The sequence below is a fragment of the Rhizobium sp. P2_G9 genome (genome assembly GCF_056403475.1).
The window spans coordinates 57672-114646 of record NZ_JBFUFK010000012.1 but is presented as its reverse complement, the minus strand read 5'-3'; the positions used below and the strand labels follow the sequence as shown (position 1 = coordinate 114646).

Genomic DNA, 56975 nt, shown 5'->3' with positions numbered 1-56975 from the left:
GGCGGCGGCAACTTCATGGTGATGCTTTTCGACCACGACGCCCATTTCGGTGAGCACGGTCAGCATTTCCGAGCGCATGTCCTGCAGGCTGTCGACCGGCGGGACCGGGAAATAGCCGCCCTTGATGCGCGGACGGTGGCCGAGATTGCCGGACTCGTAATCCATGTCGTCGTTGGACGGCAGTTCGGAGGAGTCGAGCTTGAAACCGGTATTGTAGGGATCAGCCTTGTACTTGACGTCGTCGAATACGAAGAATTCCGGCTCGGGGCCGACGAAAACCTGGTCGCCGATGCCGGAGGCCTTGAGATAGGCCTCGGCCTTCTTGGCGGTGCCGCGCGGGTCGCGGTTATAGGCCTCGCCCGAGATGGGGTCGAGAATGTCGCACATGATGACCATGGTCGACTGCGCAAAGAACGGGTCCATATGGACGGTGGCCGGATCGGGCATCAGCACCATGTCGGACTCGTTGATCGCCTTCCAGCCGGCGATCGAGGAGCCGTCGAACATCACGCCGTCGGCGAACATGTCCTCGTCCACCGCGGTGATGTCCATGGTCACATGCTGCATCTTGCCCTTGGGGTCAGTGAAGCGAAGGTCGACGAATTTGACGTCGTTGTCCTTGATCTGCTTCATGATGTCTTTTGCAGTCGTCATTTCGAGTTTTCCCTTATTGATGACGATATTGATCCCGGCTCCCATCGGCCGGGCATTCCTTAGATGGCGTCGATGCCGGTCTCACCCGTGCGGATACGCACGACTTCCTCGATATTGGAAACGAAAATCTTGCCATCGCCAATGCGGCCGGTCTGTGCGGCATTGCGGATCGCATCGATCACGCGCTCGACGTTCTCGTCGGCCAGCACAACCTCGACCTTCACCTTCGGCAGGAAATCGACGACATATTCGGCGCCGCGATACAGTTCCGTATGGCCCTTCTGACGGCCAAAACCCTTCGCTTCCGTGACCGTAATACCTTGCAGGCCGACTTCCTGAAGGGCTTCCTTCACCTCGTCGAGCTTGAAAGGCTTAATGATCGCTTCGATCTTTTTCATGAGAAAATGTCTCTCCGCTTCTCCCGTTCGGCAGGTTCTTCCCGCCGGCCCTCTCGATGCACAGAACGTGCCAGATTTTCATTGCAGACAATGTTTTTGCTTGAAAATCAGCCAGACGAGGGCGATCATGCGTGAAATACGACAAAAAACCAGAGGAAAATTTGCAAAAATCGCAAAATTTTCGCTGGCGGATCAATCCCATGCCGGGACCCGCAAGGGGTCGACACATCTCAATGGCTACATGAGATCAATAATTGAGCATTTGCCTAATATTTGACTTGCACTGCGGCCACTTGGACAGGCGAGCCTTACGGACGGGCCGTTGCCACCCTCTCAGCCCCCGCCCGTCTTGCCATTATTTTGTGCAATGGAGGCACTCTTGCGCCTGATCGAACCCGAGGCTGTGGCGAAGATCGATGCTGCCACCATCGCCTCCGGAATCCCCGGCTATCAGCTGATGCGCGCCGCCGGACACGCCGTCGCGGCGACAGCGCTCAAGCAATGGCCTGGCGCAAAGCGTTTCGTCGTGCTAGCCGGGCCTGGCAACAATGGCGGCGACGGCTATGTGGCCGCCGGGCTATTGGAGGACAGCGGTGCGGAGATTGCTCTCTACCAACTGGTTTCGAGCCCGCCCGCAACGGAAGACGCACGGCGGGCGCTGCTAGACTGCAGGATCACTCCACAACCGCTGGCGATATACGATCCCACTCCGGGCGATGTCATTGTGGACGGGCTTTTCGGTGCGGGGCTGGCACGCGATCTGTCCGACGATCTCGTGTCATTGATCGATCGTCTCCGCGATGCGGCTTTGCCGGTGCTGGCGATCGATATGCCGAGCGGCATCGACGGCCGCGACGGCAGGGTTCGCGGCGGCGCGTTCCACGCCGATGTCACGGTCACGTTCATGGCGCTCAAGCCCGGCCAGTTGCTGCTGCCGGGCAGGGAACATTGCGGCCGGATCGAAATCGCCGATATCGGCGTCCCGGCCCGCTTGGTCGCTGAGCATGCAAGCGCGACCGATATCAATGGGCCGCACATCTGGGAGCAATACGCCAAGCCAAAAGACAGCGGCGGACACAAATATTCGCATGGCGCATTGGTCGTGTTTTCCGGTTCGGCAAGTCATACCGGCGCCGCCCGGCTGTCTGCCGCGTCCGGTCTGAAAGCCGGGGCGGGGCTGGTGACGCTGGCCAGCCCGACCGAAGCGATGGCCGTCAATGCCACGCATCTGACCGCCGTGATGCTGAAGGAGATCGACGACATTGCCGTCCTTAAGGACTGGCTCAGCGATTCCCGTCTCAGCGCCTTCGTGCTTGGCCCCGGTTTTGGCATCGGCGACAAGGCGAGAGACTTTGCGCTGGCACTCCGGGATCGCAAGCTGGTGCTCGATGCCGATGGCATCAGTTCATTTAGAGATTGCCCGGAGAAACTATTCGAAGCCTATTTCGCCGGCGAACCGCATCTCATACTGCCACCGCATGAAGGCGAGTTTGTCCGTCTCTTTCCCGACATTGCCAGAGACGAGGCTCTTTCGAAGGTCGACAAGGCAAAGCGCGCCGCCGAGCGCTCTCATGCCATCATCATCCTCAAGGGCGCGGACACCGTCATCGCTGCACCGGATGGTCGTGCCGCGATCAATAACAATGCACCACCCTGGCTCGCAACGGCTGGTTCCGGCGATGTTCTGGCGGGCATCTGCGGTGCGCTGCTGGCCCAAGGTTACCCGGCGTTCGAGGCGGCCTGTGCTGCCGTCTGGCATCATGGAGAAGCGGGCAACAGGGCGGGTAAGGGGCTGACGGCGGAGACCCTCGTGGATCATCTCGCCGTGTAAGGCGAGCCGTGTGAGTCTATCCAACCCATCTCCAATTGTCGGAATCTGCAGCTAAGAACGTCCGAACGCCCGCTTAAATAGCAGCACACCGAAGCGGATCGTCTTGTAATACCTGCATCTCGCGAGATAGAGGAGATCGCTCACCACGTTGGTTCGCTGTGCCGGGTCATGCAGGACCACACCACGATACGTGCCACCAGTTGCTTCTCCGAGATAGCCACGAATATCGGCCTTCCGGCTGTTGCAACTGAGCCATTCCTTAAACTCGTCCGCTGCTTCCTGCTCGTCGAAAGCGACAGTCGAATACCAGATGTCGCTCCCGCCGATTTTCCAGGCATTCCGCCTCACAAGCGCGACCTGCCATCGTTCGCCGACCATGACGAATATGTCCCGCGGTTGGAGTGAATAAAACCGAAAGACGAATGCCGCCAAGGGCCTACTCCGCCGCCACCTTCCTGATCGGCCGCCGCTCCAGAAGCTCCTTCAGGAACTGGCCGGTATAGGAGCGCTTCTCCTTGATCACCTGCTCCGGCGTGCCTTCGGCGATGATCTCGCCGCCGCCGTCACCACCCTCGGGGCCAAAGTCGATGATCCAGTCGGCGGTCTTTATGACTTCGAGATTGTGCTCGATGACCACTACGGAATTGCCCTGATTGACCAGTTCGTGCAGCATTTCCAGGAGTTTGACCACGTCGTGGAAATGCAGACCGGTGGTCGGCTCGTCGAGGATATAGAGCGTGCGGCCGGTCGATTTCTTCGACAGTTCCTTGGCGAGCTTGACGCGCTGCGCTTCACCGCCCGACAGCGTGTTGGCCTGCTGGCCGACCTTGATATAGCCGAGGCCGACTTCGCGCAGCGAGATCAGCTTGTCGCGCACCGCCGGCACGGCGGCGAAGAAATCGCAGCCTTCCTCGACCGTCATGTCGAGCACATCGGAAATCGACTTGCCCTTGAACTGCACTTCCAGCGTCTCGCGATTGTAGCGCTTGCCGTGGCAGACATCGCAGGTGACGTAGACGTCCGGCAGGAAGTGCATTTCGATCTTGATGACGCCGTCGCCCTGGCAGGCCTCGCAGCGGCCGCCCTTGACGTTGAACGAGAAACGGCCGGGCTGGTAGCCGCGTGTCTTGGCTTCCGGCAGGCCGGCAAACCAGTCGCGGATCGGCGTGAAGGCGCCAGTATAGGTGGCCGGATTGGAGCGCGGCGTGCGGCCGATCGGCGACTGGTCGATGTCGATCACCTTGTCGATATGCTCGAAACCGTCGATCCGGTCGTGATCCGCCGCATTCTCGCGCGCGCCCATGATGCGGCGTGCGGCAGCTTTGTAGAGCGTCTCGATCAGGAAGGTGGACTTGCCGCCGCCGGAAACGCCCGTCACCGCCGTGAACACGCCGAGCGGGATCGAGGCGGTGACATTCTTGAGATTGTTGGCGCGCGCGCCAAGAACCTTGATTTCCTTGCCCTTCTTCGGCTTGCGCCGTTCGTCCGGCACGGGCACGCCGAGTTCGCCGGAGAGATATTTGCCGGTCAGCGAGTCCTCATTGGCCATGATGTCGGCCGGCGTGCCTTCGGCGATAACTTGGCCGCCATGGATGCCGGCCGCAGGGCCGATATCGACGACATGGTCGGCCGTCATGATTGCGTCCTCGTCATGCTCGACGACGATCACCGTGTTGCCGATGTCGCGCAGATGCTTGAGTGTCTCGAGCAGCCGCGCATTATCACGCTGATGCAGGCCGATCGACGGCTCGTCGAGCACGTAGAGCACTCCCGTGAGGCCGGAACCGATTTGCGACGCCAGCCGGATGCGCTGGCTTTCGCCGCCGGAAAGCGTGCCGGAATTGCGCGACAGGCTGAGATATTCGAGGCCGACATCGTTCAAAAATTTCAGCCGGTCGCGGATCTCCTTGAGGATGCGGACGGCGATCTCATTCTGCTTGGCATTGAATGTCTCCGGCAACGTGTCGAACCAGGCACCGGCCACCTTGATCGACATGTTCGACACTTGGCTGATATGCAGCTTGTTGATTTTGACGGCCAAGGCCTCCGGCTTCAGACGAAAACCGTTGCAGGTCGGGCAGGGGGCGGCGCTCATGAAGCGCTCGATATCCTCGCGCGACCAGGCGGAATCGGTCTCCTTCCAACGGCGCTCAAGGTTCGGGATGATGCCTTCGAAGTTCTTGGTGGTCTGGTATGAGCGGGCGCCGTCGGCATAGTTGAAGGTGATTTCGCGTGTTCCCGTACCGTTCAATACGGCATCCTGCGCTTCCGCCGAAAGGTCGCTCCAGCGCGATGAGAGCTTGAAGCCATAGGCTTTGCCCAATGCTTCGAGCGTCTGCGCATAGTAGGGCGAGGAGGATTTTGCCCACGGTGCCACGGCGCCGTCACGCAAGGTGCGATGCGCTTCCGGCACGATGAGATCCGGATCGATCTTCTGCTGCGAGCCCAGGCCATCGCAGGCCGGGCAGGCGCCGAAGGGATTATTGAACGAGAAAAGCCGCGGCTCGATTTCCGGTATGGTGAAGCCGGAGACCGGGCAGGCAAATTTTTCCGAGAACATCACCCGTTCATGCGTCTCGTTCAGCGACTTGTTGGCCGAACCGCCTTCTGCGGTCTCTTCCGGCGGCAACGGCTTGTCGGCGAATTCAGCGATCGCCAGGCCATCGGCGAGACGCAGGCAAGTCTCGAGGCTATCGGCAAGGCGGGCAGCCATGTCCGGCCGGACGACAATGCGGTCGACCACCACGTCGATGTCATGCTTGTATTTCTTGTCGAGCGTCGGCGCTTCGGCGATCTCGTAGAACTGGCCGTCGACCTTGACCCGCTGAAAGCCCTTCTTCATCAGCTCGGCGAGTTCTTTCTTGTACTCGCCCTTACGGCCGCGGACGAGCGGCGCCAGGATATAGAGGCGGGTTCCCTCGGCGAAGGCGAGCACCCGATCGACCATCTGGCTGACCGTCTGGCTCTCGATCGGCAGGCCGGTCGCGGGCGAATAGGGCACGCCGACGCGGGCGAAAAGCAGGCGCATATAGTCGTAAATCTCGGTGACCGTGCCGACCGTCGAGCGCGGATTGCGCGACGTTGTCTTCTGCTCGATCGAGATCGCCGGCGACAGGCCGTCGATCTGGTCGACATCCGGCTTCTGCATCATTTCCAGGAATTGACGCGCATAGGCCGACAGGCTCTCGACATAGCGCCGCTGGCCCTCGGCATAGATCGTGTCGAAGGCAAGTGACGACTTGCCTGAACCGGACAGACCGGTCATAACGATCAGGCTGTTGCGCGGCAGATCGAGATCGATGTTCTTGAGATTGTGCTCGCGCGCACCGCGTATGGAAATGGTCTTGAGTTCGCTCATCGTCTCTGCTTTACGCCCTGTGATCCGTCCTTATACGCTATCGCGCACCAACCAACGTCGCTATCATGCGAAAATCCCGCTTTTCCACAATCGCGACGCCGTTGACAAACATCGCGGAAGTCTATAGAACAAAAACAGAACGAATGGAAGCCCCGAAATTCTGTGGATTGGAGATAGTGAGGGGCGCATTGGTTCAGTCAAACGGCTAAAGTCGGCGAACTCAAGGCTCCCGGCGCGTGTGGCGTCGTTATGTGGACAGGATATTGGTATGGCGGGCAGTGTAAACAAGGTCATTCTCATTGGCAATGTCGGTGCGGATCCGGAAATCCGTCGCACCCAGGACGGCCGGCCGATCGCCAATCTCCGGATTGCCACGTCCGAGCAGTGGCGCGACAAGAATTCCGGCGAACGGCGCGAAAAGACCGAATGGCATACGGTTGTGGTGTTCAACGAGGGCCTCTGCAAGGTCGTCGAGCAATATGTGAAGAAGGGCGCGAAGCTCTATATTGAAGGCGCATTGCAGACCAGAAAATGGCAGGATCAAACCGGCAACGATCGTTATTCCACGGAAATCGTGCTGCAAGGCTTCAGTTCGGTGCTGACCATGCTCGACGGCCGTGGCGAAGGCGGCGGTCGCGGGCAGGCCGGCTATGACGATTATGATGCCGGCAGTCCCGGCTATGACAACAACAGCCGGCCGAGCCAGCCGGCGCGATCGCCCTCGAACCAGAGCAGAGGTGCGCAGAGCGCGCCGTCCTTCTCGCGCGATATGGACGACGATATTCCGTTCTGATCCGAGTCTTTCGTCTTGTCGCAGGTTCTTGTCGGAAAACCGTGGGACACCTTTCCGGAACCTGCTTGGACTGACGTCCGGCACGGCCCGTCTGACTATGGGCCGGTGTAATAGGTCATGATCGCGCGATAGCCGTCGATGACGAATTGCACGGCAAGTGCCGAAAGCAGCACACCGAGGAGACGGGTCAGGATGGCGCGGCCCGTCTGGCCCAATATCCGGTCGATCTGGTCGGCGATCAGCAAGGCGATATAGATCAGCGCAAAGATCACGGCGATGACAAGGATCAGTTGCGCTCGCGGAAAAGGCGCGGGCAGATTGCCTGCCAGCAGAATGACGGCGGAGATCGAGCCGGGGCCGGAAATCAGCGGTATCGCTAGCGGGAAGACGGCGAGGTTCTGGATGTGATCGCGGGTGATCGCGATCTCAGTGCTCTTTTCCTTGCGCTCCTGGCGCTTCTCAAACACCATTTCGAAAGCGATATAGAACAACAGGAAGCCGCCGGCGATCCGGAACGCCGGCATCGAAATGCCGAGGACCGAGAGCACGCCGGCGCCGGTGAGCGCGAAGAAAACCAGGATGCCGAAGGCGACCAGGGTGCCGCGCAGCGCCGTCTGCCGGCGTTGGGCGGAGTTCATCCCGGCCGTCAGCGCCAGGAAGACCGGCGCCAGGCCTGGCGGATCGGTGGTCACCAGAAGCGTGGTAAATGCGTTGAGCAGCGTCGCGGTGGTCGCCATTTTCCCCTCTTTTTGACCTCTATTGTTACCGGGCCGGGCGCTATCCGGCAAGGGGCGTAAAAAGGCCGCAAATGCTTGGCTTAAACGGCAAAAGCCTGTTCATAAGACTGCCTCGAAATTAGCCTTCCGGCAGGCTTTCCGCTATAAAGGCGGCACCGATTCACAGATGCAGAGAATGTGACCGTTTTGTCCGAAATTACCCCACCCGGCGGCAAGGGCCCAAGCGGCATCGAACCGATCTCCATCGTCGAAGAAATGCAGCGCTCCTATCTCGATTACGCCATGAGCGTGATCGTGTCGCGCGCGCTGCCGGATGTGCGCGATGGGCTGAAGCCCGTGCATCGCCGCATCCTCTACGGCATGAACGAACTCGGGATTGACTGGAACAAGAAATACGTCAAATGCGCCCGCGTCACCGGCGATGTCATGGGTAAATACCACCCGCACGGCAACCTGGCGATCTATGACGCGCTGGCGCGCATGGCGCAGGATTGGTCGCTGCGCGTGCCGCTGATCGACGGCCAGGGCAATTTCGGTTCGATCGACGGCGACAAGCCCGCGGCCGAACGCTACACCGAGTGCCGGCTTGCCAAGCCGGCGCATTCGCTGCTCGACGACCTCGACAAGGAAACGGTGGATTTCCGCGACAACTATGACGGCTCGCTAAATGAGCCGGTCGTGGTGCCGGCGAAATTCCCCAACCTGCTGGTCAACGGCGCCGGCGGCATCGCCGTCGGCATGGCGACGAATATCCCGCCGCACAATCTCGGCGAAGTGATCAATGCCTGCATCGCGCTGATCGACAATCCCGAACTGGAATTGCCGCAAATCATGGAGATCATGCCGGGACCGGATTTTCCCACTGGCGCGCTGATCCTCGGCCGCTCCGGCATCCGCCAGGCCTATGAGACCGGTCGCGGCTCGGTGATCATGCGCGGCAAGGCGCGCATCGAACCGATGCGCAACGACCGCGAACAGATCATCATCACCGAGGTGCCGTACCAGGTCAACAAAGCGACGATGATCGAGAAAATGGCCGAACTCGTGCGCGAAAAGCGCATCGAGGGCATTTCCGATCTGCGTGACGAATCCGACCGCGATGGCTATCGCGTCGTCATCGAGCTGAAGAAGGACGCCAATGCCGATGTGATCCTCAACCAGCTCTACCGTTTTTCACCGCTGCAGACCTCGTTCGGCTGCAACATGGTGGCGCTCAATGGCGGCAAGCCGGAGCAGCTGAGCCTGCTCGACATGCTGCGCGCCTTCATTTCCTTCCGCGAGGAAGTGGTTAGCCGGCGCACAAAATTCCTGCTGCGCAAGGTGCGAGATCGCGCCCATGTCCTGGTGGGTCTCGCCATCGCCGTCGCCAATATCGACGAAGTGATCAACCTGATCCGCCGCGCGCCCGATCCGCAGACGGCGCGCGAACAGTTGATGGAGCGGCGCTGGCCGGCGCATGACGTCGATGCGCTGATCCGGCTGATCGACGATCCGCGCCACAAGATCAACGACGACAATACCTACAATCTCTCCGAGGAACAGGCGCGTGCCATCCTCGACCTGCGCCTGCAGCGCCTGACGGCTCTCGGCCGCGACGAAATCGGCGACGAACTCAACAAGATCGGCGCCGAGATCAAGGACTATCTCGACATCCTGAGCTCGCGTCTCAGGATCATGACCATCGTCAAGGACGAGATGGCCGCGATCCGCGACGAGTTCGGCACGCCGCGCCGCACCGAGATCATGGATGGCGGCCTGGAAATGGAAGACGAGGACCTTATTGCCCGCGAGGACATGGTGGTCACCGTTTCGCATGCCGGCTATGTCAAGCGCGTGCCGCTCGTTACCTATCGGGCGCAGCGGCGTGGTGGCAAAGGCCGTTCTGGGATGACGACGCGCGACGAGGATTTCGTCAATCGCCTGTTCGTCGCCAACACGCATACGCCGGTTCTGTTCTTCTCCTCGCGCGGCATCGTCTACAAGGAAAAGGTCTGGCGCCTGCCGGTCGGCACGCCGCAATCGCGCGGCAAGGCGCTGATCAACATGCTGCCGCTCGAACCCGGCGAGCGCATCACCACGATCATGCCGCTGCCGGAGGACGAGGACAGCTGGGCCAATCTCGACGTGATGTTCTCGACCACGCGCGGCACCGTGCGGCGCAACAAGCTCTCCGACTTCATCCAAGTCAACCGTAACGGCAAGATCGCGATGAAACTGGAGGAGGAGGGCGACGAAATCCTCTCCGTCGAGACCTGCACCGATCAGGATGACGTGCTGCTGACGACGGCGCTCGGCCAGGCGATCCGCTTCTCGGTCGACGAGGTGCGTGTCTTCGCTGGCCGCAATTCGATCGGTGTGCGCGGCATTTCGCTCGCCGAGAGCGACCGGCTGATCTCGATGACGATCCTCGGCCATGTCGACGCGGACGCACCTGAGCGCGCGGCCTATCTCAAACGCTCCGCCGCCGAGCGCCGCGCCATGGGCGTCGACGAGGAGGATATCCAGCTTGTCGGCGAGGAGGTCGCGGAAGAGGGCGATGTCAGCGACGAACGCTACCAGTTCCTCAGAGAGCGTGAGCAGTTCGTGCTCACGGTCTCGGAAAAGGGTTTCGGCAAGCGCTCCTCGTCCTATGACTTCCGCATTTCCGGCCGCGGCGGCAAGGGCATCCGCGCCACCGACACGTCCAAGACGGCAGAGATCGGCGAGCTCGTTGCTGCCTTCCCCGTCGAAGAAGCCAACCAGATCATGCTTGTGTCGGATGGTGGCCAGCTGATCCGCGTGCCGGTGAATGGTATCCGCATCGCCAGCCGCGCGACCAAGGGCGTGACCATCTTCTCCACCGCTGCGGACGAGAAGGTGGTGTCGGTCGAGCGGATCAGCGAGCCCGAAGACGAGGAGGGCGTGGCTGAGGGCGGTGAAATGTCGGAAGAGACGACCGCCAGCGATGGCGCTCCCCAGACCGAATAAACATAGCCGCCCGCCTCACCCTGCGGCGGGCGTCGCTTTTTCCGGATCGTGGAGAGATTTCACGATCCGTGATTTGTGATCTCCACGCCGAACTCAATGCGATGCTGGAGCCAATTCTGCTACAAAAGCAGCCAACGGAAACCTGTCGGGGACAGTCAGTTCCGTAGCGGGGACGCTGAGCGTCAGAGCGTAGATCGGAGCTTGCGTAATGTGTTCCAAGCCCAGGATGGCCTTCGCCCGGGCATGATCGATGGCTGCGGTCGGACAGGCTGTCAGGCCGTAGCCCGTCGCGGTCAGCATGATGTTCTGGCCGATATGTCCTGCTTCGATCAACACAACGCGATAAGCGTTCGGATCTTCATATTTCCACATCGTCCGTTCAAGCATGGCGCAGAGCAGAATGAGACACGGTTTGTCATCACCCCATTCCTGGCCGCCGATGAGGGCGGTGATTACGTCGGCGTCGAACTCAGCCACGCGCTCAAGCGAGTGCTGCAGAGCGGAATAGTGATAGACGCCAGCAGGGAGGCCCCTCACATCCCTGGCAAAGACGTAGGCTTCGAAAGGATTGCGGGCGCCGCCCGAGGGCGTCATGGATAGCGGCAGTTCCCCGACGCAATTCATTCTCGATCCGGTGATCCCCAAGCCGGAAAACAGACAATCGGAAAGCTGCTCCAGGGTAATCGGATCCGGCCGGGCCTGCCGCACCGTGCGGCGCTTGGCCATCAGGCTGATCAGCGGCTTGTTCGAAAGTGGATCGGGCAGAGGCAGAGCATGCGCGCCGTTCATCTGGAACAGATTGATCAGCCCAACGGAATTCGCCTTCTGTCTTTGCAGGGCTTCCGCCTGATCGACGGTGATGAACGCATTGTCCTGCACGCTGAAATGCATGAGGGCGGTGGGCAGCCCCCAGTCCCAGGCCCCGGCAAAGGCATCTTCATTCCGAGCCGGAACGGATCCCTCCTCGATCACGGCGTTGACCGCGACGAGGTTTGCGATCGTTTCGGCAAGCTCGCCCTCCTCGAAGTCGGGCAGCAAGGCCCCGATCTCGCTGAGGTCCAGCCACGACTGCATATCCGTCAGGAAGGCCAGAAGATCGCGGCTGCATTGGAAAACCGATTTCGTCAGAAAATTGTAGGCATTGATCACCCCGTCGCCGGGTATGAAAACCAGTGTCGCAGAGCACTTGAACCGCATCGCTAAGGCCTCTCTTAATCCTGCCGCACGGGACCGTGCGGCAGGATTTCAGGTCATTCCGGCCGGAACTGCATGCCGGGACGCACGAAAATCTTCGTGGCGGCCGGCGCAGCGGTGACGGTCAGGTTCGGCTTCTGCTTTGCAGTTTTGGTCATGTCTCTCTCCTCTTTTTGGAAGCGCATCGGTTTCGCCCCCAGGCAGATTCGATAAAACACGTCCAGCGGATAGTAAAGTAAAAATGCAGAAGCATATTACGCTATTGTAGCGTATTTATTGATTTTTATTGGCGTATATTACGCGCTCGAACTTAATAGACGCGGTTTCGAAAAATGCTTGCAAAATAATAACTGTGGAATAAGATAGTTATATTGTGCTAACAAGGCGTTAAGTGAGGCAGTCATGGGCGCAACAACAGACAAATACAACAAAATAAACGGCCTTCTTACGCCGCCCTCGAAGAGGCAGCGTGCAGTATACATTCGAGAAGAACTGGTAGGTCTCGCAAGATTAGCGCGTGAGAGCGAACTCGGTATGCTTGAATACCTTATCGCCATGGCTGTCGAGGAAGCCCATGCAGATGCAAAAGCTTCAAAGTGAAAGATCGTTGAGCACGGTCTTCATGATTTCCTGCTTCTGCTGCGCCAGGATCATTCGCGTAATCTCATCGACAACCGCGTCATCCTTATGATAGCGGCGCGACTGGCGTAGCGCCTGACGGAAGGTGACTTCCGGAGGAGCCGGGCGCATGCAGACGGCGGCAAAGGATATGCCTGCCGGCGTCAGGATTGTTGCATGCCCGCCGAGAACCGGTTTTGACAGCGGAATCCAGCGAAGCCGGATCATAGACGGCTCCTGATTGCCGCGCTGGTTGACGCCGACAAGATGCAGCCAGCTCAGGCGCTCGACCACAATGCCTTTATGGTCGCCAACCTTGTGCCACCAGATCCGGTCCTTCGGCTCGGCAGTCCCCGTAATCCGCCTGAAGGTCACAACGTCATTCTTGCGCTCCAGGAAGACCGGCGCACAGACGATGTAATCCGGCTGTGTCGGAACGGATATCCAAAGGAAATAGGTGCCTGGTTTGATGGACGCCGCCGGCTCGCCCCAAAGCGGCCGGATGACGTCGATGGAGGCCTTCTCCAGCGAGCCTTCGGTATTCCTGACTTCGCGAAGCAACAGTTCCGTGTCGTCAGAAAACAATTGCGTGTCGGAAATTTCAAAATAGTCGCATATTCTCCGGATCGTTCTGCTTTCGGGCATGGTGCTGCCCGTCAGGTATTTATCGAACTGCGTCCGGTTCAGATCCATATCCCGACATACTGCGTTGACGCTTCCGCGCAAGCTGCAAAGTGCCCTTAGATTCCTGGCCAAATTCGATTGCAGAGACATTCTTCTTTCTCACCCCATCGCCTCATCTTTAGCGTGAACATCGGCCCAGGACAAATATTGTCACGCTGCAATCCGCTCAATCAGCCCGATCGCCATTGCCGTTGCCTGTTTTTCATTCTAGGTTGCAGCCGAGAGGACACGCTAGACGGGACAGGATCCTCATGAAAAAAGAGGAAGCGACGATTGAACGGCTGAAATTTATGCTGACGGAGCTTATCAACTTGCGAAATCTTGCGATGGAAGATTATCGCTATGAGCTCTATGAACTGATCGATGCGGCAATTCTTGAGGTCGGGCGGGAAATCGACAAAGTGCTGGTATCGGTTCATTAGGTTGCGTTTTACCGAGGATCAATGCCAAGCCAGCTCATGACAATCAGGACCGCCGCTGCTGAACGGCAAGACTGGCTTTGCTACTATTGCGGCCGTGCCATGTGGGATGCGGATGGCGAGGACTTTCGCAAGCGACATGGCGTTACCAAGAAAATGCTGTGGCAGTTCAAATGCACTGCGGAGCATGTGATCGACCGCGCCGCCGGTGGCGGAGACACCCCCGACAATGTCGTTGCGGCCTGTCTGTTTTGTAACAACACGCGCTCGGAATGGGGTGTCGGTTCGGCCGATTTCAAGGTCATTGCAGAAAAGCTGGAGGCTGCCGGCCGATGGAGACAGGGGCACGGCATGCGAAAGATCTCGCTTCCCAAGGCTTTGGCGGCCAAATCTCAGGCTCGGACGGGCTAGAGATCGCCGGATTTCGAGGTTGATCCGGGCGTGCCTGCCGTCCCCGCCTGACAGAGCCTGCAGCTTATCCTCTGGCGGTAGCGAGCTTACCCACGCGTGTCCTTCTGCAGCTGGCGCCTGCTTTTCTCGTTACCGCTACAAAGGCGGCACATCTAAATGACCGGGAGGCAGACCTTCTCGGGCGCGCTCGGCCATCATCTGATAGGCCCGCTCGAGATGGCGCGCCATGCGATCGGGGTTGAAAAGCGGTGATGTGGCCCGATTGAGGCGGAGCCGGTCGCGGATTTCGGCAAGCCGCGCCGGGTCGCGCGCCAGTGCTACGGCGGTGCGGCAATAGTCTTCGTCGCTGTCGGTCGCCAATTCCTCGATGCCGCAGGAATTCAAAAGGCTCCAGCTGACGCGCGAATGGTAGCAGTTCCCCCTGACGGTCAGGACCGGCAATCCGCCGCGCAGCATGTCGGCCGTGGTCGAGTGGCCGTTATAGGGCAGGGTGTCGAGCGCGAGATCAGCGTGCTGCAGGCGCTCGATATGGTCGGCGAATCGTGGCGTCTTGCCGTTGAAGTAGATGCGCTGCGGATCGATCCCCAGCCGCGCGAATTCCGCCAGCAGGTTTTCCGCCGCAAGCGCCTCGCCGCAGGCGAGCCATAGCACTGAGTCGGGCGTTTCGCCGAGGATGCGCGCCCAAAGGTCGATCGTGCGCGGGGTGATTTTCTGTTGGCCGCTGAAAGAGGCGAAAACGAAGCGAGTTTCGGGGAGACCCCAGTCACGGCGCGAGGATCGGCTGGCATTTTCTCGGAGCACATCGTTCGGCATTTGCACTTCGGGCAGCCGGCAGAGCTTTTCGCCATAGAAGGGTTTTGAAGACTCCGGCGTGACGACAGGGTCCGTGATGACATAATCCATGCCTGCGCCAAATACGGAGCCCGGATAGCCGAGATAGGTTGCGGTCAGCGGTGCATCGGTGCGCTGCATGATCGGCAGCCGGTCGCCTTTCGTGTGGCCCTTGAGGTCCACCAGGATGTCGATTTCCGCGGCGGAGATCGCCTCCGCGGCCTGCTGGTCCGTCACGTCGGCGATCGGCACAATGGCGGCGCGCAACTTTTCCGGCCATTTCTGCTGGAACTGGCGAACCTCCGGGCGGCTGTAGCAGAACAGCCGGATATCAACTTTGCCGGGATCGTGACGCTCCAGCACCGGACGGAAAACGGCCATGACGACTTCATGGCCGAAATCATTGGAAATATAGCCGATCCGAAGCGCGCGCGACGCATCGCCGATCTTTCGTCGTGGACGCGGATAAATGTCTTTCGACGCCAAGCGCCTTGGATTGGCGGTCGGCGCCATCTGCGCCTGTTCGTCGTCGCACCAATAGAGCCGGTCAAGCGCCGTCTCGTTGAGGAAAATCTGCTCGGCAACAGCGCTTCTCGGGCTGACCATCATAGCGTCAAAGGCGCGCTGCACCGGAAAATCGCAGGCCCCGCGGGCCAAAGAATATCGTTGGACCAGGAGAAAACCGTCGCCAGGGCAGGTTTCCAGGCCTTTGACGATCTCCAGATAGGCTCGGGCAAAATCCTTCTTTCGCTCCCGATAGAAATTGACGATGAAATAAACGTGCTCGCCATTCGCCCGGTCGAGATGATCAAGCAGCGGCTCGAGTGTTTCGATGGGCAGATTCGCATGCACCGCGCGCAAGACATTGAGCGCAAGAGCAGAATCACCGGGATTGGCGCGAATGGCAGCAGCCGCGGCGGCGGCCCGTTTCTCGATATGCGCGGCCCTCAGGTAAAGTGTCGCCGCCGATTTCAGGGCGAAAGCGCGTTGCTCAGGAACGCGGCCGGCGATCGCGACAAAGCAATCTGCCGCGGCGACCGTGCGTCCGAGCTTCAAATTGGCATTGGCCGCATAGGCTAGGAGCCGCGGATCGACACCGTGAATATCGCTGTCCGGCAGCAGCGCTAGGACGCCTTCATAATTGCCGTTGACATAGAGATTTTGCGCCCTCTCGGCGATATCGGGCGACAAACCTTCGATGACGGTCATGGGCAATCCTCGAACGCAGCGGGCAAGCTGCCTGTAGGCCAAGAGGCCGGAGGGTATCATGGGGAAAATGGACCGAAGCTTGCATGCTCAGAAAAAAGAAAACCGGACGGGCAGGGGAGCCGTCCGGTTTAAAAAAGCGCGGGTTTAGCGGGGAGGGAGGGGAGCCCGCGCTTCGGGGAGGAGATCAGAAAGCCGCTCGGCGCGTATGCGCTTCACGCGTTGCTTGGTTTTCACGGATCGAGTTGACGATCGACGACACAGCCGTTGCGACAAACATCACGGCGATCAGTCCGGCCATCAGCGTCAGTGTCATGTACATCATCTCGAATTCCTTTCGGCTCAGTGCCGGTTCAACGTGGCCGGTTCATCGTGAAATCATGTTTGCCATGCATTTCGACCAACCGCTGTTTCCACGGGAACACTGCCATTGGTTCGGCTGTTCCTATCAACTTGACGCCATTTAACCACCGATCGACTGAAACCTTCTTGAATGCTTCGTTCATTCAACGTTCATTTGGCGCATTGGTTGCATCTGCAGTAAAAAAATGTGGTATCGATATGATCAGCAGATCAACTTCGCCCGTTCGTCCGATGATGCGCGTCGCCACGAAAACCTAAGCTTGCGATTAAGCTTTTTGCGCCATACGTCTACTGCACGAGAGTATGGGCGGAAGGTAGAGCAGGGATGAGTGGCTTTGGGCGCCGGTTGTTTCTTACGGGCGGATCGTTGGCGCTGGGCATTGGCATCGGCCGCTGGTGGCTGCCGGCGACCAGCGGCAAGGGACCAAAGTTTCCCAAGGTCGACCCCTTTGCCGCGGCGAAAGGCAGGCTGCTCGATGATGCCAGCGAGCTGGAGCCCACCGAGATAGACCGGCAGGTGATGATCAACAGCGATTTCGACGTCGCGTTCATCCACCGGGTCCGCGCGCTGGTCATCGAAGCGCGAAAGCGGAAGATCCCGCTGATCGCCAGCACTGCGCGGCATTCCATGGGCGGCCATAGCCTGCCGGAGCAGGGCATTGCGCTGACGCTATCGCAAAGTTCAGTCAAGCCCGATATTGCCAGCAAGACCTATCGCGTCGCTGCCGGCACGCGCTGGCGGACAGTGGTTTCGGAACTGGACAAGATCGGCTTTTCCCCGGCGGTGATGCAGTCGAACAACGATTTTGGTGTCGGCAGCACGTTTTCCGTCAATGCGCATGGCTGGCCGGTACCGTTTTCCAGTGCCGGCAGCACGGTGCGCTCGATCAAGATCATGATCCCTGACGGTACGATCCAGACCTGCTCGCGCACGGAAAATCCCGACATTTTCCGGCATGCCATGGGCGGTTACGGCCTGTTCGGCATCATCCTCGAGCTGGAGCTCGACATGGTGCCGAATTCGCGGCTAACGCCGACATTCGAGCCGATGCCGGGCAAGGATGTCGGTCCGTTCTTCGCCAAGGCGCTCAAGGACGATCCGACGATCCAGATGGCCTATGGGCGTCTCGACGTCTCGCTCGATCAGTTCTTCGAGCAGGGCATGCTGATCACCTATCGGCCGTCCGCCGACCAGAAGAACCTGCCGCCTGTCTCAGGCTCCGGCATTGTCAGCGAGGCGTCGCGCCTTATTTTTCGCAACCAACTCGGATCGGACTTCGCCAAGCATCTGCGCTGGTGGACCGAAACCGAACTCGGCCCGGAACTCGAGGGCGACGCGACGCGCAACAGCCTGCTCAACGAGCCGGTGATCGCGCTCGCCGGATTCGACGATAGCCGCACCGATATTCTGCACGAATATTTCGTCGCGCCGGAGCGCTTCCCCGATTTCATCAAGGCCTGCCGGGAGGTGATTCCCGCTTCGTATCAGCAGTTGCTCAACGTCACGATCCGCTACGTCAATACCGACAAGGACAGCGTGCTCGCCTATGCCACGGGCCCACGCATCTCCGCTGTCATGCTGTTTTCGCAGGAAAAAACGGAACGTGGCGAGGCCGACATGGCATGGATGACGCGCCGGCTGATCGAACGGGTGCTCGCCATCGGCGGCAGTTATTATCTGCCCTATCGGCCGCATGCCTCGCTCGACCAGATGCAGCGCGCCTATCCGAAGATGGCGGAATTCGCCGCCTTCAAGCGTCAACTCGACAAGGACATGATCTTCCGCAACAAGATCTGGGACCGGTATTTCTCGAAAGTCTGAGGAGGGACGATGAACCGACTGCGCCTGACGGCCCTTGTCTATTTCCTGATCCTCCTGTTTGCGGCATCGCTCAACTATCTTCCGTTCATTCCGGTTATCGAGGGTAAGACGTTCGGCATTTTCGCGCTCGATATCTATGACGATGGCCTGCATCTCGCTTCCGCGCTGTGGGCGGGTCTGGCTGCCTGGTTCGGCGCGCGCGCCTCGCGCTTCTTCCTGTTCTATTTCGGGCTGATCTATTTCGGCGACGGCTTTCTGGGCCTGATCACCGGATCGGGCTATCTCGATCTCGGCATCATCAACTACGGCATTGTCGACCTGCCGTTCGGCTTCAAGATCATGGCCAACCTGCCGCATCTGGCGCTCGGCAGCATCGCCTTCATCACCAGTTTCCTGTTCAAGGCGGACGCAAAATGATCCGGTTCATCTTCAGGCTGATCAAATGGCTTGTGATCCTCGTCGTGCTGGTGGTGATCGCGGCGGCCTGCCCGATTGCTTACATCGAATTCGCCTGCCGCGGCGACGTCGCGCCGAATGACTACAAGCCTGTGATCACGGACCAGAAATACCAGCGGCAGGAGGCCAACACCTATCTTACCTATCCGGAATGGCACATCGTCTATGCTTATGACGGATTGGCCGAGACGCTGAAGACCGGCGACGAATACCAGTTCGACTATGTCCACAGCGTCAACGGCTTCTGGGCCTCGACCTGCAAGCTGATGAAGGTGGCGGACGCGCATGGCGGCGCCGATCAGGCGACGCGGATGATGATCTACACGATCGGAGCAAGTTTCGACCTCGAAATGGGGCTGAAGGCAGCTTACGAAGAGACCGTCGGCCGGCTGTTTGCAATTCTGCGCGGACCGCAAAAGACGCCGCAGGACGAGGAAGCGCTGAAAATGGCGGTGGATTACTCCGCCTTCCTCCGCCAGACGCCCTGGTACAAATATGATTTCGACAAGGCCAATCAGGCACTCTGGGCCGCACCGGTGAATGATCCGGTGCGCGGCTGGGAACGACGGCTGGCGCTCGGCGGGGAATGGAAAGCGAAGACTTACTATGCAAAGGCCATCACCGCCGCGGTGGACGCGACCGGGCAGGCCGATCTGACGATCCGTTCCGTCGTCACCGGGCTCGACGATACGGCGCTCAAAGCGATCTCCAATGTGACCGTGGTTTCGGACAGCGCCGGCGGCATCGTGATCGAAACGCCGCGTTACGATATATTCACCCACGTTCTCGCGGCGATCGTTGCCAAGGGCGGCTCGTTGCGCGAGATCGCTGGCAATGACGATGTCATGGTGTCCGTGACCATTCCGGCAGACGCAAACTATGGCGGACCTGGCGAGGTGATTTCGGAGATGAACCGCGATGGTTTCCAGACAAAACGGCTACTCCTGAATTTGAAAGTGTCGGAGCTCGACAGTCTTTTCAAGGTGATGTCGATCGGAGACCCCGGCATCGAGCATGTGTTCGACTATTGAGGAGCCATGCGTGAGCCTGTTGCTCAGATTGCTGAAGACGCTGGCGGTCGCGGTGCCGATCGCAGCCGTGGCAATGGTGCTGCCAGCCGCGATCCTGCTAACGGCCGGCAAGCCCCAATCGGTGATCGTTATCTTCGCCAAGACAGCAGATCCTGACCGCCTGCCGCGCGAAATCACCATCCTGTCCTGGGACGCGCATATCGCCCGGCTGGACGGCGTTGATGCCGTCACCGCCCGGAGACTTTATGCGGAAGGAGCAGCCCTGGTGATGCCCTTTCGCAAATCCGGCTGCATGTCCTATCGCAAGGCTTGATCTCAGCCCTCGTGCCTGTCGAGGAATTCCTCGGCGCCGAGATTGCGGAAATCATCCAGCGCATCCCTGAGCCGCTGGTGATCCCAATCCCACCAGGCAAGCTTTTCGAATCGTTCGGCGGCCTTGCGGGAAAAGCGCTCGCGGATCGGCTTCGCCGCCACGCCGCCGACGATCATATAGGGTTCGACATCCCTGGAAACGACGGCGCCGGCGCCGATCACCGCACCATTGCCGACCTTGACACCCGGCAGGATGGTCGAGCCGTGGCCGATCCAGACGTCATGGCCGATCGAGACGAAATTGTCCCGCCGCCAGGCGAAGAAGGCCTTATCCGTATCGGCATCCGGCCAGTAATCGCCTGAGCGGTAGGTGAAGTGGTGCAGTGTTGCCCGAGTCATGGGGTGGTTGGTGGCGTTGATGCGGACATTGGCGGCGATATTGGCGAATTTGCCGATCTTGGCGCACCAGATCATGCCATATTCCATCACATAGGAATAATCGTCGATTGTCGTCTCGGAAATCCGGCAATGTTCGGCAATCTCGGTATAGACGCCGAGCGTGACGTCGGTCAGCTCGGCCGTCGGGTCGATCATTGGTTCGATGCCGAGCTTGGTCATGCAGCAGCCTTCCGGGCGGAGAATTCCGAGACGTCGACGATACGGTCGGCGACCTGGTTGCGAACGTCTTCGTCATGGAAGATGCCGAGCAGGGCCACGCCCTGCTTCTTCTTTTCATCGATCATCTCGACCACGACGGCGCGGTTCTGAGCGTCGAGTGATGCGGTCGGCTCATCGAGCAAGAGCACCGGATGGTCGGTGATGAAGCCGCGGGCGATATTGACGCGCTGCTGCTCGCCGCCGGAGAAGGTTGCGGGCGGCAGCTGCCAGAGCGTGTCCGGCAGATTGAGGCGCGCGAGAAGATCGGCGGCCACCTTGCGAGCATCGTCGAGTGCCACGCCGCGCGCGAGAAGCGGCTCGGCGACGATGTCGAGCGCCGGCACGCGCGGTACGGTGCGCAGGAACTGGCTGACATAGCCCAGCGTGTGGCGACGGATGTCGATAACCAGCCGCGGATCGGCCTTCGCGAGATCCTCGATGCCGTCCTTGTGGCGGATCAGGATCTCGCCCTTGTCGACACCATAATTGCCGTAGATCATTTTCAGGATCGAGCTCTTGCCGACCCCCGACGGGCCGCCGAGCACGACGCATTCGCCGGCATCGACGGTGAGCGCAACATGTGTAACCACGGGCAGACGCAGGCCGCCGCGCAGATGCATGGTGAAGGTTTTGGCCAGGTCTCTGACGATAAGCGGTGCTTGCATGATCGTTCTACCTTCAGACTTGCAGGATCGAGGAAACGAGAAGCTGCGTATAGGGCTCGCGCGGATCGTCTAGCACGCGGTCGGTCAGGCCCTGTTCGATGACATAGCCGTTCTTCATCACCATCATCCGGTGCGAAATCAGCCGCGCCACGGCCAGATCATGCGTGACGATGATCACCGACAGCGAAAGATCCTGGACGAGGCCGCGCAATAGGTCGAGCAGGCGGGCCTGCACCGAGACGTCCAGCCCGCCGGTCGGCTCGTCCATGAAGACGAGGCGCGGGGAGGTGACGAGGTTGCGGGCGATCTGCAGGCGCTGGCGCATGCCGCCGGAGAAGGCGCGCGGCTGGTCGTCGATGCGGTCCTCGTCGATCTCGACGCGGGTCAACCAGTCAGTGGCCGTGGCACGGATCTGGCCATAATGCCGGTCGCCGACCGCCATCAACCGCTCGCCGACATTGGCGCCGGCAGAGACCGCCATGCGCAAGCCATCGGCAGGGTTCTGGTGGACGAAGCCCCAATCGGTGCGCATCAGGAAGCGGCGTTCCGCCTCGCTCATGCGGGCCATGTCGCGCAGATTGCCGTCGCGCGTGCGGTACTGGATGCTGCCGCTATCGGCCATCAGCCGGGTCGACAGGCAGTTGAGCAGCGTGGTCTTGCCGGAGCCGGATTCACCGACCACCGCCAGCACTTCGCCGGGCCAAAGATCGAAGCTGACGTCCGTGCAGCCAATACGGCCGCCATAAAATTTCGACAGGCCGTGGACTTTCAGAAGGGGTTGGTCGGTCATTGGAGAATCTCCAGGTAAATGTGGCCTCCGCGGCTACCCCCCTCTGGCCTGCCGGCCATCTCCCCCTCAAGGGGGGAGATTGGATGGGGCGCGCTCATTGCGCCCATTGACGGGTGTTTGCGCGGTGCTCGGGACTGATTTGAGGCAATGTCGGTGCCTCCTGCCAATCTCCCCTCTTGAGGGGGAGATGCCCGGCAGGGCAGAGGGGGGTGAGCCACGATCGCCATCATTCCGCCGCCTCCAGTTCACTCTGTTCGCCGACATGGCCCTCGGCCCGGCGGGTTTCGCAATGATCGGTGTCGGAGCAGACGAACATCCGCTTGCCCTTGTCGTCGAGCACCACTTCGTCGAGATAGACATTGCGGGCGCCGCAGAGCGCGCAAGGCTTCTTGAACGACTGGATGGTGAAGGGATAATCCTCGAAATCGAGGCTCACCACGTCGGTATAGGGTGGCACCGCATAGATGCGCTTCTCGCGACCGGCGCCGAACAGCTGCAACGCCTCAGACATGTGCATTTTCGGATTGTCGAATTTCGGGATCGGCGAGGGATCCATGACATAGCGGCCCTCGATCTTCACCGGATAGGCATAGGTCGTGGCGATCTCGCCGTTCTTGGCGATGTCCTCGTAGAGTTTCACATGCATGAGGCCGTATTCTTCCAGCGCATGCATTTTCCGCGTCTCAGTCTCGCGCGGCTCGAGATAGCGCAAGGGCTCCGGGATCGGCACCTGGTAGACCAGCGTCTGGCCGGCAACGAGCATTTCTTCCGGCACACGGTGGCGAGTCTGGATGATCGTTGCTTCGCTGGTCTTGGTCGTGACCTTGACATTGGCGACCTTCTGGAAGAAGGCGCGGATGGAGACAGCATTGGTCGTGTCGTCGGCGCCCTGGTCGATGACCTTGAGCACGTCGTCGGGGCCGATGATCGCTGCCGTCACCTGCACGCCGCCGGTGCCCCAGCCATACGGCATAGGCATTTCGCGGCTAGCGAAGGGCACCTGATAGCCCGGGATAGCAATGGCCTTCAGGATTGCGCGGCGGATCATCCGCTTCGTCTGTTCATCGAGATAGGCGAAATTGTAGGGTGTCGCGGCTTCATCGATGCCGAGCTTGTCTGCAAGACTATTCATTCCGCAGCTTCCTTCTGTTCGTCGGACACGGCGTTTCGGTTGGCCTGGTAGTCCGCGCGCATGCGCCGTACGAGATCGAGTTCAGCCTGGAAGTCGACGTAGTGGGGCAGTTTCAGATGCTCGACGAAGCCCGTCGCCTGGACATTGTCGGAGTGCGAAATGACGAATTCCTCGTCCTGGGCCGGCGCGACGACATCTTCCTGGAATTCGCGGGCGCGGAGCGCACGGTCGACAAGCGACATGGCCATGGCCTTGCGCTCGCTCTGGCCGAAGACCAGGCCATAGCCGCGGGTAAACTGCGGCGGCTGCTTGGCCGAGCCCTTGAACTGGGTGACCATCTGGCATTCGGTCACCTGGATGCGGCCGACGGAGACCGAAAAACCGAGTTCCGGCACGTCGATCTCGACTTCGACCTCGCCGATGCGGATTTCGCCGACGAAAGGATGAGTGCGGGAATAGCCGCGCTGAGTCGAATAGCCGAGCGAGAGGAGAAAACCTTCGTCACCGCGGGCGAGCGCCTGCAAGCGAGAATCCCGTTCCATGGGGAATTCGAGCGGCGTGCGGGTAATGTCGCCGGTCAGGTGGCCGGCGGGCATCTTGCCGTCGTCTTCGATGAGGTTTTCATGCGCCAGGATCTCGGAGACGCGCATGACGCGCTCGCCGGTCGCTTCCTTTTCAAGCGGCATGTCAGGCTCGCCATCACCAGCCAGTGACGGATCGATCAGGCGATGGGTGTAGTCGAAGGTGGGGCCGAGCAGCTGGCCGCCCGGCAGGTCCTTGTAGGTTGCCGAAACCCGGCGCGCCACCAGCATCTTGGCCGTGTCGATCGGCTTGGAATAGCCGAAGCGGGCCAGTGTCGTGCGGTGGGCGCGGAGGATGAAGATCGCCTCGATCATGTCGCCGCGGGCCTGCTTCAAGGCGATGGCGGCGAGATCGCGGTCATAGAGCGAGCCCTCGGCCATGACGCGGTCGACGGCCAGCGCCAGCTGTTCCATGATCTGCTCGATGGTGATCGACGGCAGTGTGCGATCGCCGCGGCGCTTGTCGGCGAGCAGCCGGTGGGCGTTGGCAATGGCTGCTTCGCCGCCTTTGACAGCTACATACATGTCAGTTTCCTCCCTTGCGGACGCGCACCGTGCGCGGCAGGCAGATCATTTCCAGACCGGCGACGAGCACGAGGTCGACGCCGCGCGGATAATGCCCATTGTTTTCCTTCCACAAGTCTTCGAAGGGACCGGGCAGGCCAACAACGTTGATCGTGGTCGATTCCTGGATGCCGGGGCCGGCGAGGATGAAATCCTGGCCGCCGGTGAAGGCGGGCATTTCGAGGATGATCGTGGTCGAGCGATCCGGATATTCCTGCGTGCCGGCCGCAAAGGTCGAGAGCGGCGGCAGTGGCGCCGACTTGTCGAAAAAGGCGAACTGCGCCTCGGTGCGGTCGTCGGTCACCAATGCGCCGGTCTGAAAAGCGAGCCAGCCGGGAAGGCCGGCATCGACAAGCGAGTGGCAGAGATAGACTGGGGTATCGTGGTCGCAGAGCGTCAGCGCGATCGCACCGGCGCCGGCACCCATGGGGACGGGCGGGGCGGCGCCCTGCTCGATCGCCTGGATCGTGCCCGGCCGGGCCATGCCGTCCATCATCGCCTTGAACACCGATTGCGACTGGAACACAGGCTGTTCGAAGCCGCCGGCATAGATTGCGTTTTGCGATGCCATCAGTCTTCTCCCCGCACCATGGTGAAGAAATCCACCTTCGTTGCAGCTGTCTGGCGTTCGCGTTCGGCATCTCGTTCAGCCAGCGAGGTTTCGATGCCATCAAGTAATGTCTCGATCGACTCGCCATGCTCCGGGCGTTGCGCCAGCGCGTCGAAGATCGCGGCGAGTTCCGCCTTGCGCCGCGACAGGCCGAGCGTCTGGCCATGACCGATTTCGCCCGTGCCTAACCGCACGGTGGCGCGGCTGACCGTCGCTTCACCGAGATTGAAAGGCGAGCCGCCGCCGCCAATGCGGCCACGCAGCATCACCAGGCCGGTTTCCGGTCCGCGCACGCGGGTGACTTCGGGCTTGTCGGCCAGCGCTTCCCAGGCGGCAATCAGCAGCGCGTCTTCAGCTTTCGCCAGCAGTTCCATGGTCCGGCGGCGCTTGTCCTGGCCGTCGCTTGCAGGTCTTTCGATCGGCATCGTCTCCACCTCGGTCGTATCGTCGTTCAGATCGGTCTTTACGCTACTATCTTTTTGACTCAGGATGTCTATTTGTCTATATAACTAGACATATCGCTTCTGGTAAGCCCCAAAAGTGACAGGCATGTGACATGAACGACGTTTTCACCATTGACCGGAACAGTGGCATTTCGGCCTGGAAGCAGATCGCCGACCAGATCAGCCGTTCGATCGCCTCGGGCGAGTTCGACGACACCGGCATGGTGCCGCCCGAAACCGTGCTGGCCGAAAAATTCGGCGTCAACCGGCATACTGTGCGCAGCGCCATCGCCTCGCTTGCAGATGAAGGCCTGCTGAAGCGCGTGCAAGGGCGCGGCACACTCATTGAGAAACGGGAGAAATTCGTCTTCCCGATCGGCCGGCGGACTCGCTTTTCCGAAGGCCTCGGCAAACAGGCGGCCGAAATGGGTATCACGCTCATCTCGTCGGAAGAAATCGAGGCAACACCCGAGATCGCCGATGCCTTGAAGCTTGTCGTTGGCGCACCAGTGTTGAGACTGAGGACTGTGGGTTCCGCCGACGGCCAGCCAGTGTCGACCGCGGTTTCGCATTTCGACAAGGCGCGTTTTCCCGGAATGGCAGAGCTCGTTGGCCATCACCACTCGGTGACCAGGGCTTTTGCTGCCCAGGGCGTCGAGGACTATGTGCGTGTCTCGACGGAAGTAACAGCCAGGATCGCCACGGCGCAGGAGGCCGGCCATCTCAAATTGTCGCCAGGCAGCGTCGTGCTGGTGGCGCAGTCGATCAATGCCGATCTCCAGGGACGGCCGATCCAATATTCGCGCAGCGTGTTTTCCGCCGACAAGATCTCGCTGAAGCTCGATACCGGCGCCTGATATTCCCTTTGCTGATGGCCGGTGGCGTAAATTTGGTTTGCGTCGCCCGCCCATGCGCGCCATCTTCCGGGCAATCGCATCGCAGGAAACCATCATGTCAGACAAAAGCCCGCTCGCCGGCATCAAGGTTTTGGAACTCGCCCGTATCCTCGCCGGTCCCTGGTGCGGCCAGACGCTCGCCGATCTCGGCGCCGATGTGATCAAGGTCGAAAGCCCGGAGGGCGACGATACCCGCAAGTGGGGACCGCCCTATATCGAGAAAGAGGGGGAAAAGTCCGCCGCCTATTTCCACGCCACGAACCGCGGCAAGCGCTCGGTGATCGCCGATTTCACCACTGAGGAGGGCAGGGCGCTGGTGCTGAAGCTCGCCGCGCAATCCGATGTGCTAATCGAGAATTTCAAGCTGGGCGGATTGAAGAAATACGGCCTCGACTATGACAGCCTGAAAGAGGTCAATCCGCGGCTGATCTATTGCTCGATCACGGGTTTCGGCCAGGACGGGCCTTATGCGGCACGCGCCGGCTATGACTTCATGATCCAGGGCATGGGCGGCATCATGGACCTGACCGGCGAACCGGATCGCGAACCGCAGAAAATCGGCGTCGCTTTCGCCGACATCTTCACCGGCCTTTATTCGGTGATCGCCATCCAGTCGGCACTGATCGCCCGCGAAAAGACCGGGCGCGGCCAGCAGATCGACATGGCGTTGTTCGACTGCATGACCGGCGTGCTCGCCAACCAGGCAATGAATTTCCTCGCCTCCGGCAAAGTGCCGAAGCGGCTCGGCAATGCCCATCCGAACATCGCGCCGTACCAGACGTTTCCGGTGGCTGATGGGCATCTGATCGTTGCCTGCGGCAATGATTCCCAGTTTGGCCGGCTGGCGGCGATTCTCGGACTGGCAGAACTCGCCGATGACCCGCGCTTCAAGACCAACGCCGCCCGGGTCGAAAATCGCACCGCGCTGACCGAGTCCATGGAAGCCAAGACACACGCCTGGAAGCGCGACGATCTGCTGGCGGCACTGGAAAAGGACGGCGTGCCGGCCGGCCCGATCAACAGCGTTGCCGATGTCTTCGCGGATCCGCAATTTCTGCATCGGGCGATGCGTATCGAGCCGGAAGGAATCCCCGGCATCCGCACGCCGATCCGGTTTTCCGAATCCGAACTCGAACTTGATGCTGGTGCACCACGGCTTGGCGCACATACCGGGGATGTCGTCGCAAAGCTCGGCGGAAATTAATATCGCATTCCGCGGCGCGGCACTGCGAAATCCTAGCAAAAACAATAGGCTGGCGGAGGTTTCCGGCGAAAAGCCAGGGCTTGTGGCAAATTGTCATAAAAGCGGCTTGACACTTGGGACCCGAGACCGTAGGAAGCCGCTCACAAGCATGGAGACGTGCTTCGAAGAATGGAATGCGGGTGTAGCTCAGTTGGTTAGAGTGCCGGCCTGTCACGCCGGAGGTCGCGGGTTCGAGCCCCGTCACTCGCGCCACTTCTTCGAAAAGGTTTCCTGCCCAGCAATGCGCGGGTGTAGCTCAGTCGGTTAGAGTGCCGGCCTGTCACGCCGGAGGTCGCGGGTTCGAGCCCCGTCACTCGCGCCATTTCTCCTCTTCTTGAGACCAAATCTGGAGGCAAGATGTTTTGCTCCAGCGTATCGACCTGTTTCCTCTCCAGAGCCAGGCAACGGTTCGGCCAAGCAGGCGTTGATTGAGGAAGCGGGGTCTCAAGTTTTTGTCTTTGTTTAGTTTTAAGTTTCCAGTCTCCGGTCTCCCGTTTCAGTCTGGGTCTCTGTCTGTGTCTCTGTGTTTCGTACCGGTTCGATACCGGTATCAAAGGGGTATCGTAGGGGTACCGCCATTTGCCGTTATCCAACGCCCCGGCCGAAACCTGGGCGGCCTCGGTCGGCGGCTTTCCCTCGGGAATTTCGAGGCTATCGGATCGCGATAAGGTGGTCCAAGGACGGAATTTCCCGCCAGATCGGCGGGCGCCAGTAGACGCCTTCTCCGACCAGTGATGTCCATCCCACGGTCAAGCGGTAACCGTGAATTTCGGTTCCGTTCACGCGGCACAGTTCATACAGCTGGGTGACCACAATGGGCCTCTCCGGCATTGGCCGATCGAGGAAATCGGTGTTCAATCTGGTGTGCTGCATCAGAGGGGTAATTTCTGCAGGCGGTTCCGCAAGTCTGAGAGTCACCACGCCAGGGCTATCAGGACCGATCTTCTTCTCGAAGATGCTGTCGGCATAATCTTCGTCATCACGCGGCGTGAACCGGCCGCGCCGGGAATAGAGGCTCGCACCCGCAAGGCTCGCTCTTTTGAGATACGGACGATGTTTCCGCGAGTAAACATCGACATAACCGGCGGTATCGACAATGTCGGACCGGATGGTAGTGAACCCGGCCGCATGCGGGCATTCGGCAAAGCGATAGGCGGCATTGGTCAGGACCAGAAGGCCACCGGCTACCAGATTGTCGCTCAGCAGTTTTATCATTTCATCGAAGCGCGACACCGGGAATACAGCTTCTATCTCCGCCGGCGCCGGAAAGACGCAGAGCACCGCAGACGCGAGAATGAGATCAAACGGACCGCGCGCTGCGATCTCCTCTTCGGACGATGCAAAAACAGTCGCGACCGAGCCAACGGCCCGCTCACTGGTTTCGATCAGCGCCGGGTTGATGTCACAGCCGAAGATTTCGTCCTCAGGGAAGAGGTAACGTAACGTGACCACCTCTTCACCGACGGAACAGCCAAACGAAAGGATTTTCAGCCTCCGCCCGGGAGTCGTGGTCCGCAATCTTTCTCGCGCCGTCAGAAGATGGTTGATGTCTCGAAAGAGGACGGTGTGAAAATTATTCTGAACTTGTCGCATCGAACCAGCTTCCTACGCCCTTTATTGCCCTGTTTGAAAAGATCGCATGCAGGAACGCTGCGGAGCGTCCTTCTCGGGAAAAAACACGCGCAAGTCAAGGTTTCCAGCATCGTCATAAGTACCGCCGATCAAGGTACATCAAGCAGGACTCCGGCCGTGTTCGACGCACAGCAACGGAGATCCGCCTGATTAAACTGAGATCCATCAAAGTTTCTCGAAAAACCTTGGCGAAAAGCAATTTTTGTTCCGCATTGTGCTCTTGTAGAACGGCGGAACCTTCCTCGATGGATCTCGGCAGCGAACCCAAGCAGTCACAGCAGAAGCAGCGCAGAAACGCGGTTCGCAGGCGGTCCGCCTTGCCGGTGATGATCCGGTATTTGGGCGCCGAAACGCCTGGCCGCATCCACGACATCTCGGTCAGGGGCGCTGCCATCGACACGCAAGGTCATTTCCTAGGGGTGGAGGGCACGACCGTTCGCATCGAATGCCTGGAATTCTGCTTTCTGGAGGGTCGCATCCGTTGGCAGCGCAAGGGACGGATCGGCGTTGAATTCGATCCCTCCACCAATGCGGTGGCCAAAGTGCAGGCCTATTTCAGATTCTATCACAAGGATCCGGTGGTTCAGAAGGACTGAGCGGACCGAAAAGGCGTGTCACGCCCCTGCCGGGCGGATGTCTGCCAGATACATCGGCCCGCCCTTATGTGCCGGAAAACCATAGCCGTTGATCAGCACGAGATCGATGTCGCCGGCGCGAGCAGCAATCCCGGATGCCAGGAGTTTCCGACCTTCGGCAGCCATGGCCGCCAACAGGCGATCGACGATCTCTTCCTTGCCGAACGCGCGCGCAACAATGCCTTTGGCTGATCGAGAAGCCTCGATCATAGCCGTCACCTCCGGATCGACCTCGCGCTTGCCGCCGTCATAGCGATACCAGCCGCGACCGGTCTTTTGGCCGAAGCGGCCGGCTTCGCAGAGCCTGTCGGCGATATCGACATAGCGCTCGGCGGAATCTCGCGTCGCCGCCTGGCGCTTGCGGCGCGCCCAAGCGATTTCGAGCCCTGCCATGTCGAAGACCGCGAACGGCCCCATGGCCATGCCGAAACCTTCCATGGCAGCATCGATCTCGGCCGGGGAGGCGCCATCCTCGACCAGGAATTCCGCCTCACGCCGGTATGCGGAAAAGATGCTGTTGCCGATAAAACCCTCGGTGACGCCGGAGACGATCGCCAACTTGCCGAGTTTCCTGGCAACAGCCAGACCGGTTGCCAGCACATSCGGCGCGGTTCTGGCGCAGCGCACCACTTCCATGAGGCGCGTGATATTGGCGGGCGAAAAGAAATGCAGGCCGAGCACACGTTCCGGATGGGCTGTCGCGGCAGCAATCTGGTCAGGGTCGATATAGGATGTGTTGGTGGCGAGGATCGCGTCTGGCCGGACGATGCCGTCGAGCTTGCGGAAAAGCTCGGTCTTGACGGTCATGTCGTCGAAGACTGCTTCGATCACCAGATCGGCTTCCGCGAGTTTATGGAAGTCGCCACTGACGGAAAGGCGGGTCAAGCGGGCCGAAAGCCCGGCCTCGTCGATGCGGCCGGATTTCAGGTTGCGCTCGAGAAGGCCGATGATGCGTTCCAGTCCCTTCTGGGCCGCTTCGTCCGTCTGCTCGACGCCGATGACCTGATAGCCGGCATCCAATACCGCCACAGCGATGCCGGAACCCATCAGGCCGGTGCCGACAATGCCGATCCTGGTGATCGGACGCGGCGCAACATCTTTCAAGCCTTCGACCTTGGCCGCCTCGCGCTCGGCAAAGAAAACGTAACGCAGGGCTGCGGCTTCAGCGGAATCCTTTAGTCGGATAAATGTATTTCGTTCGTCGGCTAAGCCATCGCGGAAATTGACGCTTGCCGAAGCCAGCACCAGACGCATGGCTTCGAGAGGAGCGGCCTGGCCCTTAGCACGAGAGCGGATCTTCGCAGCAGCCGTTTCGATTTTATCGGCGGATTCGGCCGGAATGGCAAGTTCACTTGTCTTGCGCAGGGGAACCACTTCGCCGGATTTGATTTTTGCCAGTGCGTCAGCCACGGGATCGTCGGAAACGGCATCGACGATCCCCAGAGCCAGAGCCTCGGCCGCCTTGACGCTGCGGCCGGTGCCGACCATGTCGAGGGCGGCTGAAAGACCGATGATGCGCGGCAGGCGCTGGGTGCCGCCGGCACCCGGCACGATGCCGAGCTTCACCTCGGGAAAGGCCACACTCGCGCCGGGAGCAGCGATGCGGACATGGCAGCTGAGCGCCAGTTCCAGGCCGCCGCCGAGCGCCGCACCGTTGATGGCGGCGATGACCGGCTTGGCCGAGCGTTCGATCGCCGCGATTACGGCCGGCAGCGTCGGCTCGGCCGGCGGCTTGCCGAATTCGGAAATGTCGGCGCCGCCAACGAAAATTTTTCCCGCGCCCGTCAAGATGACGTGATGGATCGAGGCATCGGCAGATGCGTGCTCGACCGCCGCCATCAGGCCGCGGCGAGCCTCCGCCGACGTCGCATTGACCGGCGGATTGTCGATGGTGACCACCAATGTCGCGCCTTCTTTATTGCCGAAGACGCGCGGCGAGAATTCCAACCTGTCGTGATCACGCATCGATGTCACTCATCAGGGACAACGGCGGTCGCCTGGATTTCTATCTTGGCCCGCTCTTCCACCAGCGCGACCACCTGCATCGCCGCCATGGCCGGATAATGCCGGCCGATGATGTCGCGATAGGCCTGGCCGATCGACTTGAGGCTAGCGAGATATTCGGCCCTATCGGTGAAATACCAGGTCATCGAGGTGATGTGCTTCGGCTCGGCACCAGCCTCCTGCAGCACCGCGACGATGTTCTTCAGAGTTTGGCGGACCTGACCGACAAAATCGTCGGTCTCGAACTCGCATTGGCCGTTCCAGCCGACCTGGCCGCCGATGAAGACCAGACGGCCGCGGGCCTCGACGCCATTGGCATAACCGATCGGCTTGGCCCAGCCTTCAGGTTGCAGGATTGTGTGCATCATCGGTCTCCAGATGGTTTGTCAGTGCGGCGCGGAAATCGTCCGGCCAGGCTTGCGCCTTGTGTGTATCGAGCGAGGTCGCGACCAGCCGCTGCCTCGCGGTCCAGAGCGTGTCGCCGCGGGCAGACACATTATAGTCCAGATCGACGGAGGACCGGCCGATGGCGCGAACGCGGACTTCGAAATCGAGGTCGTCGCCATGAAAACCGGGCTTCACGAAAGCGAGGTCGAGCGTGACTGTCGGCGTGCCCATACGGCGATCGCGGATCATTTCCGCACGCTGGCCGCCGAACGAGAGGAAGAAATCCTCGGCAACGCTGTCCAGTATCCGCAGATAGGACGGGTAATAGGCGATCCCCGAGGGGTCGCAATCGCCAAAGCGAAGAGGGCGCGTTGCCTTGAACATCAGCCCGCTCCCTTCATCAATTCGCGAGCCACGATCAGCTTCTGCACCTCGGTGGCGCCTTCATAGATGCGCAGAGCCCGGATTTCGCGATAGAGCTTTTCGGTCATCTCGCCGCTTTTGACGCCGCGGCCGCCGAACATCTGCACGGCGCGGTCGATGACGGCCTGTGCTGTCTCGGTGGCCGTCATCTTGGCCATCGCCGCTTCCTTGGTGGTCGGCAGTTTCTGCACGTCGCGGCGCCACGCGGCGCGATAAGTCAGAAGCGCCGCGGCATCGAGGCCGGTCGCCATGTCGCCGAGAGCCGCCTGCGTCAGTTGCAGATCGCCCAGCGTCGCGCCGAACATTTTTCGCGTCCGGGCATGGTGCAGCGCCTCGTCGAGCGCCCTCCGGCCGAAGCCGAGCGATGCGGCTGCGACCGAGGCGCGGAAAATGTCGAGGGTGCGCATGGCGATCTTGAAACCTTCGCCTGGCGCGCCGAGCCGACGCGATGCCGGAATGCGGCAATTGTCGAAACGGATCGTTGCCAGCGGATGCGGGGCGATCACCTCGATCCGCTCGGCAATCGAGAAGCCGGGATCATCGGCGAACACGACGAAGGCGGAAATGCCGCGCGTGCCCGGCGCCTCACCGGTGCGGGCGAAGACGGTGTAGACGTCGGCGATGCCGCCATTGGAAATCCAGGTCTTTTCACCGTCGAGGACATAAGAGTCACCGTTGGCGCGGGCGGCGCAGGCCATGGCGGCGACATCGGAGCCGGCCTCTTTTTCCGACAGTGCAAAGGCAGACAGCCATTCACCAGAGGTCACCTTCGGCAGCACGGTGGCCTTGAGGTCCTCCGATCCGGAAAGGCCGATCGCGCCCGTGCCCAGGCCCTGCATGGCGAAGGCGAAATCGGCCAATCCGTCATGCCAGGCGAGCGTCTCGCGCGCCAGGCAAACCGAACGGGAATCAATGGTTGTCTGGCCGGCATTGCCGGTCGCGACCCCGAGCAATCCAGCGCCTCCAAGCAGTGTCACCAAATGGCGACAGGCCTTGTCGACATCATGATGATCGACGGAAGCGAGGACGCCGGAGGCGGCAAAGGCATCGAGCTTTTCTGCAAATGCCTTATGGCTGGCATCGAAGAACGGCCAGTCGAGATGTTCGCGGGTGGGGCCGGGGGGCGAGGTCATCAATTGCCCTCGAATGCCGGTTTCTGCTTGGCGGCAAACGCCTCGAAGGCACGGCGGAAATCGCCGGTCGCCATGCAGATCGCTTGCGCCTGGGCTTCCGACTCGATCATCTCGTCGATGCCCATCGCCCACTCCTGGTTCATCATCGTCTTGGTGATGCCATGCGCGAACCATGGACCGTCGGCGAGCGAATGCGCCAGCGTCGTCGCAGCAGGAAGAAGCTCCGCCTGTGGATGCAGCGCATTGAAGAAGCCCCAGCGCTCACCCTCTGCCGCCGACATCGAGCGTCCAGTATAAAGCAGTTCCGAAGCACGGCCCTGGCCGATGATGCGCGGCAGAATTCCGCAGGCGCCCATGTCCGCACCGGCCAGGCCAACCCGGGTGAACAGGAAGGCGGTCTTGGCTTCGGGCGTTGCCAGCCGCATGTCGGAGGCCATGGCAAGGATCGCGCCGGCGCCGACGCAGATGCCGTCGATGGCGGCGATGATCTGTTGCGGGCATTTGCGCATTGCCTTGACGACATCACCAGTCATGCGGGTGAAGGCGAGGAGATCTGGCATCTTCATCCGGGTGAGCGGTTCGATGATCTCGAACACGTCGCCGCCGGAGGAGAAATTGCCGCCTGCACCAGTGAGCACGATGGTGCGGACATCCGAGGCGTAGTGCAGATCGCGGAACAGGTCGCGCAGTTCGGCATAGCTTTCGAAGGTCAGCGGATTCTTGCGTTCGGGGCGGTTCAAGGTGAGTGTCGCGACGCGGCCGTCCTCGCTCACCTCCCAGAGGAAATGTTTTGCCTGATAGTCACGGAAAGGTTTCAGGTGACCCTGCATCGATGCCTGTTCGCTCATCCCGCCATGACCTCCCCACCGGCGACCGCGATCGCCTGTCCATTGATCGAGCCGGCGCCTGGCGACGCGAGCCATAGAACCGTGTTCGCGACTTCCTCTGGCGAAACGAGACGCCCCTGCGGATTGGCCTTGGTGAATTCGGCAAGCGCCTCTTCCGGCGTCCGTCCCGTCTTGGCGACGAGCGTGTCGATCGAACGGGCGATGATCGGTGTGTCGGTGAAGCCGGGGCAGACGGCGTTGACCGTGATGCCCTTCCTTGCCAGTTCCATTGCCAGCGCTCGCGTCAGGCCGACGACGCCGTGCTTGGCGGCGCAATAGGCGGAGACATAAGCATAGCCGGTGAGACCAGCCGTCGAGGCGATGTTGATGATCCGCGCGCCTTCGCCATGTGCCTTGAGATCAGGCAGCACCGCCTGCGTCACCTGAAAGACGCCGGTGAGGTCGACCGACAGAACATGCGACCACATGTCGAGCGTGGTCTTTTCGAAGGGCGCGCTCGGCGCTTCGCCGGCATTGTTGACGAGGATGGTCACCGGCCCGAATTTTTCGCGTGCTTTTGCAAGCCCCGCGGCAATCGCTGCGACATCGGTGACATCGAACCCGTCGGCGATAAAGGCGTGATCGGAGTCCAACGAAACTGCCAATTCTTCAAGCGGCTCACGGCGGCGGCCGGCAAGCGTTACATTCGCACCGGACTGCACCAGAGCCCGCGCAATGGCGGCCCCGATGCCGGAGCCAGCACCGGTGACAAGCGCATGATGACCGCTTAGATTGCCCTGGTTAGCCATGCGAAAACCTCACTTCGCTCCCGCAGCCGCTGCCTGCTGGGCACGGGCGAGGTTGGTCTCATATTGCGCCTTGCCGGAATAATACTGCTTGGGCCAAGGGATCGTGCTGATGCCGATCTTGGCCGCCTCGTGCAGCGCCCAGGCCGGATCGGCAAGGTGCGGACGGGCGACGGCGCAGAGATCGGCGCGGCCGGCGGCGATGATCGAGTTGGCGTGGTCCGCCTCGGAGATCGCACCGACGGCAATCGTCGGGATACCGACTTCGTTGCGGATCTTGTCGGAGAACGGGGTCTGGAACAGGCGGCCATAGACCGGCTTTTCTTCCTTCCACACCTGGCCCGACGAGCAATCGATCAGGTCGGCGCCGGCCTCCTTGAACATCTTCGAGAAGATCGCCGCATCCTCCGGCGTGTTGCCACCTTCGAACCAGTCGTTGCAGGAAAGGCGCACGGAGATCGGCTTGTCCTCCGGCCAGACAGCACGGATGGCGCGGAAGACTTCCAGCGGGAAACGCGCCCGGCCTTCATGGCTGCCGCCATATTCGTCGGTGCGGCGGTTGGTCAGCGGCGACAGGAAACTGGAGAGCAGATAGCCGTGGGCGCAGTGCAGCTCCAACCAGTCGGCGCCGGTGGTGACGGCGAGCTTTGCGGCGCGGACATGTTCGTCCAGCACGCGCTGCATGTCGGCGCGGTCCATCGCCTTCGGCACCTGGCCGTGCTTGAGATAGGGTAGCGCTGACGGGGCGACCAGCGGCCAGCCGCCTTCCTCGACCGGCTGGTCGATGCCTTCCCAGGCAAGTTTCGTCGCACCCTTGCGACCGGCATGGCCGATCTGGATGCCGACCTTGGCCGGCGTGTTGAAATGCACGAATTCGACCAGGCGCTTCCAACCTTCCGCCTGTTCCTCGTTCCAGAGGCCAAGACAGCCGGGCGTGATCCGAGCATCCGGCGCGACGCAGGTCATTTCGCCAAAGACGAGACCTGCGCCACCCATGGCGCGCGAGCCGATATGGACGAGGTGGAAATCGTTGATCAGGCCGTCCTTGGCCGAATACATCGCCATCGGCGACATGACGATGCGGTTCGGCAGCGTCACATTGCGCAGCGTATAGGGCGTGAACATCGGCGGCAGGCAGCGGCCGTTGGTCGAGGCATCGAGCCCGGCCTTGCGGGCGAACCAGCGCTCATAGCCTTCCAGCCAATTGTGGTCGCGCAGGCGCAGATTCTCGTGGCTGATGCGCTGCGAGCGGGTCAGCATGGAATACATGAATTGTTCCGGCTCCAGCGTATCGGCATAGCGGCGGCCGACCACTTCAAACCATTCCATGGCGTTGCGGGCGGCATTCTGGATGCGGGCGACGTCGACGCGGCGGATTTCCTCATAGGTGGCGAGCACCGCAGGAATCTTGTCCTTGGTGTGGCCGTGTTCCTGGAATTGCCGCGTCAGCTCGATTGCGTCGTCAATGGCGAGCTTGGTGCCTGAGCCGATGGCGAAATGCGCCGTATGGGCCGCATCGCCCATCAGCACGACATGCGCCGAACCGTTGAAATGGCTCCACTTGCCACAGATCAGCCGCTGGAAATTCAGCCAGGCCGAACCACGCACATGCCGCGCATTGGTCATCAGCGAGGCGCCGTCGAGGACTTCGGAAAACAGGTTCTCGCAGAAGTCGATCGAGCCCTGCTGGTCCAACTTGTCGAGACCGTGGGCGAGATAGGCTTCCTCGGTCGTCTCGACGATGAAGGTCGAGGTGCTATCGTCGAACTTGTAGATATGCGCCTGGAACCAGCCATGATCCGTCTTGCGGAAATCGAAGGTGAAGGCGTCGTAGGATTTGTTGGTGCCGAGCCAGATATAGCGGTTCGGCCGTGTGATCATGTCAGGCTCGAAGATATCGGCATATTTGTTGCGGATCTTTGAGTTGAGTCCATCAGAGGCGATGATCAGGTCGGCATCGGGGAAGTCCTGGTCGCCATTGACCTCGGTTTCGAACTTCAGTTCGACGTCGAGTTCCTCGCAGCGCTTCTGCAGGATGTTGAGCAGCTTCTTGCGGCCGATGCCGACGAAGCCGTGGCCGGAAGTGCGTTGCGTCTTGCCCTTGAACAGGACCTCGATATCGTCCCAATGATTGAAAGCGTCCTGGATTTCGGCCGCACTTTCGGGGTCCCAGACCTTCATCGATTCCATGGTGGCGTCGGAGAACACCACGCCCCAGCCGAACGTGTCATAGGGCTTGTTGCGTTCGACAACGACGACCGAATGCTCCGGATGATTCTTCTTCATCAGCAGGCCGAAATAGAGCCCGGCCGGACCGCCTCCGATACAGACGATGCGCATTTCCACCTCCATCTCAGGGGCGCCGGGACTCATCGCCACCACGCCATTATTTTAAGTTTAAAATATAGAGACGCAGGCGCTCTGTCAACGCAAGAAGCACGACATCGCCAATTATTTTATACTTAAAGGATTTTGCAATCCGGTGCTTCCCTGGAGAAATCCAAACTGCACGCCGCGGGTTCCGCGGCATTTGCCGGTCGCTCCGTCAAGGCTTCGTTTTGGGTAGCGAAGGCGGCAATTCCCATGTATCAGACAGTGGCAATGGACAATCCCGGCAGACTGAGACCGGGAGAGCGGGGGAGCCGGATGAGGATTTTCAGCTATCTCTTCAACTACAAGGCCGCGCCCTATGCCGAAATCCGCGCCTTTGCAGTGCATCTGCTGACGGCTTCAGGTTCGTTCCTTGCGTTCCTGGGCGTCGTCGCCGCGTCGGAGAAAAGATTCGTCGACATGTTCTGGTGGCTTGGCCTGGCGCTGCTGGTCGACGGCATCGATGGACCGATCGCGCGAAAGGTGAAGGTCAAGGAAGTCCTGCCCAACTGGTCGGGCGACACGCTCGACAACATCATCGACTATGTCACCTATGTGCTGCTGCCGGCCTTTGCGCTCTACGAGAGCGGCATGATCGGCCAACCCTGGTCGTTCATCGCAGCAGGGCTGATCGTGGTGTCTTCGGCGATCTACTATGCCGACATGGGCATGAAGACGGAAGAATATTTCTTTTCCGGCTTTCCGGTGGTCTGGAACATGGTGGTGTTCACGCTGTTCGTCATCGACGCGAGCGCCACGACGGCGCTGACCCTGGTCGTGGTGTCTGTGCTGCTCACCTTCCTGCCCATTCATTTCCTGCATCCGGTGCGGGTCAAACGACTCAGGGCGCTTAACATGACGGTGTTCGTGATCTGGGCGATCCTGTCGGGTATTTCGCTGCTCAAATATTTCCACTCACCCGCCTGGGTGGTCTGGGGCGTGGTCGCGACCGGGCTCTATATGTATTGTATCGGGGCTGTCCTGCAGCTCTTTCCCGCGCTGGGACGAAAGGACTGAGTGATGAAAAGCAAGGCTATTGTTCTCAACCGCCAGGGCGGACCGGAAGTCCTGGAATATGTCGAGATCGATGTGCCACAACCCGGCGTCGGCCAGGTGCAGATGCGCCACAAGGCCATCGGCGTGAATTTCATCGACAATTATGTCCGCAGCGGCCTCTATCCGGTGCCTGGCGGCTTTCCCTATATCGCCGGCAAGGAGGGAGCGGGTGAGATCATCGCCCTCGGCGACGGTGTCACGGAGTTCAAGGTCGGCGATCGCGTCGCCTATCCCGGCACGGACGGCGCTTATTCCGAAATCCGCAACATCGCGGCCAAAGATCTGGTCAAAATCCCTGACGACATCGCGCTCGAAACCGCTGCCGCGATGATGATGAAGGGCATGACGGCGGAATATCTGCTGAACCGCACCTACAAAGTCGGACCGGAGACAGTGCTGCTGTTTCATGCGGCGGCCGGCGGCGTCGGCCTGATTGCCGGCCAGTGGGCCAAGGCGCTCGGCGCCACTGTGATCGGCACGGCCGGCGGCCCGGAAAAGGTCGCGCTGGCGCTGAAGCACGGCTATGACCATGTGATTGATTATCGCAGCGAGAATTTCGCCGAACGGGTCAGGGAATTGACCGGCAGCAAGGGCGTCGACGTCGTCTATGATTCGATCGGCAAAGATGCTTTTCCGGCCTCGCTCGACTGCCTGAAGCCGCGCGGGCTTTGGGTCGCCTTCGGCCAATCGTCGGGGCCGATCGAACCGTTCAACATGGGAATCCTGGCGCAAAAGGGCTCGCTTTATGCGACCCGGCCGACCATCTTTTCCTATATCCGCGACCGCAAAGAATTGGATGACTGCGCCGAGGCTCTTTTTTCAGTTGTGCGAAGCAACAAAGTGGTTATCAATATCCATCAAACCTATCCGTTGGCCGACGCCGCAAAGGCCCAGGCCGATCTGGAAAATAGAAAAACAAGTGGAACGACATTGCTGATACCCTGACGCTCAGATCAGGGATCGGATCAGACTGGGGTGGTTCGTGGCCGACGCGGATAAAGAGGGCTCTCGTCCTCTGCTGGAGGTACGCAAGATTACCAAGCTGTTCGGCACATTTGCCGCCTGCAGCGACATAGACCTTACCGTCCAGCCCGGTGAAATCCACGCGCTTCTCGGCGAAAACGGCGCCGGCAAATCGACATTGGTGAAGATGCTGTTCGGCGTGCTGGCGCCTAGCGCGGGCGAGATTCGCTGGCGGGGCGAGCCGGTCGTCATCGGCAGCCCTAGCGAGGCGCGGCGGATCGGCATCGGCATGGTCTTCCAGCATTTCTCCCTGTTCGAAGCGCTGACGGTCGCGGAAAACATCGCGCTGTCGCTGGACGGCAAGGTGCCGCTGTCCAAGATCGCCGAGGAAGCCGCGACGTTATCTAGGGCTTACGGACTGCCGCTCGATCCGAATGCGCATGTCGCGGATCTTTCGGTCGGCGAAAGGCAGCGGATCGAAATCGTAAGAGCCCTCTTACAGAATCCCAAGCTGATCATCCTGGACGAACCAACCTCGGTGCTGACGCCGCAGGAAGCGGACAGGCTGTTCGAGACGCTGATGAAGCTGAAATCGGAGGGACGTTCTGTCCTTTACATCAGCCATAGGCTCGAAGAGGTGCAGCGCATCTGCGACCGCGCCACCGTGCTGCGCCACGGCCACGTGACCGGCGCTTGCGATCCGCGCCGGGAAACACCGGCCTCGCTCGCCCGGATGATGGTGGGCGCCGATGTCGCCGAAGTGGAAAAAGCCTCGGCCGACAAGGTCGGGGCGGTCGTGCTGCAAGCCCGCAGGCTGAACGCCGCGGCCCGCACGCCCTTTGCCGTCGCGCTGAAGGATATCTCGCTCGCGCTCAAGACGGGCGAAGTGCTGGCGATCGCCGGCGTGGCAGGCAACGGCCAGGGCGAATTGTTCGACGTATTGTCAGGCGAATATCTGGTTGCCGACGCCGATGCAGTCTCGGTGCGCGGCAAGCCCGTCGGCCGTGTCGGCATTTCAGGACGCCGGCTGCTCGGCGCGGCCTTCGTGCCGGAAGAGCGGCATGGTCATGGTGCCGTGACCGGCATGAGCCTGTCGGACAATCTCGTGCTATCGCGCAATGTCTCAGATGCCAAGGCTTTCCTGACAGGCGGCTGGCTGCAGATCATCCGCAGCGGCGTGGTCAAGACCGCGTCGAAACGTATCTGCGCCGAGATGGATGTGCGCAAAAGCGGCGAGGATCCCGCCGCTGGCTCGCTTTCGGGCGGCAATCTGCAGAAATTCATCGTCGGCCGCGAGCTCGACCGGCAGCCATCTGTCATGATCGTCAACCAGCCGACCTGGGGCGTCGATGCGGGTGCTGCGAGCCACATCCGCCAGGCGCTGGTGGATCTGGCAAAGGCCGGCTCGGCCGTTCTGGTGATCAGCCAGGACCTTGACGAGATTTTCGAGGTCGCGACGCATATCGCCGTCATTTCCGATGGCCGGCTGTCGCAGGCTTTCCCGGCGCAGGAACTGAATCGCGAGAAGATCGGCCTGTTGATGGGCGGCATGCACGACAAGGCGAAGGAAGCGGCTGCCCATGCACATTGAACTGGAAAAGCGGCCAAAGGCCTCGGCCTTCTACACGTTCGCATCGCCCTTCATCGCCATGGCGCTGACGCTCGTCTGCGGCGGCATCCTGTTCGGCGCGCTCGGCTACGATCCGTTCAACGCGCTCTATCTCTATTTCATCGATCCGCTGACGGAAGTCTGGTCGCTGCATGAACTGGCGGTCAAGGCCGGTCCGCTGATCATGATCGGCGCCGGGCTGTCGGTCTGCTATCGCGCCGGCAATTGGAATATCGGCGCCGAGGGGCAGTTCATCTTCGGCGCCATTTTCGGCTCCTTCCTGCCGATCGTCTTTTACCAATGGACGTCACCGCTGGTGCTGCCCTTGATGCTCATCCTCGGCATGATCGGCGGGGCGTTTTATGCGTCGATCCCGGCGCTGCTGAAGACAAAATTCAACACCAACGAAATCCTCACCAGCCTGATGCTGGTCTATATCGCCCAGCTTTTTCTCGACTATCTGGTGCGCGGCCCCTGGCGCAATCCGGAAGGCCAGAATTTTCCCGAAAGCCGGACATTCAATCCATCGGCCGTCCTGCCGCCAATCTGGGAGGATTCGGGCAACGCGCATTGGGGCTTCGTCTTCGCCATCGTCGCCTGCATCCTGCTCTGGTTCATGATGGAATTCATGCTCAAGGGCTATCAGATCAAGGTTCTGGGCCAGTCGTCGCGGGCAGGGCGGTTTGCCGGCTTTTCCGCCTCGGGCATGGTCTGGTTCTCGATGCTGCTCTCCGGCGCGCTGGCCGGCCTTGCCGGCATCTGCGAAGTGTCTGGTGTCATGGGTCAACTGCAGCCGTCGATCTCGCCCGGTTATGGCTTCACCGCCATCATTGTCGCCTTCCTCGGTCGGCTCAATCCGCTGGGTGTGATCGTGTCCGGGCTGATCCTGGCGCTGACCTATCTCGGCGGCGAGGCCGCGCAAACGGCGATCGGCGTTTCCGACAAGGTGACGCGCTTGTTCCAGGGCCTGCTGCTGTTTTTCGTGCTCTCCTGCGATACGCTGATCCAGTACAAGATCCGGATCGTCTGGTCGCGGCTGACCGGCGCCGGGAAGGGAGCCTGATCCGTGTCTCCAGCCGAATCCATCGTCATCACCGTCATCACCGCATCGACGCCGCTGGTCGTCGCCTCGGCCGGCGAACTGGTCACCGAACGCTCGGGTGTGCTCAATCTCGGCGTCGAGGGCATGATGATCATGGGCGCGGTATCGGCCTTTGCTGTCGCGCAGATGACGGGGTCGCCCTATGCCGGCATGCTCGCCGGGATCGCCGTGGGCGCGCTGGTGTCGCTGCTGTTCGGCTTCCTGACCCTGACGCTGGTGGCCAACCAGGTGGCGACGGGCCTGGCATTGACCATTCTCGGCCTTGGCCTGTCCGGCATGATCGGCGAATCCTATACCGGCGTCCAGGGCATCCGCCTGCCGACGCTGGCCATTCCCGGCCTGTCGTCCATTCCGTTCGTCGGACCGGTTCTCTTCAATGAAGACCTGGTCTTCTATGTCTCGATCATCCTGATTTTCGCCACGCAATGGTTCCTGTTCCGCACCCGGGCGGGACTGGTGTTGCGCTCTGTCGGCGACAATCATGCCTCGGCGCATGCGCTCGGCCTCAATGTCATCGGCATACGCTATCTGGCGGTCATGTGGGGCGGCGGCTGCGCCGGGCTTGCCGGGGCGCATCTGTCGCTTGTCTATACGCCGCAATGGGTTGAGAATATGTCGGCCGGCCGCGGCTGGATCGCGCTGGCGCTGGTCGTCTTCGCCTCCTGGCGGCCGATCCGGCTGCTCGCCGGCGGCTATCTGTTCGGCGCGGTGTCGATCGGGCAATTGCATGCCCAGGCCTTCGGCATTGCCGTGCCGGCGCAATTCCTGTCGGCGCTGCCCTATGTGGCAACCGTCGTCGTGCTGATCGCCATTTCGCGCAACCGGCGTCTGACGCTCATCAATACGCCAGCCTCGCTCGGGAGATCCTTCGTTCCCGACCGATAAACAAAAGAGTAAAACCGAGCAACATAACAGGGGTCACCATGAAAAAGCTCATTCTCTCTCTCACCGCCACAGCCGCATTGATCGGCTTCTCGACCACAGCCGATGCCGCCAAGCTCAAGGTCTGCTTCCTCTATGTCGGCTCCAAGACCGATGGCGGCTACACCCAAGGCCATGACATGGGCCGGCAGATGGTCGACAAGGAACTCGGCGACAAGGTAAAGACGCAATATCTGGAAAACGTCGCCGAAGGCGCCGACGCCGAACGCGCCATCGAGCGCTTCGCCCGCTCCGGCTGCGGCCTGGTCTTCACCACCTCGTTCGGCTTCATGGACGCGACAGTCAAGGTGGCGGCAAAATTCCCGAAGGTAAAGTTCGAGCATGCGACCGGCTACAAGACCGGCCCGAACCTGACAACCTATAATGCGCGTTTCTATGAAGGCCGCTATATCCAGGGCCAGATCGCCGCCAAGGTCTCCAAGACGCATACCGCGGTCTATATCGCGTCCTTCCCGATCCCGGAAGTCGTGCAGGGCATCGACTCCTTCGAACTCGGCGCCCGCTCGGTCGATCCGAGCTTCAAGCTGAAGGTCATCTGGGTCAACACCTGGTTCGACCCGGGCAAGGAAGCCGATGCCGCCAAGGCCGCGATCGACCAGGGCATCGACGTCATCACCCAGCACACCGACTCGACCGGCCCGATGCAGGTTGCCGAACAGCGCAAGGTCCACGCCTTCGGCCAGGCCTCCGACATGATCAAGGCCGGCCCGGATGCACAGCTGACCGCCACGGTGGACAATTGGGGCACCTACTACGTCAAGCGCGTCAAGGCGGCACTCGACGGCACCTGGAAGTCGCAGATGAGCTGGGACGGCATGGGCGACGGCATTATCTACATGGCGCCCTACACCAACATGCCCGACGACGTGAAGAAGATGGCTAAGGACACCGAAGCCAAGATCAAGTCCGGCGCGCTGAAGCCGTTCACCGGCCCGATCAACAAGCAGGACGGCACGGCGTGGCTGAAGGCCGGCGAAGTGGCGGGGGATGATAAACTTGGGCCGCTGAACTTTCTCGTGGAGGGGGTTCAGGGGGAACTGCCGAAGTAAGGTTCGGGGTTACGTGTGGAATGGAAACCCTGCTGGTGACGGCAGGGTTTTCTTGTACATCAGGTATGGTGCGTCGCGTGAAATACCACTTGGTAAGATGGTATCCACCGACACTTTTGAGGTGGAAGTCCGCTGGCGGCTAGCAATCCGTGCAAGCTCGCCCTGACGAGCGCGTTCACCCGGGAACAGAAGCCTCCTTTAGGAAGGCGGTCACTGCTTTATTCACGTCTTCAGCCAGCATTTTAGCATTTACCTCGACTTTCAGTTTCTTCAGATGCTCGACCATTGTGTCGACGGTCTTCACCGCTGCCTCAGCAAAGCATTTTTTTAAGTCCGGAAGAGGAACATCTTTCCAGTGCTCCACTGGAACCGCGTAGTCCGCGGTAACGTATGCGTCTTTGCGATTAATTCGAGGCCTTTGAACGCCCTCACCTCCAAATTGATCCAATGAGCCGTCTATCCGGAGGATTATAGCGAATTCTGAAATAGTCGGGCTGTAGGCTTCGGTGCAGTGGCTCGCTAGCTGTTTGCGTAGACGCAGGATTATGGGCTGCGTTACGTCAAAAGCCTCCGGTCCTCCCATTTGAGCACCGAGTGTGATCCTTTCACTGGTCATCTTGATTTGGTCCCTGCTTTTGTAGACGCTTACCCGCCCGATCAACAAGCAGGACGGTACGCAGTGGCTGAAGGCCGGCGAAATGGCGGGGGATGACAAGCTTGGGCCGCTGAATTTCCTGGTTGAGGGTGTCGAGGGCGAACTGCCGAAGTAAGGTTTGGGATTAAGTGTTGAGATGGAAACCCTGCTGGAGACGGCGGGGTTTTCTGTTTGGTGCGGCTAGTGCACCGCGCCGGCAACGAGCCGATGTGACAACAGACAAGCTTAAGATGAAGTGCTAAAGCCGATGTAGGTCAAAATTCCGGGAATAGACAATCGTAGTACAGCTCGGGTTTCACCAGATAGACCTCTTCAAAAAGTAGCTCCTTGAATTGAATCAAGTTAGATAGCTCTTTTAGAGGACTAACTAGTTCGCCCGTATAGATAGGATTGCTTGGTGAAGCACATTTTTCGTACCCTCCTTTCCTGAATTTGATGGGAACATGCAAGTCATGCCAATCAAAAACGAATATTCCTCTTTCGCCGAGTTCAACAAAAGATTCCACAGGATGTGAATAAGGTGATCCATTCACATCCGATAAACCAATCACTGGCAACTCAAGCAAAACGTCTTCGATCAATACGGGTTCTACAAAGATATTCTGAAGAATTTCTTTGGGAATAGGACCCTTGCCGGCAGTTATGAAAGCGCCAAGCTTGCCAGAGGAGTCCGCAGCAATCCAGGCCATTTCGAAACCGGAGGGATACTCTAATCCTACATTCATTGTACGCCCTACTTTTATTTCTGTTGATCGGATTCAAATTGTGCGTCGCTGGGAAACGCTAAGCGAGTGTATCTATCCTCACATCGCGTGCATGCAGGCACATCGTCGCCGGTCCGGGGACGCATCGCTTTCGTGAACCGGATATTCTTTAGGTCGTTACCCAATGCTTTTGCGACCCTATCTTCCGCGCAGTCTCCCCCAGTGCAAGCGGCTGCAGCAAATTTGCCAGTCTCAAGATTCCATCCTCCTGTTATTGTGGGTACTTTGTTCTTATCTTTCTTATTCGCGTTTATGTCATGCGCCAGTTCATTTCGGGCGTTTTCGGCAGCCGCCTTCAGGTCCTCAGGAGTGGGCTTGCCCTCGAGCCTTCCCACTCGAGCTGCCCACGAAGAGGCTGTCCCATTGAAGTTGTCCTTGGCATTTTCAATTGCCTGACGTCGATCCATGCCACTTGCGACCATGGCTTCAACATCAACCGTATCGTACTTTCTGCCATCTGCGTCCACTGTGACAGTTGCAGTGTCGGGCACAACGCATGGACAGTCCCGGTCTCCTGATGTCGTGACGAAAACAAGGTTAATGGCTGTCGCTCCAATAACGAGAGGAGATTTCTCAAAAGCCCAACCCACTGCCGGTGCAACCCAACCTCCTACCTTTGTCAACTGAGCGGCAACTCTGGCGATCACACTCGGCTTTGTTGCCACGTATGTTGATCCGTCTAGATGTCCATTATTGTCCGCGTTGTTAATCGGGTCATCTTCTGCATAGGCGTATCTATTTGTCCCTACGCCCGCTTTGATCGGATCCCAATCATCGGGTGAGATGAACCTTCCCGTATAGGGATTCATGAAGCGGGCGTGCAGGTAGATAAGGTTAGTGTCCTTGTCGAAGAGCTCGCCTATATATTTCTTCTTCGGTGGGGCAACAGTGGTTGAGGGGCTTCCAGTTGTTGAGTCGAAGGGCTGGCCATATGCTTGGTAGACTGTGGATTCGTTGGCGGTTGTTCCACTCGTCAGCATACGGACTGACGCTTGATGATCCCGATGGAGGAATGAAGCGGTTGCACCATCGACCTCGACATCCATATGCGGATAGCGTGTGTATTTCCAAACGCCACCGGAGGCGAGGTCCATTTCCACCTCCGCATCCGGGTAGAGTGTAATTTCGTTGCTCGCTGATACCCGCCTTACCAGTTCGCCATCAGGTCCGTAGAAATATTTAGTTGAAACCGTCGCCCCGCTCTTCGTTGCCGTCGAAAGCCGATTGGCGTCGTCCCAGGTATAGGTGGCCGTGCCGTCGGTGAGGGTGTTGCCATTGGCATCATATGTTACGACCACGCCGTTCAGCGTCGAGATTGCATGTGGCGGCTTGTTGGCGCTGCCGTAGGCCATCGTGACGTTGCTGGCTGTCGCGGAAGTGATGTGCGTCCTCTGTGTGAGGTTACCGGCTGTATCGTAGGTGAAGTCTTCCTTAAGCGGTCCTATATACTTTCCCGAATAGGCCGAGGTTAACCGGTTCGACCCATCATAGGTGTAGGTCCAGGTATTAAAGTCCAGGCCTCCATCGCCGCTTGTCGTGGCGTAGCCGCCATCTATTCCCGTGATCCGGCCAATAGCATCCCGGGTATAGGTGTTGTCGATCAGGTTTGTACCGCTGGACTGCTTGGTGACCAAACTGGTCAGCCAGCGACGATTAGGGTCATAGGTGAAGTTGGTGGTAACGTTGTTCGCATACTTGACCGACGTGGTCTGGCCGTCGAGGTCGTAAGTCAGTGACGGGATATAGCCCGGTATTGTCGTCAGCTGCCCCTTCTTGTTGTAGAGCCAAGGGGTTGCGGTCGTGCCGACTTGCAGGTCGGCGGTGCTCGTAGTGGCGCCGAAATACTCCTTGTAGAGCGGCAATTTCGACGGGCGGTCGTAGGTGGTAGTCGTCGTGCTGACGATTGGCGTATTGGCCGCAGTGTTGATCGTCGAGACCTTTTTGCGCAGCTGCCCATTGTCATTGTAGAAAAAGCGTTGCTCGGCATAGTTCGCGGCGGTGCTGTCGGGTCCGTTGGTCGCTAGGGTCAGCTGCCCCATGCAGTCGGTGTTGGTGTTTTGCGGCACCTCTAGGCAGTCATACGTGTTGATCGCGATATAGGTCCTCGGGCTGCTGCCGGTGAACTTCATCGTCACCCGACCCAGTCCGTCATATTTGATTGTGGTGACGATCTGGCGGGCATCGGTTTGGGTTATCAGCTGATTGGCGGCGTCGTAAGTATATGTCCAGTGCCCCATGTCCGGGTCGTTAGCGTCAGTCCGGTTGCCTGCCTGGTCATAGGCGTAGGACCAGATCGCAGAGCCTGGGTCACGCACCTCCATGAGGTGCTTCAGATCGTCGTAGCTCGCCGAATAGACCTTGTTATAGCTGGCATCGGTGCTCAGCTTTGTCTGCACCAGCGCCACATCGCCATCCGATGTGGTGGTGGTTTGCGTGAGGCGCTTCCGGCTTCCGGCAACGTCTTCCGTCAGAGTCGCTTGTGCTAGAAGCACGTTGGAACTGCCGGGGTCACTGGTGCCGGCCAGCGCATAGGACCACGCCTTCGTCGTACCGTCCGGCATGACCGTTTGCACGACACGGTTCGCCCAATCGTAGCTGTTGACCGTCCAATGATAACTGCCGTTGCTTGAAGACAACAGCGACTGCTTCCACACATTGCCGCGGCCATCGAACAGCGTCTTGGCGTAAGAATCCGGTGAGGTAGTATCGCCATTCACTTTCGCTAGATATGTCCGGCCGAAACCGTCGATATAGTTGATCGTCTTGGTATACGTGCCATCGGGCAACGGTGCGGTCGTCACGACCAGTGGCATTTGTGTCAGATCGGCCTGACTGCGCAGCGCGCTGAAGCTGCCCTCGTTCTGATAATAGGTGTTAACATAGGCGCCGGTGGTCGTGTTCTGCACCGAGGTTTCACGGCAATAGTCATCGGTGGTATGGGTGACGGAGATGTTGTTGGGATCGGTCTCCGTTGCCGGCACCCGGCAGACGGGGTCATTGACAAAATTCGATGTCAGATAGGTCGTGCCCGACACCCACTTCTGCACCTTGGTCGGCAGGACCTTTTGGCTATCGCCATAGGTCCAGAGCGTCTCCGCCAGCTTGGCGGTGCTGGTGTTGTCCGAAGCGAGCACCGTCTGCCGGGTCATGTTGCCGGTGCTGTCATAGTCGAAGGTCGTGAAGCTGAAGGTGCTGGCGTCACGGAAGACCTTCGTCTGCAGARGGTTAGTGCCCGTCGGCAGGACATCATTGGCATTGCCGCTGATCGGAACGCCGGTATACCACATGGCCTTCTTGGCGATGATCGTCCCGCCATTGCCCAATCCGTCATAGGTCGTTTCGACATAGGGCCGCGAGACGATATAGGCCGTGGTGTTTTTGTTGAAACTCCAATCCGTCGTATATTCGTCACCGGGAAAGTCGGTACCGTCCGAGTGGGCCAGGCCGAAATGCCGCTCCTCGGTGATGTTGCCGTAATCGTCCCAGTCGCGGGCGATCTTGAGGTAGCGGGTGACGCTGCCTTCGTTCAATGTGGTCAGCGTCGCGAGCAATTGCGCCCGATAGGGCGGGGCGGCTGCGTTGACGCTCCAGGTATTGTTTTCGACCTTCTTCAGCGTGCCTGCGCCATCCTTGTAATCGATCTCGTCGGGCTGGCCGAAGCTGGCCGTATCCTGGCGATAGGTCGTGACGATGGTTGGATTGCCAGTCTCGCCGTTTGCCATCGGCAGCGTCTTGGTCGCGGTGCGGAAGCCGCGGAACTTTCGGTCGGCCGGAACAAACAGGCCGCCCGCATAGCTGTACTGGGTCACCGCGGTGTTGCCGATCCCGTCATCCGTGGTCACCTTCGACACGGTCGCCACGGCAAATGGCAGGAAGGTGTTTTGATAGGCGGTCGAAGCGGCATAGTCGAAGGTCGAGGTGGCGCCCATCTCCGTGGTCACACGGGTCAGCAGATTGGGAAGGGCGGACGACAGAGCCGACTTGGTCTTGGATCGAGTAAGCCTGTAGGACGTGTTGGCAGCGGCGGTGTCGAGCGACTGGCCGACGGTCGACAGTTGCGGCCGGAAGACGACATCCACCAAGCCATCGCCGTCGAAATCACCCAAAACCGCCGTCGTGCCGGTCACCGAGGCGGTTTGGGTCAGGTTGTACGTGCCCGAATCCAGTGAAAAGCGGAAGAAGGTGAAATTGCGATCGGTGTTGGAATAGGCGATGTCTCGCGCCGGATCGGTCGCGGTACCGGGCTGGGTCAGTCTGGCATCTTCGACAATGACCTCCGCCTTGCCGTCGCCGTCCAGATCCCGCAATTGCAGCGAGCCCAAAGTGACGTAGGGCGTATCGCTGCCCTGCTGCAGCAGCTTGCGATAGATGACATTGGTGAACCGGCTGCCGCTCGAGGTTCCCACATTGAGATAAACGGAAACATAGACGTAGAATGCGCACTGGCACTGGGTCTGGATGCTGTCGTTGTTCAACACCTCGAGCATGACGATGTCATCGAGCCCGTCGCCGTTGACATCGCCGTATTCGCACTTGCCGACACAGGGAAATTGCGACTGCACCTGTTCGAGCGTGGTCTGATCGCTCGACGACTTGATTTTGAGGTTGTCGTCGCGGACAAACAACAGCTGCTGCCTGCCATTGTCGAACAGGTTGGCGGTGCCTTGACCGCCTTGCAAGTTGTTATGCTCGGTCGAATCAAGGTTGTCGGTGCCGTTGCCGTCATAATCGACGACCTGGGTATAGGGAGCCGGTTTGGCGCAGAACGCTGCCAGGCGCGTGTCACTCACGCTCCTGCAAGACTGCCAAATCTGCGCTGAGAAAGTGTCTCCGCTCTTGGTGAAGTAGGCGTCTGCGGTGACGACCGGATCGTTTGTGACAGTTCCATCCGGACCAACAACGCCCAGCCGGTTTCGGAACATTGCATAGGTGTCTTTATAGCTCTGACCGAAATGACCGATATTGTAAGACGGGATCGGCAGATGCTGCAGGCCATAATGGTACCAATTCTGCAGTGCGCAATCTATATTGCCAAGCTGCAAGCGAGAGAATGTATTCGTCGTGCCCGCATTTTGATTGTAGAGGTTATAGGTGCAAGGGGCTGGCGCAAATTCCTGGTTGAACTGAGCCGTATAGCCCGATTGCATTTGCAGCAGTTCGCTTATGCCATCCGAATTAACGTCGACAGTCGCCAGAGGACCGGCGCCCTTCAGACTGGCAATGTCGGCAGCAGCACCGAACCCATCGTAGTCGGCGTAGTCGAAGATGGTGTCCTTGGAACCAAGCCCGCCGCTATTTGTGATCGACACCGCGCCGGTCTGCGAATCCACAGCGACGTCGGATTTCTTGCCGTAGCGCTTGATGTTGAGAAGCCGGGATGAGCCGTCGCCGGGCTGGGTGCCATAGTTGAGCTTGTAAGTCTCGACAGTGAGGCCGGCTTCCTGGACCTTGATGGCCGCCATGCGACGGGCGAGAATCGCCAGATTTTGGCCGGTGGCGACAGCGATATCGTCCGGTCTGTCCTCGTAATAGAAGCTGACTATGGCATCGTTGTAGGTGATGGTTTTGGGATAGCAGACCGGCAAATTGGAACCGGGGCAGCTATAGTCGTAGGTGATCTGATTGCCGTTTGTGTCGGTGATTTTGTACACCAACCACTTGGCATACTTGGCCAACGCGTCATTATTAGCCGTGCCGGATAAGAAATTGTTCGCGGGCCGAAACACCATTTTGGTGCCGTCGCGGCTGGTGACCGACCAGGCGTTGTTCGTCCGGTCGCGCGAGATCTGCAGGTAATTTTCCGTCTGGCTGGTGTAAATGTCGGAGCCCGTCTGGGATTTGCAGGAGGCGCTGACATTCTGGGCGTCCGAGCACTTCAGCAGTTCCTCGCCATTCAGCAGGAAGACATCGGAGCCGTCCTGGTCAGCGGTGGCGCCATCGAAGGCGGGGATGGTGCCCTTGTGACGCGCCCGCTCGATGACATCGAAGCCGCTGACACCCCAGGCATAGCCGAGCCAGCCCTGGTAGAGCCCGCCGATCTTCGATTTGCGCGTGGATGAGTAGCTCAGCGACAGTTTTGGCTCGAGGCCATGAAACGTCGGCATGTCGATGTCATAGCCGTAATCGAGGGTGCCGGCGCCGCCGATATTAGGCGTTTTCAGGCTCGGCGCCGTCTCGCTCTGCTTGGATGGAACATTTTCCGCAGTGCCGGATGCATTGCCAGTGGCCGGAAAAATGAGCGCAAGCAACAGCGCGACGCAAAAGCGAAGTTCAAACGAAATCTTCATAATATCCCCTCGATCCAAGCCCCTTTTGCCGGATCGGGGACACGATTAACATGAGGTTTTTCAGGAGATCAATAAAAAGTAGATGATAGATCAAAAAAAGTTGTATTTTAGCAAATAACTATCAATGGATTCTCTCGCATGACTCAGATGAGTCATGTCAATCCGGCGCACGCCATACGCGTGACAAATTGTCGGACGTATGGCGCACAGATATAGCCCTGCTTCCGACGCAGCCGGGCGCATGAATTTTACTGCGCCTGCGTGCTTTGGACGTCCGACGTTGTTTGATCGACAGGATTGCTGTCGGTTTGTACACTCGTCTGGTCAGTGTTGCTGTCGGCCGATGTCGTGCCATCATCCGCGGGCACGCTGCTGCTATCGGTCGTCGTATCGCTTGCGGTCGGGTCGACAGGCAGTTGCTCAAGCACATCAACTTCTGTCGCGTCCGTCGTCCCGTCGGCATATGTCACCCTGACCACCTGACCCGGCTCAAGCCCGTCCAGCGCGACATATTCCCCAAGGTTCAATTCGGCGCCGCTCTCCAATGTCAGAATGCGCGCATTGGCATCGAGCGACACCAGCTTGCCGTCCACTGTCGCAGACAGTGCGGGAAATGCATAGGCAGCCAGGATCGTTGCGAGAACAGGGTAAAGGCGCATTGGAAATATCTCCGTGGAACAACTCGTAGTTAAAGAGCTGTGCTGCGTTTAGCAAGAGGGTGTTGCCAACGCAGGTCGGGAGCGTTCACGTCTCATTTCCCGTGGGAGGAGGGGCGCCGCAAGCTCCCTCCTATCCGATCGAATGCCTATGCCGAAACCGGTCCTGCCACCGGCTTGCGTTGGAGCCTGTTGGCCGCCCGCCGGCCCCAGGCGATGCCTGGCAGCTCGATGAAACGATAGGCGAGGAAAGCCAGGCCGTAGGTGATCGGGATCGTCAGGGCCAGCGCTGCCCAGAAGCGGGGGAAGGGCTGGAGCGCGGGGAAGGTGGTTGCCAGCCATCCGGTGACCGGCAGCATGACGATCAGATGGATCAGGTAGACGCCATAGGAGAGATCGCCGATCCAGCGGCTGAGCGGGTTGGAAAAGATGAAGTCCAAAGGGCCAACCGTACGGCGCAGCAATACCGGCAGCCTGTCCCTGTAGATCAGCGCGAAGAAGCCGAGGACGATGCCTATCTTGATCGCCCGGTGCAGCGCATCGCGGCCGCCGCCGAGCGGCACGAAGATCACGGCGCAGGCGGCCAGCAGATAGAGCCATTTCGCCTGGCCTTCACCACGGATCGACATGGCGATCAGCATGCCGGCGGCGAAGAGGTGGAATTTCATTGCCAGGATGGAATAGGCGCCGACGACGAAGCCGTTGCGTTCGAGCCAGGCGCCGAGAATCCAGGCGAAACCGACGAGCAGCGGTATGGCGATCTTCCAGCCGATCCGCATGATCAGCAGCATCAGGAAGGGGAAGACGGCGTAGAACTGCATTTCCAGGCCAATCGACCAGTCGGGCAGCGGCGTCCTGAAATTATGCGTGTAGGTCATGCCGAAGACGAAGCTGACATGCATCAGGATATTGGCCAGCGACTGGTCGAGATAGCGGCTGGCATAGGTCAGGGTCTCGGCCATCGAACCGGGCATGACGGCGGCAGAATTCAGCCGCTGCTGCCAGAGTTCCGGGCCGAAATAGAGAGAGACCGCCAGCGCGACATAGTAGAGCGGCGCGATGCGGAAGAAACGCCGGACCCAGAAGATCATCCAGGTCGATGGCTCCGTCCACGGCTCGCGCGCCTCGCGCAGCTGGTAGTGGAAGGCCATGAGGAAGCCGGAGATGATGATGAACAGCTCCACCGCCATGTCCGGCTGATCGAAGACGTCGACCATGTAGCCGGTCAGGAACATGGTATGGCCGACCAGGACCCAGAGCGAGGCAAAGCCGCGCAGGCCGTCGAGAAAGGCGAGCTGATGGCGGCTGTCGGCCATTCAATCATCCCATGTTTCAAGTCGCCGCGGCCCAACTTGATGGGCCGCGTGAAAAAATGTTCAGGCCTTGTTGGCCAGGAACCACTGGTAGACGGCGGTGATGCCGTCGCGCAGGTCGATCTTCGGCGCCCAGCCGGTGGCGCGCAGCTTGTCTGCGCTCATCAGCTTGCGCGGCGTGCCGTCCGGCTTCGAGAGGTCATGGACGATCCGGCCGCGGAAGCCGACGACGTCGCAGACCATCTGCGTCAGTTCGAGGATGGTCAAATCCTCGCCCGAGCCGACATTGACATGGCCGGGTGCCGAATGCGTCTTCATCAGATGCACGCAGGCATCGGCGCAATCATCGACGTGGAGGAACTCGCGTCGCGGCGTACCGGTTCCCCAGACGGTGATGCTATCGGCACTGGTGCGCTTTGCCTCATGCGCCTTGCGGATCAGTGCCGGCATGACATGCGATGAATTGAGGTCGAAATTGTCGCCAGGGCCGTAGAGATTCGTCGGCATGCCGGAAATGAAGTCGGAACCGTGCTGTTTGCGATAGGCGTCGCAGAGCTTGATGCCGGCAATCTTGGCGATCGCATACCATTCGTTGGTCGGCTCGAGAGGACCGGTCAGCAACGCTTCCTCGGTGATCGGCTGGGCTGCGAATTTCGGATAGATGCAGGACGAGCCGAGGAACATCAGCTTTTCGACGCCGACTTTGTGGGCGCCGTGGATGATATTGGCCTCGATCATCAGGTTGTCGTAGAGGAAGTCCGCCGAATAGGTGTCGTTGGCGAGAATGCCACCGACCTTGGCTGCGGCAAGGAAGACGGCATCCGGCCTGGTCTTCTCGATCCAGGCGGTCGTCGCAGCCTGATCGCGCAAGTCTGCATCTTGCCGCGAGGCGGCGATCACCTGGCAATCCTCATTGGCGAGGCGGCGGACGATGGCCGAGCCGACCATGCCGCGGTGGCCCGCGACCCAGACCTTCTTGCCCTGGAGAGCATACATGGATCAGGCCTCTTTCATCACAGTAGCGGTCTGCATGACCTTGAGGTCCTCGTTGACCATTTCGCGGCAGAGGTCGCGGACGGAGGTCTCGTGCTTCCAGCCGAGCCTCTGGTGGGCCTTGGAGGGGTCGCCGATCAGGAGTTCGACTTCGGTCGGGCGGAAATAACGCGGATCGACTTCGACGATGCATCTGCCGGACAGGGTGTCGTAGCCCTTTTCCTCGACGCCTTCGCCGCGCCATTCGAGATGGATGCCGACATCCTCGAAGGCCCAGGTGACGAATTGCCGGACTTCGGTGGTCTCGCCGGTGGCGAGCACATAGTCGCTCGACTCGTCCTGCTGCATCATCAGCCACATGCCGCGCACATATTCGCGTGCATGGCCCCAGTCGCGCTTGGCATCGAGATTGCCGAGGAAGAGCTTTTCCTGCTTGCCGAGCCGGATCGCGGCGGCCGCGCGGGTGATCTTGCGGGTGACGAAGGTTTCGCCGCGTAGCGGGCTCTCATGGTTGAAGAGGATGCCGTTGGAGGCATGCATGCCATAGGCTTCGCGATAATTGACCACGATCCAGTACGCATAGAGCTTGGCGGCGGCATAGGGGCTGCGCGGGTAGAAGGGCGTCGTTTCCCGCTGCGGCACTTCCTGGACAAGGCCGTAAAGCTCCGACGTCGAGGCCTGGTAGAAGCGGGTGGTCTTTTCGAGGCCGAGGATGCGGATGGCTTCCAAGAGCCGTAGCGTGCCGATGCCGTCAGCATTGGCGGTATATTCCGGCGTTTCGAAGGACACGCGCACATGGCTCTGGGCGGCGAGGTTATAGATCTCGTCGGGCTGGCATTCCTGGACGATGCGGATGAGATTGGTCGAATCCGTCATGTCGCCATAGTGCAGGAAGAAGCGCTGGTCCTGTTCGTGCGGATCCTGGTAGATGTTTTCGATGCGGCTGGTGTTGAACGAGGAAGAACGGCGCTTGATGCCGTGGACGATATAGCCCTTGCTCAGCAGAAGCTCTGCGAGATAGGCTCCGTCCTGGCCGGTAATGCCGGTGATCAGCGCTACTTTCTTGTTGTTCTTCAATGCAGTCTCCTGTCGCACACAATCGGATCGGGCATGCCATTCATACCGTCAACCGCGCTAGAGGCGGAATCTGGCGGTAAAATGTCCAATCCGCGGGAACGGCCCAAGCGAGGCGCCGGGAGAGAGTGTCCGGGGACGCCGATCGCATGGAAATTTCAGGACATTGCTGGCTTGCCTTGTTGGTCCGCTGCATAACGGATGTGCTGCAAATATGCAACAAATCCGGGATCATCAGGTTGCGGGAAATTTTTGAAGTGGCACCGTTAACGGTGGAAACCGAAATTGATGCGGCTCAGGTTGCCGTAGCCTGATTTTCCGGTCAAAAAGCCTGTTCGTTGAACTGTTTGGGAGACATCGCATGTGCGGAATCGTCGGGATCGTGGGTGTTCAACCGGTGGCGGGGCGGCTTGTCGATGCCCTGAAGCGGCTCGAATATCGCGGATACGATTCCGCCGGCATCGCCACCATCGTTGAAGGCCGGCTCGAGCGCCGCCGTGCCGAAGGCAAGCTCGGCAATCTTGAAGCGAGGCTCGCGGCTGAACCTTTGGCGGGCAATTCCGGCATTGCCCATACGCGCTGGGCGACGCATGGCGTGCCAAACGAAACCAATGCGCATCCGCATTTTG

General features: G+C 59.9%; 53 protein-coding genes and 2 tRNA genes (2 of these 55 cut by a window edge). 23 read left to right on the top strand and 32 right to left on the bottom strand.

Going from position 1 to position 56975, the window contains the following annotated elements; genetic code table 11:
- Together glnA and AC1DYF_RS12225 are read right to left on the bottom strand one after the other, a co-directional pair.
- Positions 1-654: the 5' portion of a type I glutamate--ammonia ligase gene (gene glnA, locus AC1DYF_RS12230; RefSeq protein ID WP_477877002.1), read on the bottom strand. It extends 756 nt beyond the left edge of the window; 654 of the gene's 1410 nt are visible here — the first part of the coding sequence; the start codon lies at positions 652-654; its stop codon lies off the left edge, out of view.
- 59 nt (positions 655-713) lie between these two features.
- Positions 714-1052, bottom strand: a complete 339-nt coding sequence (locus AC1DYF_RS12225; protein WP_477877001.1) for a P-II family nitrogen regulator — start codon at positions 1050-1052, stop codon at positions 714-716.
- Positions 1053-1431: 379 nt separating this feature from the next.
- Here AC1DYF_RS12225 and AC1DYF_RS12220 point away from each other — a divergent pair, with 379 nt between their 5' ends.
- Positions 1432-2883 (top strand): NAD(P)H-hydrate dehydratase, encoded by a 1452-nt coding sequence (locus AC1DYF_RS12220; RefSeq protein ID WP_477877000.1) that lies wholly within the window; start codon positions 1432-1434, stop codon positions 2881-2883.
- Between the two features lie 51 nt (positions 2884-2934).
- On the opposite strand, the gene AC1DYF_RS12215 is transcribed toward AC1DYF_RS12220, so the two are convergent.
- Positions 2935-3315 (bottom strand): hypothetical protein, encoded by a 381-nt coding sequence (locus AC1DYF_RS12215; RefSeq protein WP_477876999.1) that lies wholly within the window; start codon positions 3313-3315, stop codon positions 2935-2937.
- Positions 3316-3319: 4 nt separating this feature from the next.
- A complete protein-coding gene (uvrA, locus tag AC1DYF_RS12210) occupies positions 3320-6241 on the bottom strand; it encodes an excinuclease ABC subunit UvrA (RefSeq protein ID WP_477876998.1) in 2922 nt (973 codons plus the stop codon).
- 268 nt (positions 6242-6509) lie between these two features.
- On the opposite strand from uvrA, the gene AC1DYF_RS12205 reads away from it, so the two are divergent.
- Positions 6510-7034, top strand: coding sequence for a single-stranded DNA-binding protein (locus tag AC1DYF_RS12205; protein WP_477876997.1), 525 nt, complete (start codon positions 6510-6512; stop codon positions 7032-7034).
- A gap of 95 nt (positions 7035-7129) precedes the next feature.
- Here AC1DYF_RS12205 and AC1DYF_RS12200 read toward each other — a convergent pair whose 3' ends face one another.
- Positions 7130-7771, bottom strand: a complete 642-nt coding sequence (locus tag AC1DYF_RS12200) for a MarC family protein (protein ID WP_477876996.1) — start codon at positions 7769-7771, stop codon at positions 7130-7132.
- A gap of 186 nt (positions 7772-7957) precedes the next feature.
- Here AC1DYF_RS12200 and gyrA point away from each other — a divergent pair, with 186 nt between their 5' ends.
- The gene (gyrA, locus tag AC1DYF_RS12195) at positions 7958-10738 is read left to right on the top strand and encodes a DNA gyrase subunit A (RefSeq protein ID WP_477877054.1); all 2781 of its coding nucleotides are present in this window, start codon (positions 7958-7960) and stop codon (positions 10736-10738) included.
- A gap of 93 nt (positions 10739-10831) precedes the next feature.
- Here the strand turns inward: gyrA and AC1DYF_RS12190 are convergent, their stop codons facing one another.
- Positions 10832-11887, bottom strand: a complete 1056-nt coding sequence (locus AC1DYF_RS12190; RefSeq protein WP_477876995.1) for a SagB/ThcOx family dehydrogenase — start codon at positions 11885-11887, stop codon at positions 10832-10834.
- A 447-nt stretch (positions 11888-12334) separates the two neighbouring features.
- On the opposite strand from AC1DYF_RS12190, the gene AC1DYF_RS12185 reads away from it, so the two are divergent.
- Positions 12335-12532, top strand: a complete 198-nt coding sequence (locus tag AC1DYF_RS12185; RefSeq protein ID WP_477876994.1) for a hypothetical protein — start codon at positions 12335-12337, stop codon at positions 12530-12532.
- Here the strand turns inward: AC1DYF_RS12185 and AC1DYF_RS12180 are convergent.
- Positions 12524-13195: a hypothetical protein gene (locus AC1DYF_RS12180; protein ID WP_477876993.1), complete on the bottom strand. Its 672-nt coding sequence runs from the start codon at positions 13193-13195 to the stop codon at positions 12524-12526. The genes AC1DYF_RS12185 and AC1DYF_RS12180 overlap by 9 nt on opposite strands.
- Positions 13196-13485: 290 nt before the next feature.
- Between AC1DYF_RS12180 and AC1DYF_RS12175 the strand changes: the two genes are divergently transcribed.
- Positions 13486-13656, top strand: a complete 171-nt coding sequence (locus AC1DYF_RS12175; protein WP_477876992.1) for a hypothetical protein — start codon at positions 13486-13488, stop codon at positions 13654-13656.
- 36 nt (positions 13657-13692) lie between these two features.
- The gene (locus tag AC1DYF_RS12170) at positions 13693-14064 is read left to right on the top strand and encodes an HNH endonuclease (RefSeq protein ID WP_477876991.1); all 372 of its coding nucleotides are present in this window, start codon (positions 13693-13695) and stop codon (positions 14062-14064) included.
- Between the two features lie 135 nt (positions 14065-14199).
- Here AC1DYF_RS12170 and AC1DYF_RS12165 read toward each other — a convergent pair whose 3' ends face one another.
- From AC1DYF_RS12165 to AC1DYF_RS12155, 3 genes are all read right to left on the bottom strand, one after another.
- Positions 14200-16104, bottom strand: coding sequence for an O-linked N-acetylglucosamine transferase, SPINDLY family protein (locus AC1DYF_RS12165; RefSeq protein WP_477876990.1), 1905 nt, complete (start codon positions 16102-16104; stop codon positions 14200-14202).
- A 184-nt stretch (positions 16105-16288) separates the two neighbouring features.
- Positions 16289-16426: a hypothetical protein gene (locus AC1DYF_RS12160; RefSeq protein ID WP_477876989.1), complete on the bottom strand. Its 138-nt coding sequence runs from the start codon at positions 16424-16426 to the stop codon at positions 16289-16291.
- Between the two features lie 28 nt (positions 16427-16454).
- Positions 16455-16607, bottom strand: a complete 153-nt coding sequence (locus AC1DYF_RS12155; protein ID WP_477876988.1) for a hypothetical protein — start codon at positions 16605-16607, stop codon at positions 16455-16457.
- 224 nt (positions 16608-16831) lie between these two features.
- Between AC1DYF_RS12155 and AC1DYF_RS12150 the strand changes: the two genes are divergently transcribed.
- Genes AC1DYF_RS12150 through AC1DYF_RS12135 form a run of 4 tightly spaced genes read left to right on the top strand, consistent with a single transcriptional unit; the run spans position 16832 to position 20086 of the window.
- Positions 16832-18286, top strand: a complete 1455-nt coding sequence (locus tag AC1DYF_RS12150) for an FAD-binding oxidoreductase (RefSeq protein ID WP_477876987.1) — start codon at positions 16832-16834, stop codon at positions 18284-18286.
- A gap of 9 nt (positions 18287-18295) precedes the next feature.
- The gene (locus AC1DYF_RS12145) at positions 18296-18703 is read left to right on the top strand and encodes a hypothetical protein (protein ID WP_477876986.1); all 408 of its coding nucleotides are present in this window, start codon (positions 18296-18298) and stop codon (positions 18701-18703) included.
- Positions 18700-19773: a hypothetical protein gene (locus AC1DYF_RS12140; RefSeq protein ID WP_477876985.1), complete on the top strand. Its 1074-nt coding sequence runs from the start codon at positions 18700-18702 to the stop codon at positions 19771-19773. Before AC1DYF_RS12145 ends, AC1DYF_RS12140 begins: the two co-directional genes overlap by 4 nt.
- Before the next feature lie 10 nt (positions 19774-19783).
- Entirely contained in the window at positions 19784-20086 is a 303-nt protein-coding gene (locus AC1DYF_RS12135; protein ID WP_477876984.1) for a hypothetical protein, read from the top strand.
- A 2-nt stretch (positions 20087-20088) separates the two neighbouring features.
- Here AC1DYF_RS12135 and AC1DYF_RS12130 read toward each other — a convergent pair whose 3' ends face one another.
- The 7 genes from AC1DYF_RS12130 to phnG all read right to left on the bottom strand — a co-directional run bounded on the left by AC1DYF_RS12130 (position 20089) and on the right by phnG (position 25509).
- Positions 20089-20703, bottom strand: coding sequence for a DapH/DapD/GlmU-related protein (locus AC1DYF_RS12130; protein WP_477876983.1), 615 nt, complete (start codon positions 20701-20703; stop codon positions 20089-20091).
- Positions 20700-21407, bottom strand: a complete 708-nt coding sequence (phnL, locus tag AC1DYF_RS12125) for a phosphonate C-P lyase system protein PhnL (protein WP_477876982.1) — start codon at positions 21405-21407, stop codon at positions 20700-20702. The genes AC1DYF_RS12130 and phnL overlap by 4 nt, the downstream gene beginning before the upstream one ends.
- Before the next feature lie 13 nt (positions 21408-21420).
- Positions 21421-22197 carry a phosphonate C-P lyase system protein PhnK gene (phnK, locus tag AC1DYF_RS12120; protein ID WP_477876981.1) on the bottom strand — a complete coding sequence of 259 codons (777 nt, stop codon included), beginning with the start codon at positions 22195-22197 and terminating at the stop codon, positions 21421-21423.
- A gap of 226 nt (positions 22198-22423) precedes the next feature.
- The gene (locus tag AC1DYF_RS12115) at positions 22424-23329 is read right to left on the bottom strand and encodes an alpha-D-ribose 1-methylphosphonate 5-phosphate C-P-lyase PhnJ (RefSeq protein WP_477876980.1); all 906 of its coding nucleotides are present in this window, start codon (positions 23327-23329) and stop codon (positions 22424-22426) included.
- Complete coding sequence (locus AC1DYF_RS12110; RefSeq protein WP_477876979.1) at positions 23326-24435, bottom strand: carbon-phosphorus lyase complex subunit; 1110 nt, start codon at positions 24433-24435, stop codon at positions 23326-23328. Before AC1DYF_RS12110 ends, AC1DYF_RS12115 begins: the two co-directional genes overlap by 4 nt.
- Position 24436: 1 nt before the next feature.
- On the bottom strand, positions 24437-25045 hold the full coding sequence (phnH, locus tag AC1DYF_RS12105; protein WP_477876978.1) for a phosphonate C-P lyase system protein PhnH: 609 nt from the start codon (positions 25043-25045) through the stop codon (positions 24437-24439).
- Positions 25045-25509, bottom strand: coding sequence for a phosphonate C-P lyase system protein PhnG (gene phnG, locus AC1DYF_RS12100; protein ID WP_477876977.1), 465 nt, complete (start codon positions 25507-25509; stop codon positions 25045-25047). Before phnG ends, phnH begins: the two co-directional genes overlap by 1 nt.
- A 131-nt stretch (positions 25510-25640) precedes the next feature.
- Between phnG and phnF the strand changes: the two genes are divergently transcribed.
- The 4 genes from phnF to AC1DYF_RS12080 all read left to right on the top strand — a co-directional run bounded on the left by phnF (position 25641) and on the right by AC1DYF_RS12080 (position 27988).
- Positions 25641-26384, top strand: coding sequence for a phosphonate metabolism transcriptional regulator PhnF (gene phnF / locus AC1DYF_RS12095; RefSeq protein WP_477876976.1), 744 nt, complete (start codon positions 25641-25643; stop codon positions 26382-26384).
- Between the two features lie 94 nt (positions 26385-26478).
- Complete coding sequence (locus AC1DYF_RS12090) at positions 26479-27627, top strand: CaiB/BaiF CoA transferase family protein (RefSeq protein WP_477876975.1); 1149 nt, start codon at positions 26479-26481, stop codon at positions 27625-27627.
- Positions 27628-27802: 175 nt separating this feature from the next.
- Positions 27803-27879 (top strand) — tRNA-Asp (locus AC1DYF_RS12085).
- Positions 27880-27911: 32 nt separating this feature from the next.
- A tRNA-Asp gene (locus AC1DYF_RS12080) sits at positions 27912-27988 on the top strand.
- Positions 27989-28317: 329 nt separating this feature from the next.
- Here the strand turns inward: AC1DYF_RS12080 and AC1DYF_RS12075 are convergent.
- Positions 28318-29259 carry a methyltransferase domain-containing protein gene (locus tag AC1DYF_RS12075; RefSeq protein WP_477876974.1) on the bottom strand — a complete coding sequence of 314 codons (942 nt, stop codon included), beginning with the start codon at positions 29257-29259 and terminating at the stop codon, positions 28318-28320.
- 284 nt (positions 29260-29543) lie between these two features.
- On the opposite strand from AC1DYF_RS12075, the gene AC1DYF_RS12070 reads away from it, so the two are divergent.
- Positions 29544-29894 (top strand): PilZ domain-containing protein, encoded by a 351-nt coding sequence (locus tag AC1DYF_RS12070; protein ID WP_477876973.1) that lies wholly within the window; start codon positions 29544-29546, stop codon positions 29892-29894.
- A gap of 18 nt (positions 29895-29912) precedes the next feature.
- On the opposite strand, the gene AC1DYF_RS12065 is transcribed toward AC1DYF_RS12070, so the two are convergent.
- Genes AC1DYF_RS12065 through AC1DYF_RS12035 form a run of 7 tightly spaced genes read right to left on the bottom strand, consistent with a single transcriptional unit; the run spans position 29913 to position 37853 of the window.
- The gene (locus AC1DYF_RS12065) at positions 29913-31898 is read right to left on the bottom strand and encodes a 3-hydroxyacyl-CoA dehydrogenase NAD-binding domain-containing protein (RefSeq protein WP_477876972.1); all 1986 of its coding nucleotides are present in this window, start codon (positions 31896-31898) and stop codon (positions 29913-29915) included.
- 5 nt (positions 31899-31903) lie between these two features.
- Positions 31904-32302, bottom strand: coding sequence for a RidA family protein (locus AC1DYF_RS12060; protein WP_477877053.1), 399 nt, complete (start codon positions 32300-32302; stop codon positions 31904-31906).
- Positions 32280-32708 (bottom strand): acyl-CoA thioesterase, encoded by a 429-nt coding sequence (locus AC1DYF_RS12055; protein WP_477876971.1) that lies wholly within the window; start codon positions 32706-32708, stop codon positions 32280-32282. Before AC1DYF_RS12055 ends, AC1DYF_RS12060 begins: the two co-directional genes overlap by 23 nt.
- Positions 32708-33880, bottom strand: coding sequence for an acyl-CoA dehydrogenase family protein (locus tag AC1DYF_RS12050; RefSeq protein ID WP_477876970.1), 1173 nt, complete (start codon positions 33878-33880; stop codon positions 32708-32710). Before AC1DYF_RS12050 ends, AC1DYF_RS12055 begins: the two co-directional genes overlap by 1 nt.
- Positions 33880-34728, bottom strand: coding sequence for an enoyl-CoA hydratase family protein (locus AC1DYF_RS12045; RefSeq protein ID WP_477876969.1), 849 nt, complete (start codon positions 34726-34728; stop codon positions 33880-33882). Before AC1DYF_RS12045 ends, AC1DYF_RS12050 begins: the two co-directional genes overlap by 1 nt.
- Positions 34725-35516, bottom strand: a complete 792-nt coding sequence (locus AC1DYF_RS12040) for an SDR family NAD(P)-dependent oxidoreductase (RefSeq protein ID WP_477876968.1) — start codon at positions 35514-35516, stop codon at positions 34725-34727. Before AC1DYF_RS12040 ends, AC1DYF_RS12045 begins: the two co-directional genes overlap by 4 nt.
- Before the next feature lie 9 nt (positions 35517-35525).
- Positions 35526-37853: a bifunctional salicylyl-CoA 5-hydroxylase/oxidoreductase gene (locus tag AC1DYF_RS12035; protein ID WP_477876967.1), complete on the bottom strand. Its 2328-nt coding sequence runs from the start codon at positions 37851-37853 to the stop codon at positions 35526-35528.
- Between the two features lie 306 nt (positions 37854-38159).
- Here AC1DYF_RS12035 and pcsA point away from each other — a divergent pair, with 306 nt between their 5' ends.
- The 6 genes from pcsA to AC1DYF_RS12005 are packed head-to-tail and all read left to right on the top strand — an operon-like array spanning position 38160 to position 44604.
- A complete protein-coding gene (gene pcsA, locus AC1DYF_RS12030; RefSeq protein ID WP_477876966.1) occupies positions 38160-38900 on the top strand; it encodes a phosphatidylcholine synthase in 741 nt (246 codons plus the stop codon).
- A gap of 3 nt (positions 38901-38903) precedes the next feature.
- Complete coding sequence (locus AC1DYF_RS12025) at positions 38904-39884, top strand: quinone oxidoreductase family protein (RefSeq protein ID WP_477876965.1); 981 nt, start codon at positions 38904-38906, stop codon at positions 39882-39884.
- 37 nt (positions 39885-39921) lie between these two features.
- Complete coding sequence (locus tag AC1DYF_RS12020) at positions 39922-41493, top strand: ABC transporter ATP-binding protein (RefSeq protein WP_477876964.1); 1572 nt, start codon at positions 39922-39924, stop codon at positions 41491-41493.
- Positions 41483-42574, top strand: coding sequence for an ABC transporter permease (locus tag AC1DYF_RS12015; protein ID WP_477876963.1), 1092 nt, complete (start codon positions 41483-41485; stop codon positions 42572-42574). The genes AC1DYF_RS12020 and AC1DYF_RS12015 overlap by 11 nt, the downstream gene beginning before the upstream one ends.
- 3 nt (positions 42575-42577) lie before the next feature.
- Positions 42578-43498 (top strand): ABC transporter permease, encoded by a 921-nt coding sequence (locus AC1DYF_RS12010; protein WP_477876962.1) that lies wholly within the window; start codon positions 42578-42580, stop codon positions 43496-43498.
- A gap of 38 nt (positions 43499-43536) precedes the next feature.
- A complete protein-coding gene (locus AC1DYF_RS12005) occupies positions 43537-44604 on the top strand; it encodes a BMP family ABC transporter substrate-binding protein (protein ID WP_477876961.1) in 1068 nt (355 codons plus the stop codon).
- A gap of 175 nt (positions 44605-44779) precedes the next feature.
- On the opposite strand, the gene AC1DYF_RS12000 is transcribed toward AC1DYF_RS12005, so the two are convergent.
- The 7 genes from AC1DYF_RS12000 to gmd all read right to left on the bottom strand — a co-directional run bounded on the left by AC1DYF_RS12000 (position 44780) and on the right by gmd (position 56349).
- The gene (locus AC1DYF_RS12000) at positions 44780-45220 is read right to left on the bottom strand and encodes a hypothetical protein (protein WP_477876960.1); all 441 of its coding nucleotides are present in this window, start codon (positions 45218-45220) and stop codon (positions 44780-44782) included.
- A 293-nt stretch (positions 45221-45513) separates the two neighbouring features.
- Complete coding sequence (locus AC1DYF_RS11995; RefSeq protein WP_477876959.1) at positions 45514-45984, bottom strand: hypothetical protein; 471 nt, start codon at positions 45982-45984, stop codon at positions 45514-45516.
- A 14-nt stretch (positions 45985-45998) separates the two neighbouring features.
- A complete protein-coding gene (locus tag AC1DYF_RS11990; RefSeq protein WP_477876958.1) occupies positions 45999-52328 on the bottom strand; it encodes a toxin TcdB middle/N-terminal domain-containing protein in 6330 nt (2109 codons plus the stop codon).
- 230 nt (positions 52329-52558) lie between these two features.
- Positions 52559-52969 (bottom strand): hypothetical protein, encoded by a 411-nt coding sequence (locus tag AC1DYF_RS11985; RefSeq protein ID WP_477876957.1) that lies wholly within the window; start codon positions 52967-52969, stop codon positions 52559-52561.
- A gap of 146 nt (positions 52970-53115) precedes the next feature.
- Positions 53116-54282, bottom strand: coding sequence for an acyltransferase family protein (locus AC1DYF_RS11980; RefSeq protein WP_477876956.1), 1167 nt, complete (start codon positions 54280-54282; stop codon positions 53116-53118).
- Positions 54283-54342: 60 nt separating this feature from the next.
- On the bottom strand, positions 54343-55275 hold the full coding sequence (gene fcl / locus AC1DYF_RS11975) for a GDP-L-fucose synthase (protein ID WP_477876955.1): 933 nt from the start codon (positions 55273-55275) through the stop codon (positions 54343-54345).
- A gap of 3 nt (positions 55276-55278) precedes the next feature.
- A complete protein-coding gene (gene gmd, locus AC1DYF_RS11970; protein ID WP_477876954.1) occupies positions 55279-56349 on the bottom strand; it encodes a GDP-mannose 4,6-dehydratase in 1071 nt (356 codons plus the stop codon).
- Positions 56350-56495: 146 nt separating this feature from the next.
- On the opposite strand from gmd, the gene AC1DYF_RS11965 reads away from it, so the two are divergent.
- Both AC1DYF_RS11965 and glmS read left to right on the top strand, forming a co-directional pair.
- A complete protein-coding gene (locus AC1DYF_RS11965; RefSeq protein WP_477876953.1) occupies positions 56496-56660 on the top strand; it encodes a hypothetical protein in 165 nt (54 codons plus the stop codon).
- Between the two features lie 47 nt (positions 56661-56707).
- Positions 56708-56975 carry the start of a glutamine--fructose-6-phosphate transaminase (isomerizing) gene (gene glmS / locus AC1DYF_RS11960; protein WP_477876952.1) on the top strand. Its footprint extends 1559 nt past the window's final position, so 268 of the gene's 1827 nt are visible here — the first part of the coding sequence; the start codon lies at positions 56708-56710; its stop codon lies beyond the right edge, outside the window.

Excerpts from the sequence above, each read along its gene's own strand:
- AC1DYF_RS12225 (WP_477877001.1), bottom strand. The coding sequence starts at position 1,052 with ATGAAAAAGATCGAAGCGATCATTAAGCCTTTCAAGCTCGACGAGGTG.
- uvrA (WP_477876998.1), bottom strand. The coding sequence starts at position 6,241 with ATGAGCGAACTCAAGACCATTTCCATACGCGGTGCGCGCGAGCACAAT.
- AC1DYF_RS12205 (WP_477876997.1), top strand. The coding sequence starts at position 6,510 with ATGGCGGGCAGTGTAAACAAGGTCATTCTCATTGGCAATGTCGGTGCG.
- AC1DYF_RS12200 (WP_477876996.1), bottom strand. The coding sequence starts at position 7,771 with ATGGCGACCACCGCGACGCTGCTCAACGCATTTACCACGCTTCTGGTG.
- AC1DYF_RS12185 (WP_477876994.1), top strand. The coding sequence starts at position 12,335 with ATGGGCGCAACAACAGACAAATACAACAAAATAAACGGCCTTCTTACG.
- AC1DYF_RS12180 (WP_477876993.1), bottom strand. The coding sequence starts at position 13,195 with ATGCCCGAAAGCAGAACGATCCGGAGAATATGCGACTATTTTGAAATT.
- AC1DYF_RS12175 (WP_477876992.1), top strand. The coding sequence starts at position 13,486 with ATGAAAAAAGAGGAAGCGACGATTGAACGGCTGAAATTTATGCTGACG.
- AC1DYF_RS12170 (WP_477876991.1), top strand. The coding sequence starts at position 13,693 with ATGACAATCAGGACCGCCGCTGCTGAACGGCAAGACTGGCTTTGCTAC.
- AC1DYF_RS12165 (WP_477876990.1), bottom strand. The coding sequence starts at position 16,104 with ATGACCGTCATCGAAGGTTTGTCGCCCGATATCGCCGAGAGGGCGCAA.
- AC1DYF_RS12160 (WP_477876989.1), bottom strand. The coding sequence starts at position 16,426 with ATGATGTACATGACACTGACGCTGATGGCCGGACTGATCGCCGTGATG.
- AC1DYF_RS12155 (WP_477876988.1), bottom strand. The coding sequence starts at position 16,607 with ATGAACGAAGCATTCAAGAAGGTTTCAGTCGATCGGTGGTTAAATGGC.
- AC1DYF_RS12145 (WP_477876986.1), top strand. The coding sequence starts at position 18,296 with ATGAACCGACTGCGCCTGACGGCCCTTGTCTATTTCCTGATCCTCCTG.
- AC1DYF_RS12140 (WP_477876985.1), top strand. The coding sequence starts at position 18,700 with ATGATCCGGTTCATCTTCAGGCTGATCAAATGGCTTGTGATCCTCGTC.
- AC1DYF_RS12130 (WP_477876983.1), bottom strand. The coding sequence starts at position 20,703 with ATGACCAAGCTCGGCATCGAACCAATGATCGACCCGACGGCCGAGCTG.
- phnL (WP_477876982.1), bottom strand. The coding sequence starts at position 21,407 with ATGCAAGCACCGCTTATCGTCAGAGACCTGGCCAAAACCTTCACCATG.
- phnK (WP_477876981.1), bottom strand. The coding sequence starts at position 22,197 with ATGACCGACCAACCCCTTCTGAAAGTCCACGGCCTGTCGAAATTTTAT.
- AC1DYF_RS12115 (WP_477876980.1), bottom strand. The coding sequence starts at position 23,329 with ATGAATAGTCTTGCAGACAAGCTCGGCATCGATGAAGCCGCGACACCC.
- AC1DYF_RS12110 (WP_477876979.1), bottom strand. The coding sequence starts at position 24,435 with ATGTATGTAGCTGTCAAAGGCGGCGAAGCAGCCATTGCCAACGCCCAC.
- phnH (WP_477876978.1), bottom strand. The coding sequence starts at position 25,045 with ATGGCATCGCAAAACGCAATCTATGCCGGCGGCTTCGAACAGCCTGTG.
- phnG (WP_477876977.1), bottom strand. The coding sequence starts at position 25,509 with ATGCCGATCGAAAGACCTGCAAGCGACGGCCAGGACAAGCGCCGCCGG.
- phnF (WP_477876976.1), top strand. The coding sequence starts at position 25,641 with ATGAACGACGTTTTCACCATTGACCGGAACAGTGGCATTTCGGCCTGG.
- AC1DYF_RS12090 (WP_477876975.1), top strand. The coding sequence starts at position 26,479 with ATGTCAGACAAAAGCCCGCTCGCCGGCATCAAGGTTTTGGAACTCGCC.
- AC1DYF_RS12075 (WP_477876974.1), bottom strand. The coding sequence starts at position 29,259 with ATGCGACAAGTTCAGAATAATTTTCACACCGTCCTCTTTCGAGACATC.
- AC1DYF_RS12070 (WP_477876973.1), top strand. The coding sequence starts at position 29,544 with ATGGATCTCGGCAGCGAACCCAAGCAGTCACAGCAGAAGCAGCGCAGA.
- AC1DYF_RS12060 (WP_477877053.1), bottom strand. The coding sequence starts at position 32,302 with ATGCACACAATCCTGCAACCTGAAGGCTGGGCCAAGCCGATCGGTTAT.
- AC1DYF_RS12055 (WP_477876971.1), bottom strand. The coding sequence starts at position 32,708 with ATGTTCAAGGCAACGCGCCCTCTTCGCTTTGGCGATTGCGACCCCTCG.
- AC1DYF_RS12050 (WP_477876970.1), bottom strand. The coding sequence starts at position 33,880 with ATGACCTCGCCCCCCGGCCCCACCCGCGAACATCTCGACTGGCCGTTC.
- AC1DYF_RS12045 (WP_477876969.1), bottom strand. The coding sequence starts at position 34,728 with ATGAGCGAACAGGCATCGATGCAGGGTCACCTGAAACCTTTCCGTGAC.
- AC1DYF_RS12040 (WP_477876968.1), bottom strand. The coding sequence starts at position 35,516 with ATGGCTAACCAGGGCAATCTAAGCGGTCATCATGCGCTTGTCACCGGT.
- AC1DYF_RS12035 (WP_477876967.1), bottom strand. The coding sequence starts at position 37,853 with ATGCGCATCGTCTGTATCGGAGGCGGTCCGGCCGGGCTCTATTTCGGC.
- pcsA (WP_477876966.1), top strand. The coding sequence starts at position 38,160 with ATGAGGATTTTCAGCTATCTCTTCAACTACAAGGCCGCGCCCTATGCC.
- AC1DYF_RS12025 (WP_477876965.1), top strand. The coding sequence starts at position 38,904 with ATGAAAAGCAAGGCTATTGTTCTCAACCGCCAGGGCGGACCGGAAGTC.
- AC1DYF_RS12015 (WP_477876963.1), top strand. The coding sequence starts at position 41,483 with ATGCACATTGAACTGGAAAAGCGGCCAAAGGCCTCGGCCTTCTACACG.
- AC1DYF_RS12005 (WP_477876961.1), top strand. The coding sequence starts at position 43,537 with ATGAAAAAGCTCATTCTCTCTCTCACCGCCACAGCCGCATTGATCGGC.
- AC1DYF_RS12000 (WP_477876960.1), bottom strand. The coding sequence starts at position 45,220 with ATGACCAGTGAAAGGATCACACTCGGTGCTCAAATGGGAGGACCGGAG.
- AC1DYF_RS11995 (WP_477876959.1), bottom strand. The coding sequence starts at position 45,984 with ATGAATGTAGGATTAGAGTATCCCTCCGGTTTCGAAATGGCCTGGATT.
- AC1DYF_RS11985 (WP_477876957.1), bottom strand. The coding sequence starts at position 52,969 with ATGCGCCTTTACCCTGTTCTCGCAACGATCCTGGCTGCCTATGCATTT.
- AC1DYF_RS11980 (WP_477876956.1), bottom strand. The coding sequence starts at position 54,282 with ATGGCCGACAGCCGCCATCAGCTCGCCTTTCTCGACGGCCTGCGCGGC.
- fcl (WP_477876955.1), bottom strand. The coding sequence starts at position 55,275 with ATGTATGCTCTCCAGGGCAAGAAGGTCTGGGTCGCGGGCCACCGCGGC.
- AC1DYF_RS11965 (WP_477876953.1), top strand. The coding sequence starts at position 56,496 with ATGGAAATTTCAGGACATTGCTGGCTTGCCTTGTTGGTCCGCTGCATA.